Here is a 45,334-nt window from a genome sequence, read left to right as displayed (position 1 = left end):
CTGCGGGCTCGTGACTTGCGGGTTCGCGGCAGCCATTGATCGTCTTACTGACTACCAACGGTCTTGGAGATAGGCGCGCCGATTAGCTGGAAGACCTTTCTCTGGGTTTCGGTGGCGTTCGTGAGTAGCTGAAGGCTGCCGCCGCCGCTGATGCGGATCTCGTCGCGGGTCAGGGTGGCCAGGTGCGCGAGGAGGCCCTGGAAGCTGTAAAGAGGCGTTCCGTCGGGCTGTTCCTTGCGTGTGGATTTCCGGTTGGCGGCCTCGGAACGGAGAGCGGGCGCGACCGGGTCGGTGCGGCCTGGCGGCTCCTCGTCCGTGAAGGTGAGGGGGGCGAGCCGTTTCCTCAGGTGCCAGGTGATGTAGGCAGCGAGGGAGCAGATCAAGAGATGTGCGCGGACCCGGTTTTCCAGGTAGTGGTAGATCGGTCGCACCTGAAGGTCGGTCGTCTTGATCGTACGGAAGACTCGTTCGACCTGGGAGAGGTTCTTGTACGCGGTGACGATCTCGTCTCCGCGCATTCCGCTCGCGTGTTTCTCCTCGGCGCGGACGACGTAGATGCCGTCGAGCGCCGCCTCGGCGGCGATGCTCTCCTCCCGCCGGGCGATGGTGACATCGGCGTCCGTGATCGTGATCTCGAGGTGCTTCGCCATCTTCCGCCTGTGGACAATCTTCCCGATCTTCATGCCGATGTCCGCGGCGCCGACGATCCGGCCTTCCGTGACGGCGGCGACGACTGGGGCGAGCGCCTTTTCGGTGGCATCGAGCAGTTCGTCACGCTTGCGGGCACGCTCGGCTGCCAGGAAAGGGTTCCGGCAGGCGATCAGCCGCTCTCCGGGAAATTTCGGGTGGCGGATCTCGGCGAGGTTGGTCTCGTCGAACAGGGTCGGCTGCAGCGGGCCGTCCACGGCCGCGAGCTGGGCGATCTGGGGCGCGCGCAGGGCGGTGATCCATCCCAGGTCGTCGGACTCGCGGAGCGCCCTGATACGCGCCGACGTGATCATCCCTCGATCGCCGACCATGATCACACTCTTCAGGTGGAACGTTTTCTGGACGGCGTGCACGGCTTCGATGAACGCGGACGGGTCGCCGGTGTTACCGGGGAAGACGCGTATCGCGACAGGCCGGCCGTCGGCGTCCGTGAGGACTCCGTACTCGATCTGCTCGAGCCCGCGACGGCCGTCACGGGAATAGCCATGGGACGCCAGCGGGCAGCAGTGCCCTTCCATCCAGGACGACGACAGGTCGAAAAGAACCTGGCCGCCGTCGACGAGATGCCGGCCCACGAGTTGCCTTTCGATGTCGTCCTGCCGGTGTAGCAGCCAGTCCATGGCGGCATAGATCTCGTCGGTCGACGCCGTGTCTATCCCCAGGTCCGCGCCGAGCGTGTTGTCGGACCACCAGGATCTGGTGGCGAGCTTCGAACCGGGCTGGATAATCCGGGCGACAATCAGCGCTAGGGCGATATCCCGCTGTCGCCCAGCCGGCCCCAGCAGTGCCGGCAGGCCGAGCTGCCGGGCGACCGTCATGACCGCGGCGACATTGCCGTGCTGAAGAGACCGAGCGATCTCGACATCTTTCTCGACATCGACCAGCGTCCGGCCCGCGAGCGCTTTCCTGAGCACGTCGATGGCCGCCGGCGGAAGGTGCGAGACGTTCGCAATGGTCTCGTTCTTGACCTTTCCGTCTTCCCGGAAGGTACGCCGCACCAGATGCGACACGTACTCCCGCGGCTCGCCGGCCGCGTTCGTCTGCCGACTGACAATCCGGTCCACGTGCATAGCACCCGTTTGCCTCGCCACGAGTCGATGATCCCATCCAGCAAGATCCCGATCAAGCAACCTACTGACTACACTTCGGACAACACAGGCCAAAGTGCCAGGCTGTGCGCGTAGCGATCTTCGAGCACTCGCAAGTTCGGACTAGAAGAAACCGGTATCGACGTAAGGGAGGCCAGCTTCATTCGAGCTGTCTACAACAAGGAGATCAATAAGTTTCGTAAGGGTCTTTACGGCGATGCCGAACCGGCCGAGTATGCACGCCGCGAACGTGAGATGCTAGCTAGCCTAGTCGACGACAGTTTCGGGCATATGCGGCGGAGTCTAAGCCACCTGCGTACGCGGCGCGACAAGCATGAAAAGCAGATGAGTTTCGTGATTGTTCTCGATAACGTTGACCATCATGAAGCCGAGCTGCAGGAGCGGGTTTTCGTCGTAGGGCAGAGCTTGGCTGATACGTGGCCGGCGGCCGTATTTATTTCGCTTCGCCCAGATACGTTTTTTAGGTCGAGGAAGGCTGGTTCGGTTGCTGCATATCAGCCTCGGGTTTTTACGGTTTCGCCGCCCCGAGCCGAGTTGGTCATTTCTAAGCGACTGGTTTTTGCAAGAGATCAGCTCTTGGAAAAAGGGCGCCTAGAGTCTATGCCGGAGAACCTCACGATTGACTCGGATAAACTGCTTGCCTATTTGGATGTGCTGATAGAGGCTTTCAATTCTAACGAACAACTGAAAGAGTTCGTCGAGAACCTGAGTTCTGGTAGTATCCGACGGGCTCTAGATTTTGTGACGACATTTGTTGGTAGTGGATACGTGGCAACCTCGCGCATCCTCGAAGCATATGAAAGGGGCGACCTCTACACGGTACCGATGCACGAGTTTATTCGGTCCGTGATGTACGGCGACTATTCCTACTACGATCCGCAGGCTTCGGAGGTATCAAATGTGTACGACATATTCAGCGTCGATGGGCGTGAGCACTTTCTGACCCCGATCCTTCTAGCCGCTTGCCAAGCGCAGGCTGCGTCTATCTCGGACGGCTTCATTGACGAGGGCGCCATGTATCAGCACTTGCAAGCGCTCGGCTATTCCGCTGAGCAGATTGAGAGTCACATAGATAGAAGCATCGATAGGAAGTTGTTGCAGTCCGGCCGCGAGGGAGGGCCGCGAAAACTCCGTGTCACATCGGCGGGTGCATACATGTACAAGCGGATGATGGCCTATTTTACATACCTTGACGCTATGGTAGTCGATACCCCGATAACCGACCCTGTCGTGCGCGCAAAGATACGTGATATTTATACAATTAAAGACAGGACTGAGCGGGCGAGGCAATTCTGCGACTATCTTGACTCATGCTGGGATTTCGAGGGCCAAGAAACCTCATTCTCTTGGCCCATAGTGAGTGCCGCCCTCCGGGACGATATTGCCTCGGTAGATCTCCGGGCCGAGCGGACGCGGTTGCGACGAGAGTTGAACCGTTGATTTATTGGGGGGCGATCCATGGCTGACTGGTGACGTCCGCGGTGAACCCAGTTAGCCGGGCGCGAGCACGGCGCCAGCACGGCACGGCCGGTGGTATGTCGCCTCGTGATCTTCAGAACGAACCGCTCAGCAACTCACCGGCTTTGCACGTGAGTTTGGTCCGTGGGCCGGCCGTCCATCGGCGCAGATCACGGACGGCTACTCGATAGTATTTCTCAAAGCCCCAAGAATGTGGTCAACCGACGGTGGCGTTTCAATCTCCCTCAAGCGGGTATCCGATGGTGGTTCATCGTCGGCCATGTAGCTTTTCATAGCAGATATATCGGACGTGACATCGAAGTACCCAGGGAAGACTTCTTCGGGATTTTCATAATGGGACGCCTGCTCAATCACATCTCCCATGTCCCAAGACTCGATTCGACCAGCTCTCCACTCATCGAAAGTATACGATATCCTGTCGTGAATACTGTCGCCGATGCTAGAGGCGGCGCTCAGTGCCTCGCTGCGAACCTCTTCGAGCGCGACCTCCGACAAGGTCATCAAGACGGCCTCTGCATACGACTTCCCATCTAGATCATCGGCATCTTCTGTGATGTAGTCGATGGCACGTCCGACGAGAGAGATTGCTCGTTTCTGTGCTGACTTATACTCCGAGTCTGACAGGCGTCTAAGCAGTTCTGCTACCTCGTCGGAGCCAGCGGCATCTTCATTGAAGTCGACATATCGAAGGACTTTAGAGTCTATGAAGTCGAAAAGGTCGGGAGAGTCAAATCTTTCTCCAATCGCAAGAACTGCATTCGCCCTGCCGAGGCGCCAGTTCGCGTTCTTGCTCCGAAGATAAGGTGAGTCGAATGTCTTTTTGATGCATTTACTTAATATCTGCAACCCTCGGAGCTTCTCAATCACTGAATTTCCACGATCGCTCTCCGCCAGAATCCATAGACCCCATATTTGCTCAAAGAAGATTGCCTTCTCAACGAGTCTTCCGACTACCTCGGGATGATCGGAGAGGTAGCCAATCATGTAGTCACGGACAGAGGGGTCGTGGAAATCGAGCCACGGCCCGTCGGCTCGATTTATGACTTTTACGAGTGTTCCCTCCGAGAGTTGGATCGCGCGCCGAAAGGACCTAGAGTCTCCGACAGGTGAGGTATATGCGAGCCATGCGGCGCGGAGCCCGTCTACCGGAAATTCGCCAAGCGAGAAGACGATCTCCAGAAGGGCGACTGTAGCGTCGTCGAGCTGGTTCTTGACGACATGTTCCCAGACCCGACGAGGATCTTGGAGATCGTCATGTAGCCGCTGAGCGGTCGCTTCCGGTGCCTCTCCCGGTGCGTGCTTGTTGGCGCTGACCTGGATAATGCGGGGATTGAAATTGCTGTGGCGGATTATTCGACGATAATGGGCTGGGTCCGCGAAGATTATCTTATTCTCGTCGGGAAGGTTTGAGAAATAGATGTGATTGTAGAGTATCTGTGCGCGGATCTCAGGCGTGTAATCGGCCAGATCCATTACGTATTTTAGGGGAGTGAGATCGGTCTCCGCCAATTTTTCGTACTGCTGACGGGCCTGCGCCAGAATGTACTCTCTCGTCGTGAGAATCAAACGCTTGTCGGATGCAAATTTCACGCGACGGATGATGTTAAGGAGTCGGCTTTCCTCATTCTTTTGAAACTTATCAACGAGCGTTGCTTGGCCTAGAAAGTCGTCGTAATAGAAGATTTGGCGAGCGCCTGGTAGCCAGAGTCGGTTTATCTCGCTAGCATCAGCCGATATATCGACCACATCGAACCCGCGCGACGCATAGTCCGCAAGGAGCGCGTGAGCTAGCGTCGTCTTTCCAATTCCGGGAGCGCCAGAAATTAAGAGAGTGTGAGAGTCCTCCAGGATCTCACGGCCGCGTGGCAGGTTCTCGCTGGGAACATAGCACTTTAGACTGTGATCGATCTCATCGAATAAAGCACTAGATCTAGTCAAGATATCTTTTGCAAGTACCCCCTGTAGAATGGCTGTACTATTAAGCCAGAGCCGTGGATGGCTCTGGATGATCTGAGGACGCTTCCGTAGTTCGCTCTCAATCTCCTGGATTCCATAAATGTCCCCACTATTCTTAATGTAGGGGCTCAGGTCCGACAGAAGGGTGCGCTTCGCATTAGGAGTAAGCTCGACGGAGCATGCAAGGATGTAGCGCGATGGGCGAAGTCGCTGGACCTTCTTCAGCTCGATGTTCCGCATGTGAGCCAGGAGTTTTGCTCGACCGGCTCTGGCCCAATGCTTGCATTGGATGACTGTAGTCGAGCCAGACCCTTCCGCAACGTGCCTCAGATCTATGCCTTGGTCTGCCCCCGGTGAAAAGACTTCGAGGTGGACACCAAGAATGCCTTCGAATAGATCCTTGCAGATTAGCTCGAAGTCGACGTCGGTGAGTCGCCTAAGATCGAATGTGTCCATGGTCTGCCGAGAGTCATGGTTGCCGCAGAGCACCTAGGTCCTCTGAGCGGCACACGCCCCTAGTGCCCCCTTCTGCGCTGTTGCGCGAACGATAGCGCGCTGCTCCGATCGGGTAGGAGCGTCAGCGCTCGGTGCGCCTGGGACTCGAACGTACGTCCTGTACGAGGCTTCATCGGTCGAGTCGTACAAATAGTACTGGGTAGTCAAATATGTGCGATCGGCATTACCGTGACGATGGGGTTGCGGAGCGACGGAGCCCGCCGGGCAGGTAGGCGGAGGCGGACCGCCGCGGACCCCTGGATGACACGGGAGGGAATCGTTCGATGGATGAGGGTTCCGCAGGGAGTCCGGCACACGCCTCTCGATTGGTGATCCCGGCATCGGGTCGAGAGGAGGCGGGCGGTGGCGGACAGGTGGTGACAATCGAGTTGGACGGCAACGGGTTGGGACCTGTACCGGTGGACGGGCAACCGCGGCAGCTTCCCGCACGCGCGGGAGTTCTCGTGGACGCGTCACCCGTGCCGACCTTCGTCGCGGCCAAGCGGTTTTGGCCGGACAGTGTGGCGCGGTCGCTGGCGGCCCGGGGCGAAGGGCGCGCGTTGACGGTCTGCCCGACGCTGGTCTCTCCCGCTGGGAGCGCGCTGGCGTTGGAGGTCGCGCGGCTGCTCGTCGACGAGCGCGGACTGTGGGACGGCCCGGGTGCCGTGATCACGTGTGCGGTGCGACCCCCATGCGCGCGGGACGCCGGTGTGGTGATCGTTCCGCACCCGGTGATCGTCACCACGGATGGGGCGTCGCGGTCCTGGGTGGTCTGGGAGATCACCGACAGGTTCCGGGTTCCCGCGTTCCTCGCGGGACTGGGGCCGGCGCGGCCGGCTGTGGCGGTATGAGCGCCCACGGCCCGGTAGCCACCGTCACGGTGACTCCCGGCTCCACGGCCGCTGAGCTAGCTGCGCAGGTCGCCGAGCTTCCTGAGGGGGCGATGCTCGTCGGTATCTTCGGCGACACCACGATCATCCTTGCCTACGGACCGGCGGACGACGTCGCGTCGGACCGAGACGTACTCGCGGCCGTGGTCGCTGCTCTCGTACCCGACACCTGGAATGGCTGGAGCGGCACACCCGCGCCCCCTGATGCCGTCGCACCCCGTTGATCTAGCGACTCGACGTGGCTGGGTCGTACCAAAAGTGCGGGGTAGTCGTGGGAATGTGACCTGTGGAAGGATCGTTGGACTCGTGACGTCCGTCCACAGGAAGAGGATCTATGTTCGGCTTGGTAGTCCGGTTCAGTTTGCGGCCCGGTGCCGCCGAAGGGTTCGACGGGCTGGTGGCCCGGACGTTGCCGCTTATCGTGTCATCCGAGCCAGGAACATTGCTATACCTGACGCACACCGTAGACGGCGATCCTGACGCCCGGATCTTCTACGAGGTGTACCGCGACCGAGCGGCGTTCGACGAGCACGAGCGCCAGGACCACGTTCGGGCCTTCCTCTCGGCTCGTGAGGATTTCCTTTCCGGCCCACCGCGGGTTGAGTTCGTGACTGTTGCCGATGGCAAGGGCACGCCGGCCGGTGCGCCATGACAGATCCTCTCCCTTCGCTGGGCGAAAGGGTCGCTTTCTACCGCAAACGGCGCGGATTGTCCCAAGTCGAGCTGGGCCGGCTGATCGGTCGATCGGAGAGCTGGGTTTCGCAGGTTGAGCGGAACACCCGGAAAGTCGACCGACTGTCGGTTCTCGCTCAGGTCGCCGATGTACTCGGCGTTCCCGTGCCGGATCTCGCGCCAGACGCGCCGGTTGAGCCTGTCGAGCCTGACGCCGAGTCGTGGCGAACCTCGCTTCGCCTTGCGCTGACCGGTCATCCAGCGTTGCCGCTGCTGTTTTCGGAGACGACTACCGAGGTCCCCTCCGCGCAGGACGTCCAGGACCGAGCAGATGACGCCTGGTCGCTGGTCCATGCGTCCCGTTACGCGGACGCTGGCCCGGCGCTCGTGCCGCTCATCAGCGAACTGGAGTCCGCGGTTCGCTCCGCGGCGCCTGATCAGCGTCAGGCGGTCGCCAGGGCCTTGGCTGGCGTCTACCAGGCCGTCACGGAACTGTTCGTCAAGGTCGGTGACATCGAAGTCGCGTGGCTTGCCGCGGACCGCGCCTTGTTCGCGGCAGAACGCGCCGGGAACCTCGGCCTGGTGGCCGCCGGCCACCACCGCCTCGCGCACACGTTCCTCAGCGCCGGCCGCTACCAGCAAGCCCGTCACGCCGCTACGGTGGCCGCCGATGCGCTGCGCTCCGGCCCGCCGGGGCTGGGGGTCGAGGCGCAGTCGGCGCTAGGCGCGTTGTGCCTGGTTCAGTCGGTCATTTCTGCCCGCTCCGGTGACCGGCGCGCGGCCTGGCAGGCGATCGGGGAGGCTGAAACACTCGCCGAGGCCGTGGGCGCTGGTCGGAACGACTTCAATCTCGAGTTCGGTCCGGCGAACGTCGCGCTGCACGCGGTCGCGGTCGCCGTGGAGCTGGGTGACGCTGGCGATGCGCTCGACCGCGCTGGCCGTGTGGACACTGCTGGGCTGTCGGCCGAGCGGCGTTCGCGCTTCCTGGTGGACGTCGCCCGTGCGCACGCTCAGCGCCGTGACCGTGGGGACGCGATCGCGGCGCTTCTGGAGGCCGAGCGGATCGCGCCCGAGCAGATCCGAGACCACCCAAAAGTCGGCGTCCTGGTTCGAGACCTACTCCAGGACCCTGGATGGCGCTCTGACCAGGACCTACGCGGCTTGGCCGACCGATGCGGGGTAATCGCGTAGAAGACCCGTACAGAAAGTACTAGACAGCACTCAAGGTGCGACCCGCACTTTGAGTGCGGGTTGGCGGCGCCACCGGCGCCGCCTTCTCCGTTTCTGGGGCGACTCCACCGCCCCGGAACGAGCGGACCCCGACGCGGTGACTCCACCACCGGCCGGGGTCCTTGATCCGACCTGCTTGGAGGTCAGACCCGGTATGAAGCATGCCCTCAACCGGACTGGTACGGCCGTCGACCCCGTGATCGGGTCCGTGTCTGTCGACCAGAAGGACGGACATCGGCCCAGCGCCGGGCCGCGTCGAACGGCCAACAGGCGTGCCGACGTTCGTTCTCGGTTCACGGACGACGCGGAGCAGGCCGACACGTTCGACCGGGAGCCCACCGACCGCGACCTGGCCGCGATCGACGCGGAATGGCCGTTGATCGCGGCCGAAATCGCCGTTGTCGATGCCGAAGCCGCGGTCGCCCTTGACTACACCGACGGGCTGGCCGCCCGCCGACTCTCGGTTGGCCGCCGCCGGCTGTCCGCCGTGGCCACGGCTTTCGAGGCCGCCGACGCTGACCCGACCCGCCTGGTCCCTGCCCCGTCGATCCGTCGCCGTTCGGCCTGAAGGGAGCGGGCTCCGATGACTACGACGAGCGGACCGCGGCGGCGGTGGGCAGGCCGGTTTGAGCCTGCGGTGTCCACGTGCCTGCCGGTGGCGCTGGGCGCGGGAGTGTTCGCGGTCGCGTTCGCCCACGTGCATGACGTCGCGCACTGGGCGCACCAGCCGGACTGGGCGGACTGGCTGATCGCCTCGACCGGCGAGTTGATGGCGATCGCGTCAATCCTGGAGATCCGTCACCGTTCCCGCCACGTCCCGGCGACAGGTCGCCGATGGTGGCTGATGTTCCCGCCGGTCCTGACCCTGATCGCGGCCATCGGGATATCCGGCGCGGCGAACCTGGCCGCCGCAACCGGACTGGCCGCCAACCCCGGCCCGTGGGTGCAGATCATGGCCGTCTGGCCGGTGGTCGCATTCGCGCTGGTCGCGTTCACCAAGGCCACCCGACCGCACGCCCCCGCAGCCAACGAGCCCGCCGCCGAGTCCCTGGCAGATGGCACGGCGCCGGCCGCCGCGGCGCCATCGGGTGGCCGTGCGCCAGCGCTGGCCGCTACCGGCGCGGCGCCGGTGGCCCGTACCGGTAGGGGTACTGGTAAGGCGCCATCCCGCCGTACCGGTAAGGCCGCCAAGCCCGGGTCGAAGCGGCGTACCGACGCCGAACTGATCGCCGCTCTGGCCGACGTTCCGCGCGATGCGGACGGGACCGTCCCCATCGGCCGGATGGTTTCCGCGCTTTCGTGCGGCCCGGACCGTGCCCGCCGGCTACTGGCCGCTCAGGGCCTCTTGCGCACCCCGACCGCCCCGCCGGCCGCGGCTGATGCCGCTACGCCGGTGGCCGCCTGACCTGCACCCCATTGGTTCCGGGGCGCGGCGGTACAGCCCGCCAAGACTTGCCCGTCGCGCCCCGGCCTGCCCCTCCGGATGGAAGGACGTCCCCATCATGACGACCACGGACCCGTTCGACCCGGGCGCTTCGCCCGAGCCTGACGGGTGGACCCCTGACCTCGAACCGCTCGACGTCTTCCCGACCGAAACCACCGAGCCGAGCGCGGACGTCGTCGACCTGGGCGCGGCCCGCGCCCGTCGCCCCATCCCTGCCCAGCGTTCGGCCCCCGACGAGGCTGGAGACGAGGGCGACGACACCGACCGTGAGTCGGTTGCGGTCGAGCCGGCGGCACTGGGCGCGCCGGTTGACCCGCCGGACGAGACCGGCGCACCGGCCGGCGTGACGCGTCCGGTGCGCGCTCCGATGGTGCCTGGCTGGCTGCGGTCGCGTGCCACGATCCGTGCCGCCGTCCGCCAGACGAGCCGGCACGCCGGCTACGTCGCGGGATTCCACGCGCTGCGCGCCCCGAAGTACCTCGTGCTCGCCATGTTCTGGGCGACGGTGGGGCTCTTCCGGTTGGTCGGCCGGCTGCTGCGGTGGGCGACCGCGGAGGAGGGGAACTGGGCGCTGCGCCAGGATGCGGCGCGGCGGAACGACGCGCCCGCGTGGTTGCAGCTCGACCGCGCCCGTCAGCGGCAGTCGACCACCCGGTGGCCGATCCTGATCGTCGGCGCGGTGCTCGTGCTGGTGGCCTATGCGGTGCTGTGGTTTGGCCCGTGGCCGTCCCTGCTCCGCCTGGCGGTCATGGTGGCCACCGTGGTCGGGCTGGCGCGGTTCGGCCGTCCGGCGGACCGGCCGATCGTCGACCGCGTCAGCAAGGGCGCCGCCTACCGGAAGCTCACCGCCGAACTGGTCCGCCGTGCCCTGACCTCGATCGGTCTGGCTGGGATCAACAGCGCGGTTGCGAAGGACCCCGGTGCCATCTCGTTCCCGATGGAGATTCATCGCGACGGCCCCGGCCACCTGGCCGTCGTCGATCTGCCCTACGGCGTGGAGGCCGCCGAAGTCGTCGCCCGGCGCGGTCGCCTGGCGTCGGGGCTTCGGCTGCCGCTGGATCAGGTCTGGCCCGAGCCGGCGTCCGGTCACACGGGTCGGTTGGCGCTGTGGGTGGGGCATGAGCCCGCGTCGAAGATGCGTCAGCCTGCCTGGCCGTTGATCCGGTCCGGCAAGGTCGACGTGTTCGAGCCGTTCGCGTTCGCGACCACGCCGCGGATGACCACGGTCTGCGTGTCGCTGATGTTCCGCAACTGGCTGTTCGGCGGCCAGCCCGGAAGCGGGAAGACGTTCGCGTTGCGACTCCTGGTCCTGGCCGCCGCGCTCGACCCGCGCGTCGAGATCCGTGGCTACGAACTCAAGGGCGTTGGCGACTTCGCTGACCTTGAGCCGGTGCTGACGGAGTACGGCAACGGGTTCGACGACGACACGATCGAGCGCGCCGCCGGCATGGTCGATTGGGTCTACGCCGAGTGCCAGCGACGGTCCGAGCGCATCGACTACTACCGCGCCCGGGGCATGGCGCCGGAGGGCAAGGTCACGCCGAAGCTGGCGTCGCTGAAGGGCTCGGGTCTGCACCCGTTGGTGGTGTTCATCGACGAGGCACAGGAGCTGTTCACGTCCCGGTGGGGCAAGGCCGCCGGCGAGACGCTGGAACGAGCGATCAAGCTCGGTCGGGCGCTCGGCGTGGTGATCCTGCTGGGCACGCAGATCCCGGACAAGGACTCCCTGCCGACCGGGATCACCCGCAACGTCAACAGCCGGTTTTGCCTGTCGGTCGCGGATCAGACCGCTAACGACATGATCCTGGGCACGTCGGCCTACAAGAACGGCTATCGGGCCACCGTGTTCGAGCCTGTCACCGAAGCGGGCTGGGGCATCCTCGTGGGCTTCGGCAAGCCCGGCGCGGACCGGTCGTTCTACGTCGCCGGTCCCGATCTGGCGCGCGTGGTCGCCCGCGCGGTCGAGCTGCGCACCGGTGCCGGCACTCTGCCCACTCCCACTGAGCGCACTCGCGCCGCCGAGGTCCTCGACGTCCTGGCCGATGTCGCCGCGGTCTGGCCGCTCGGCGAGGACAAGGTCTGGAACGAGACCCTATGCGTCCGCCTGGCCGAGCACCGGCCGGACGCCTACGCGGGGTGGAAGCCGGCTCAGCTCACCGCCGCGCTGTCCCCACACCAGATCAGCGTCGGGCAGATCTGGGGCACCGACCCGACCACCGGCAAGGGTGGCAACCGTCGTGGCGTGGTCCACGCCGACATCCTCAACGCGATCACCGAGCGTGATCGGAAGCGGAACGGGTAGCCGGCAAGTCCGGCCCGCTAGGTCTAGCGGCCACCCCCGCTAGACCTAGCACCCCCGCTAGCACCCCTCACAACCCCTGGCCAGCGCCCTAGCGCCTAGCGGCCCGTGGTCGAGCGCGCCCAAAACCCGCTCAGGAGGCCCCTCGTGACCCACATCCCCGCCCTGCTCGGACCCCTGACCATCCCTCTAATCGCCATCACTATCGGTTACGGGCTCCTGTGCTGGGTCCGACCGTTCCGGCCGTGCCGGCACTGCGAAGGCACCGGCCGCACGACCAGCCGCGTGACGCGCCGCCCGCGGCCGTGCCGGCACTGCGACTACACGGGCCTCACCCTGCGCGCCGGCCGCCGACTCACCAACGCCCTGCGCCGCCTCCGCTGATCGCCCGCCCCTGGCCCACCCACAGGCGGGCCAGGGATCGCCCCCGAGTCCCGGCGAGAGGAGTCCCCCGTGTCCCCACTCCACCCGCACCGCCGGCACGTCGCCACCGGCAACCTGGCCGCCGCGCTGAACGCCGCGTTCCGCGGCTGGTACGTCCTGCCACTGCGCCCCGGCGAGAAACGCCCCCTGGCGCACGGCCCCGACCACTGCCCCCGCATAGGCATCTGCGCCGACGGACACCGCGGCTGGGAGGCACACGCAACCCGAGACCTGGCCGCCGTCGAAGCCCACTGGTCAGCCCATCCGAATCACGGCGTCGGGATCGCAACCGGCCCGTCGGGTCTGGTCGTGGTCGACCTCGACACCCCGAAGCCCGGCGACCGACCACCGGCCGGCGCATGGGCGACCACCGGCGCCCGGTGCGGCACCGACGTGCTGCGCATCCTTGCCGAACGCGCCGGGGAGGCCGTGCCCCCGACCTACCTCGTCCGCACCGGCCGCGGCGGCTGGCACCTCTACTACACCGCCCCACCCGACATCCGACTGACGAACACCGGCCGCACCCTCGGCCCCTGGATCGACACCCGCGCGTGGGGCGGCCAGGTCGTTGCCGCCGGCACCGCCGTTGCCGGACGGCCCTACACCCTCACGCGAGACCTTCCACCGACCCCACTCCCCGACTGGCTGTTTCAGCCTCTCCGGCCAACCACACCACCGCCTGCACCCGCCCGTGCTACCCGCGTTCCCGCCGACCGGCGCGGCACCTACCTGGCCACCGCCATCCGCAGCCAAGTCGGCTTCGTCACCGCCGCGTCCGACGGCGACCGCAACAACGCGCTTTACCGAGCCGCGGTCGCGCTCGGGCAACTGGTCGCCGGTGGCGCGCTTTCCGCCACCGACGTCACGGCAGAGCTGAAACAGGGCGCGGCGGGACACATCGCGGCCGGCGCGTTCTCCGACCGCCAAGCCCTGATCACCATCGCTTCCGGCCTACGCGCCGGAGCGAAACGCCCCCGAACGGTGCCCGCATGACCCGAGCCGCCCCAGCCCATTACCCCAGCCCGCTGGAAATCGGTGCTCTACGGCCGTCTCGGCGTCTCGCCTATGACCCCCAAAAGCGACGAGGAGCAACGCAATGACTGCCCGGACCGATCGCCCTGCCCCGTCCGGTAAGGCCGTCCTGGACGACCTGCGCGCCGCGCTCGCCCGCTACGTCATCCTCCCGTCCGAGGAAGCCGCCATCGCCGTCGTGCTGTGGATCGCGGCTACGCACGCTCAGCCCGCATGGGCGCACGCTCCCCGCCTCGTCATCCGAGCGCCGGAAAAGCGCTGCGGGAAATCCCGCCTGCTGGACGTCGTCGAAGCAACCTGTTTCCGGCCGCTGATCACCGTGAATGCCTCTACCGCGGCGATCTACCGCAGCATTGACGACGACCCGCCGACGTTGCTGGTCGACGAGGCCGACACCATCTTCGGTTCCACGAAATCCGCCGACGCCAACGAGGACCTACGCGGCCTGCTCAACGCCGGCCACCAGCGCAACCGGCCCGCCATCCGCTGGGACAACGTCAACCGCCAGTTGGAACGGTGCCCGACGTTCGCCATGGCTGCGCTGGCCGGAATCGGCGCCATGCCCGACACGATCGAGGACCGGGCCGTCGTCATCCACATGCGCCGCCGCGCTCCGGGCGAAACCGTCGCGCCCTACCGCCACCGGCGCGACCGGCCCACGCTGCGCGCCGTCGCCGAAGACCTGGCCGCCTGGCTGCGCCCCGCCCTCATCGCACTCGAACGGGCCGAGCCCGCCATGCCGGTCGAGGACCGCGCCGCAGACACCTGGGAACCCCTTGTCGCCGTCGCCGACCACGCGGGCGGCGCGTGGCCCGACCTCGCCCGCGGCGCCGTTGTCGCCCTCACTGCCAACCCCGACGACGCCGACACCGCATCGCTGCGCACCCGCCTACTTCTCGACTGCCGGACCGCGTTCACGGGCCAGGACGCCATCCCCACCGCGCACCTGTTGCAGCTACTCAACACCGACCCCGAAGCGCCCTGGTCCGAGCACGGCCCCGCCGGACTCACCGGCCGCCGCCTGGCCGTCATGCTGCGCGACTACGGCATCCACAGCGCCAACATCCGATTCCCGGACGGCACCCAAGCCAAGGGCTACACCCGCGCCGAATTCGCCGACGCATGGCGCCGCTACTGCCCACCCGAGCCCGCCCCGCCAGAGCAGACGCGCGACCCGTCCCACCCGTCCCAGCCCAGTTCAGCCCTGGGACGGATTCACCACTTGGGACGGATTGACCCGTCCCAGCTCACCCATCCGTCCCGCGCTGACCAGCGCCAACGGGCTTGGGACGGATGGGACGTCACCCCCGCCTCACCCGTCCCCGATCCTCGCCAGCCGGCCGCCACTGCATGACCACCGCGACGACGAGGAGCCCTGCCATGACCACCGCACCGGCCGCCCCGAAGCTCCTTCTCACCGTCGAGGAAGCCGCGGAACGTCTCGGGATCGGGCGCACCACGGCGTTCGCCCTCATCCGCACCGGCGCCCTGCGCTCCGTCCGCATCGGACGTCTGCGCCGCATCCGTACGACGGATCTCGACTCCTACACCGCCAGCCTGACCCCAGCCAGCGCCACCGCCGCCTGAAAGGACCACCAATGCCCCGGAAGCGACAGGCCGGCACCCGCGCACCGAACGGTGCCGCGTCGATTTACCACGGGAATGACGGCCGCTGGCACGGGCGCGTCACCATGGGCGCCCGCGACGACGGCCGCCCAGACCGCCGCCACGTCAGCGCGACGACCGAAGCGGAGGTCATGCGCAAGGTTCGCAAGCTCGAAGCGGAACGCGATGCCGGCCGGGCGAAGCGTCCGGGGCGCGCGATGACGCTGGACGCCTGGCTGTCGCATTGGCTGGAGAACATCGCCGCGCCGAGTGTCCGGCCAAAGACGTACGCCGGTTATCAAACAGCGGTCCGACGCCACCTGATTCCCGGGCTCGGCGCGCACCGGATCGACCGGCTGGAGGCCGACCACATCGAGAAGTTCTACGTAAAGGCCAGCCGGAAGAACCTGAAGCCCGCGACCGTCCACCAGATTCACCGGACCTTGCGCACCGCCCTGAACGAGGCCGAGCGGCGCGGGCGGATCGTGAAGAACCCGGCGACCATCGCCAAGCCGCCGCGGCTGGTCGAAGAGGAAATCGAGCCGTTCACGGTCGACGAGGCGAAGCGCATCCTTGCCGCCGCGGGCGGACGGCGGAACGGTGTCCGGTTCGCTCTGGCGCTGGCGCTGGGCATCCGCCAGGGGGAAGCGCTCGGCCTCCAGTGGCGTGACCTCGATCTGAATGCGGGAACCCTCACGATCCGGCGCGCGATCCAGCGCCAGACCTGGCGGCACGGATGCACGAAGCCGTGCGGCGGCAAACGCGGCGCCGACTGCCCGGACCGGCACAGCGGCGGCCTGGTCGTCGTTGAGACCAAGTCCCGCGCCGGCCGCCGCGCGATCGGGCTACCGGCACCCCTGCGCGCTTGGCTCAAGCTGCACAGGTTTGCCCAGGACCAGGAACGAACGGAAGCCGCGGACCTCTGGACCGACGGCGGATGGATCTTCGCTCAGCCGACCGGCCAGCCCATCGACCCCCGGGCGGACTACGAGGAGTGGCGCGGCCTACTTACCGAGGCCGGCGTACGCCCGGCGCGGCTGCACGACGCGCGGCACACCGCGGCGACGATGCTTCTGGTCCTGAAGGTCCCGACTCGCGCCGTCATGGACGTGATGGGCTGGTCTCAGGCGAGCATGGCCACCCGGTATCAGCACGTGCCCACGGAGGTCCTGACCGGCATCGCCGATCTCGTCGGCGGCCTGCTCTGGCAGACGCCGAGCCCGGACGACGAGGGGGACGACGGCGCGGCTGGCGCCCTGGCCCCGACGGGGTAGCCGGGGGCAACTGAGACCAGGATTGAGACCAAGGAAGCCACCGGCGCCGCCGGTGGCTTCTGTCTTGCCTGCATGTGACGGTGGGCAGGGGCGGGGTCGAACCGCCGACCTTCCGCTTTTCAGGCGGACGCTCGTACCGACTGAGCTACCTGCCCCCAGACGACACGTCCGGGGCACTCGAATACTCGACCACCACGGACGTTGTGCGCGGTCCCGACGGGATTCGAACCCGCGACCTCCGCCTTGACAGGGCGGCGTGAACTCCAGACTTCACCACGGGACCAAGCAACGATCTTCAATTTTCGATCTTACCGCCGCGACTCACGTTGCAAGCCCCGTCCAGCACTTCGAGCAGAAGCATACAGGATGGCGAGAGGGTCGATGAGGGGGTGCTCGCCCATCCGTTGAACCACGCCAGGCCGATGCCCGGCGGTGGCGGGGACGGGGCCACCGCGCAGGGAAGCGGATGAGGGCTGAGCAAGTGCCGGTGCCGCCGGGGCACCGGAGCCCAGAACCTCAGGCGACGCCGAAGAGGTGCTCGAGGGCCAACTGGTCGAGGTGTTCGATGTTGACGGCGCGGGCGCCGGCGGCGTCGGCGTCGTAGTCCTCGTAGGCGCCGCGGTCGGCGACGAAGTCCGTGAGGGTCTCGCCGGGGGCGAGGGTCGGGGTGGAGAGGGCGCCTACGCCGGCCGCCTCCAGGGCCTCGATCACTCGCGGGTCCTGGCGGAACGCGGCCGCCTTCTCCTTGAGGATCAGGTAGGTCCGCATGCAGGCGGCGGCCGAGACCCAGGCGCCGTCGACGTTCTCGGCGCGCGGTGGCTTGAAGTCGAAGTGCCGCGGGCCGTCGTAGCCGGCGCTCTCCAGCAGGTCGACGAGGAAGAACGCGCTCTTCACGTCGGCGGCGCCGAAGCGCAGGTCCTGGTCGTACTTGAGGCCGTGCTGGCCGTTGAGGTCGATGTGGAACAGCTTGCCGGCCCACAGCGCCTGTGCGTAGCCGTGCACCACATTGAGCCCGGCCATGGTCTCGTGGCCGACCTCCGGGTTCAGGCCGACCATGTCCGGATACTCGAGCTGGTTGATGAACGCCAACGCGTGGCCGATCGTCGGCAGCAGGATGTCGCCGCGTGGCTCGTTCGGCTTCGGCTCCAGCGCGAACCGGATGTCATAGCCGCGCTCCCGGACGTACTCGCACAGGACGTCGACGGCCTCCTTGAGGCGGTCGAGCGCCGCGCGCGGGTCCTTGGCCGCGTCGCTTTCCGCGCCTTCCCGGCCACCCCAGGCGACATAGATCTTCGCGCCGAACTCGGCGGCGAGGTCGATGTTGCGCATTGTCTTGCGCAGCGCGAACCGACGTACGCCGCGGTCGTTCGCGGTGAACGCGCCTTCCTTGAACGCCGGGTGGAAGAACAGGTTCGTGGTCATCATCGGGACGACCAGACCGGTCTCGTCCAGCGCGGCCCGGAACCGCTTGATGTACCGGTCCCGCTCGGCGTCGTCCGCCCCGAACGGGATCAGGTCGTCGTCGTGGAAGGTCACGCCGTAGGCACCCAGCTCGGCGAGGCGGTGGACGGTGTCCACCGGGTCCAGCGCCGGCCGGGTCACCTCGCCGAAGGGGTCGCGGCCCTGCCAGCCAACGGTCCACAGGCCGAAGCTGAACCGGTCGGCCCGGGTCGGAGTCAGATCGCTGGCCATGGCGTCACCTCAAGGTTAGTTTGGTGGTGGCTACAACAAATAGGCCAGGTGGAGCCGCCATGCAACCCCTTGTCTCTGCTTGTGAACATCCAGTAGAAATGGGAAACCGTGCAGAAACGGGTAGAATGTCGGCGTTCTGCGGGATGTCGCCCTCGCCGCCCGAGCCGGCCTGCTCACCATTCCCACCGGCCGCTCAACTAGAGCGACGCACGGCTTGGCGGGCGGGGATCGGCGGTCGCTCGTGACGCTGGTCGCCGGAGTCGACTCCTCGACCCAGTCGACGAAGATCGTGGTGTGTGACGCGGCCGACGGCACGGTCGTCCGGTCGGCGGCGGCTCCCCATCCCGAGGGCACCGAGGTCGATCCCGAGGCCTGGTGGTCCGCGCTGCGCGTGGCGGCTGGAGGCGGGCTGCTCGACGGGGTGGCCGCGCTCTCGGTCGCCGGCCAGCAGCACGGCATGGTCGCGCTCGACGACGTGGGCCGCACGGTGCGCCCGGCGTTGCTGTGGAATGACGTGCGCTCCGCCGACGACGCCGACGACCTGGTCGCCGAGCTCGGCGCCGAGAAGTGGGCGACGGCCACCGGAAGCGTGCCGACGGCGAGTTTCACCGTCACCAAGCTGCGCTGGCTCGCCCGTCGCGAGCCGGCGAACGCCGCCAGGACCAGCTCGGTCCTGCTCCCGCACGACTGGCTCACCTGGCGCCTCGCGGGCGGCGGCGGAGGCAACGGCCAGGAGGCCGGCGTGGTGAACGCGCCGAGGACCACCGACCGAGGTGACGCCTCCGGCACCGGCTACTGGTCGCCGTCGACCGGCGGCTACCTCCCCGAGTTCGTCGACCGCGCCCTCGGACACCCGCTGGAGCTCCCCAGGGCCGCCGCCCCCCACGAGGTCGTCGCCCAGGCCGTTCGGGTCGCCGCCCCCGGCACGCTGCTCGCCCCGGGCACCGGCGACAACATGGCCGCTGCTCTCGGCATCTGCCCGCTGCCCGGTGACGTGATCGTCTCGGTCGGTACCAGCGGCACGATCTTCGCGACGTCGGAGGTGCCCACGCGGGACCCGGAGGGGCTGGTCGCCGGCTTCGCCGACGCGACCGGGCGCTTCCTGCCGCTGGTCTGCACGCTCAACGCCGCCCGGGTCCTCACCACCGTCGCGGAACTGCTCGGCGTGAGCTTCGAGGGGTTCGACGCACTGGCGCTGGCCGCCGAGCCCGGGGCCGGCGGGCTCACGCTGCTGCCGTTCCTTGACGGCGAGCGCACGCCGAACCTGCCTCGCTCGCGCGGCCTGCTGGCCGGGCTGTCCCGCGGGAACCTCTCCCGGGAGAACCTCGCCAGGTCGGCGGTGGAGGGGGTGCTGTGCGGCCTGGCCGTCGGTGTCGACGCGCTGCGCCGGCACGGTGTGCGGGTGCGCCGGGCGGTGCTGGTCGGTGGCGGGGCCCGGTCGCGCGCCGTGCGCCAGATCGCGCCTGCGGTACTGGGGCTCCCCGTCGTGCTGCCCGACCCCGGTATTGAGTGGGTCGCCAGGGGCGCGGCCAGGCAGGCGGCCTGGGCGCTGTCGGGTGCGGCCGAGCCGCCCGACTGGGCGGTCGCGGCGGACCTGGTCGCCGCCGAGCCGGACCCGCTGACCAGGTCCGCCTTCGCCGGCGTCCTCGACGGGGTCCTGCCGCTGCTGCGCCGAGAACACCCCGTGAACTGACGTCCGCCAGGCGTCGGCCGGAGCCGGACGGACGGGTCCGCCGGCCGCCGGTCCGCCGGCCCGCCGGCGCGGACCAGCAGGTCAGCGTGCAAACAGGTCAGCGTGCAAGCAGGTCGGCGCGCCAGTAGGTCAGCGCGCCAGTAGGTCAGCGGGCCGGCGGAGCCGGCATCAGCCGCCCATGGCGGCCAGGCTCGTGGCCACGCCGAGAGGGTCGTCGAGGAGGCGGGCGAAGGCGAGCTCGGCCGCGCCGAACAACGCGGAGTCGCCACCGAGCGCGGACGGGACCAGCGCGACGTGCTCGCGGGACACGGTCAGGCCGCCGGCGCCCATCCGGCTGACGATGTCGTGCTCCATCAAGGCGAGCAGGTCGCGCAGCTCGCCGCCGAAGATCACCAGCTCGGGGTTGAACAGGTTGACGAGGTTGCCGACGCCGACGGCGAGCCAGCGGCTGACCTCGTCGAGCGCCCAGCGGGCGCGCGGGCTGCCGGCCTGCGCGCTGGCGACGATGTCCTGGACGGTGGTGCCGTCGCCCGGCTCGTGCCCAGCGGCGCGCAGGACGGCGTCCGTGCCGACCTCGGTCTCCCAGCAGCCACGCGCGCCGCAGCGGCAGCGTTGGCCGGCCGGGTTGACGACCATGTGCCCGGCCTCGCCGGCGTAGCCACCGTGGCCGCGCAGCGGCCGGCCACCACAGATGATCCCCGCGCCCACGCCGACGTTGCCGGACAGGTAGACGATGTCGTCGTGGCCACGGGCGACGCCCCTGGCCTGCTCGGCCAGAGCGCCGAGATCGGCGTCGTTGGCGACGAGGACACCCGCATCGTCGAGCATGCTGCCGGGCAGCACGTCGGCGAGCGCGACGCCGAGCGCCTCACCGAACGGCCGCTCCTCCCAGCCGAGGTTGGGCGCGAACCGGACGAATCCGTCCGAACCGCGCACCACCGCCGGGGTGGCGATCCCGACCCCCACGCAGCGGGCCTGTGGGCCGAGCGCGTCCACCAGCCGGCGCGCGGTGGTCGCGGTCAGCTTCACGACCTCGTCGAAGTCCCGGCAGTCCGGCAGCAGCGGGACGACGTCCCTGGAGAGCACCGTGCCGCCGAGGCCGACCCTGGCGCCGACGATCCGATCCACCCTCAGGTCGAACGCGAGCACCTGGTAGCGCTCGGTTTCCGGCACGACGACGAACGAGGGCCGGCCCGCGCCCGAGCGCACCTCGGGCGACTCCTCCCGGACGAGCCCGGCGGTGCTCGCGAGGTCCGCGGCCAGCGCGCCGATCGTGCTGCGGTTGAGCCCGGTCTGCGCGGTCAGGGTGGCGCGCTGTGTCGGCCCGGCCAGATGGACGTAGCGCAGCAGCAGGCTGAGGTTGTGGCGGCGTAGCTCCTCCTGCTTGATCCCTGAGATGTTTGGGTGTGGCCGCGGGAAGCGCATCACATGCCCAGTCTGGCGGAGCGGGCAGATGTCGATAAGTGGCTATGTATGTACACAGGGTCACCATTTCCGGTTGATGGCGACATTCGCTTGCGTGAGGCTGATCACACGAATATGTTCTGCCGCACAACTTAGCATCCGCATCCTGGGCTGTTTCGCCCAAGGAAGGGGCCTACGCAGATGCGCACGAAGCTCTTAAGAGTCGCGGCGGCAGGAGCCTGTCTCGCGCTCGGGATCGCTGCCTGTGGTGGTGGCGGCGACGACGACAACGGTGGCGGCGCGTCCGCCGGCGCCTCAGGCGGCGCGGTCAAGGGCAAGATCGGAGTGATCCTGCCCGACACGAAGTCGTCCGATCGCTGGGCGACGGCCGACGAGCCGCTGCTGAAGGCCGCGTTCCAGAAGGCCGGCATCGCGTACGACATCCAGAACGCTCAGGGTGACGCGACGCAGATGCAGACCATCGCCGACCAGATGATCACCAACGGTGTCACCGTGCTGATGATCACTAACCTCGACTCCGGCTCCGGCAAGGCGATCGAGGACAAGGCGAAGGGACAGGGCGTCGCGACGATCGACTACGACCGGCTGACGCTCGGCGGCTCCGCTCAGTACTACGTCAGCTTCGACAACGTCGCGGTCGGCAAGCTGCAGGGTGAGGGTCTGGTCAAGTGCCTGACCGACGCCAACGCGCAGAAGCCGATCATCGCCGAGCTGAACGGCTCGCCGACCGACAACAACGCCACGCTGTTCAAGCAGGGCTACGACTCGGTCCTCAAGCCGAAGTACGACGACGGCTCGTTCGTCAAGGGCCCGGACCAGTCCGTGCCCAAGTGGGACAACCAGCAGGCCGGCACGATCTTCGAGCAGATGCTGACCCAGCAGCCGAACATCGGTGGCGTGCTCGCCGCCAATGACGGCCTTGGCCAGGCGGCGCTCGCGATCCTCGCCAAGAACGGCCTCAACGGGAAGGTCCCGGTCACCGGCCAGGACGCCACCACCCCCGCGCTGCAGAACATCCTCGCCGGCGACCAGTGCATGTCCGTGTACAAGGCCGTCAAGAAGGAGGCGGACGCGGCCTCCGCGCTCGCCATCAGCCTGGCGAAGGGCGAGAAGGGCGACGCCCCGCAGACGATCCACGACCCCGAGGGGAACCGGGACGTCCCGTCCGTGCTGCTGCAGCCGGTGGCGATCTACAAGGACAACGTCAAGGACGTCCTCGCCGACGGTTACGTGACCAAGGCCCAGCTCTGCACCGGCAAGTTCGCGGCGCTCTGCACCACCGCCGGCATCTCCTAAGGGATCAGAGGAGTACCGGGCCAAAGGAGGCGCGAAAATGTTCTTCTTCGCGCCTCCGGCGGCCACCTCCCCGGAAGTACGGCCAAAGGAGGCGCGAAAATGTTCTTCTTCGCGCCTCCGGCGGCCACCTCCCTGGGAGTACAGGACCAAAGGAGGCGCGAAAATGTTCTTCTTCGCGCCTCCGGCGGCCCCTCCCCGAGGTGCCGGCGGCGACGGGCTGAGCTAGTTCTCACCGGTCCGCCCGCAGGGGCTGGCCCACCCGAACCCGGGGACCCGGCGCTGGGCGGGCCGTGGGTGGCCGGGTGGGTCGGCTGCGGGCTGCGGTAGGTCGGCGGGGGGTGGGTACTGTGTCGCCGCCCGCGGACGTCGTCCCTGCCTCAGCTGGTCACGGACGCTGTTTTAGCGGTGCAGAGCCGCCCATACTGCTATCGATCTGTAATCCAGGACACATCCACCCACCGCCACCATCCGCTTCGTCCGCGTGCCAATACGACCTGCCAGATCACGGACCTGCCAGATCGCTGACCTCCCAGATCGACTCCGTCGATCCGGCAGGAACCCTGTCACCGATCCGTCAGGAACCCGTCCCCGATCCGGCAGGGACCCGGGCCGCCGATCCGCGCATGGCGAGGAGTGAGCATGAGCGACCATCCACCGCCGGGGACGCCCGTCCTCGAACTGCGCGGCGTCCACAAGAGCTTCGGCCCGGTAGAGGTACTGAACGGCATCGACTTCGCGGCCAACGCGGGCGAGGTGACCGCGCTGGTCGGCGACAACGGCGCGGGCAAGTCGACGCTGGTCAAGTGCATCGGCGGGATCTACTCGATGGACTCCGGCGCCTACCTGTTCAAGGGCCAGCCGGTCTCGGTCCATCTGCCGAAGGACGCGGCCGCGCTCGGTATCGAGATCGTCTACCAGGACCTGGCGCTCGCGGACAACCTGGACATCGTCCAGAACATGTTCCTCGGACGGGAGAAGCGCGGCCGCTTCGCCGCCCTCGACGAGGCGTCGATGGAGAAGGAGGCCGCGAAGACGCTGGCCGGGCTCTCGGTCCGGACGGTGAAGTCGCTGCGGCAGCGGGTGGCGAGTCTGTCCGGTGGCCAGCGCCAGACGGTGGCCATCGCCAAGGCCGTGCTGTGGAACAGCACGGTCGTGATCCTGGACGAGCCGACCGCCGCCCTCGGCGTCGCGCAGACCGAGCAGGTGCTCCAGCTGGTCCGCACGCTCGCCGACCAGGGCCTCGCCGTCGTCCTGATCTCGCACAACATGCGGGACGTCATTCAGGTGTCGGACCGGATCTGCGCGCTCTACCTTGGCCGGGTCGCCGCCGACGTCCGTACGGCCGACGTCACCGTCTCGGATGTCATCCAAATGATCACGACCGGCGCGCCGCCGGACAAGAAGACAGTGGCGAACGGTGCCGAGGGCGACACCGTCGCGGCGTCCGGCGCGGTGGCGGCGACCAGCGGAGGTTCGGCATGAGCGCCACCGAAGTCGCCCCCAACCTCAGCAAGGAGCCCGCCGCGCCGGGCACGCCGGCGCCCGCCGGCACCGAGAGCACCGTGCAGGTGGAGAGCCCGAGTCTGGTCGACTACGGCCGCGAGTACATCAGCAAGGTGCGCGGCGGTGACATGGGGGCGCTGCCCGCCATCCTGGGCCTGCTCGTGCTGTGCGTCGCGTTCGCGATCCTGCGCTCGAGGTTCGTCTCGGCCATCAACTTCGCCAACCTGTTCACGCAGGGCGCGGCCGTCACCGTGATCGCGATGGGCCTGGTCTTCGTCCTGCTGCTGGGCGAGATCGACCTGTCGGCCGGCTTCGCCTCCGGCGTCTGCGCCGCCGTCATGGCCACGTTGACCGCCGAGCACGGCCAGCCGTGGTGGGTCTCGATCCTCGCGGGGCTGGGGACCGGCGTCGTGATCGGACTGGTGCTCGGGTTCCTGGTCGCGAGAGTCGGTATCCCGTCGTTCGTGGTCACACTGGCGGCATTCCTGGCCTTCCAGGGGACCGTCCTGCTGATCATCGGCAACGGCGGGAACATCTCGATCAGGGACGAGACCATCGTCGCGATCTCCAACAAGAACCTGCCGACCTATGGTGGCTGGATCCTGTTCGCGGTGGTGGTCCTCGGGTTCGGCGCGAGCCAGCTGATGCGCAGCGCCACCCGCCGCCGCGGGGGCCTGCAGGCCGACCCGTTCTCGGTCATCGCCGTCCGCACCGGCGCGTTGGCGGTGCTCGCGGGCCTGGCGGTCTACGCGCTCAACCTGCAGCGCTCGCGCACCGCGATCGTCTCGCTGAAGGGCGTGCCGATCGTCATCCCGATCATCCTGGTGCTGGTCGTCGTCGGGACATACGTCCTGAACCGCACGTCCTACGGGCGGCACATCTACGCCGTCGGCGGCAACGCCGAGGCCGCCCGGCGCGCCGGCATCAACGTCGTGAACATCCGGATCTCCTGCTTCGTCATCTGCTCGGCGATGGCGGCGGTCGGCGGCATCATCGCCGCGTCCCGGGCGACCTCGGTCGACCCGAACGCGGGTGGCAGCAACACGCTGCTCTACGCGGTCGGCGCCGCGGTCATCGGCGGTACCAGCCTCTTCGGTGGCAAGGGCCGGATCATCGACGCCGTGCTGGGTGGCGCCGTGGTCGCGGTCATCGACAACGGCATGGGCCTCATGGGCTACAGCGCCGGCACCAAGTTCATCGTCACCGGCTGCGTGCTCGCCGTCGCCGCCAGCGTCGACGCCCTGAGCCGCAAACGCGCCGCCTCCACCGGCCGCATCTAGCGCCATCGCCTGACCCATCGCCGCGGACCCCGGCCGCGCGAGGCTTCGTCCCTCGTGTGGCCGGGTCCGCGGCATTAGTCGGGCAGGCGCCGGCCGGTCTTCGCGGAGAAGACATGGAAGGCGTCGTCGCGAATGCGGAGCCGGACCTTCTCGCCTCGTCGTGGGACCCCCTTCGGGGCGAGTCGGGCGACGACGGTGACGGTGGACGTCGCGTCGATCCGCCCGCTCACGGCGGGGGCTACGGCGGTGCCGTAGAGGTAGGCATCGGCACCGAGCTCCTCGACCAGGTCGACGGTGACGGCGAAGCACTCGCCCTCGCCATCGCCGCGGAGTTCGAGTGCTTCGGGGCGGAATCCGACAGTGACAGCGGTGGCGCCCTCGTCGGCCGCGGCCCGCGCGGCGGCGCGGGAGAGCGGAATCACGGTTTCGCCGAACCGTGCGCCGCCGTCTTCGAGCGGAGCCTCGATGAGGTTCATCGCGGGCGAACCGATGAACCCGGCGACGAAGACGGTCTCGGGACGCTCGTAGAGCGCGAGCGGAGTATCGACCTGGCAGAGCTGGCCCTCGCGGAGTACGGCGACGCGGTCGCCCATGGTCATGGCCTCGACCTGGTCGTGGGTGACGTAGGCGGTGGTGACCCCGAGCCGGCGTTGCAGGGAGGCGATCTGGGTGCGGGTGGAGACCCGCAGCTTGGCGTCGAGGTTGGACAGCGGCTCGTCCATGAGGAAGACCTGGGGCTCCCGCACGATGGCTCGGCCCATCGCGACCCGCTGGCGCTGGCCGCCGGAGAGCATTCTGGGCTTGCGGTCGAGGTAGGGCTCGAGGTCGAGCAGCGCCGCGGTCGCGCGGATCCGCCGGGTGCGTTCCTCCTTCGCGACCCCGGCTGCCTTCAGCGCGAAGCCCAGGTTGCCGGCCACGCTCAGGTGCGGGTAGAGCGCGTAGTTCTGGAACACCATGGCGATGTCCCTGTTCTTGGGCGGCAGGTCGGTGACGTCGCGTTCCCCGATCCGGATCCTGCCCGCGTCGACGGGCTCCAGCCCGGCGATCATCCGCAGCGCCGTGGACTTGCCGCAGCCGGATGGGCCGACCAGGACGAGGAACTCCCCATCGGCGATCTGAAGCTCGAACGCGTCTACCGCCGGGCGGTCCGCGCCGGGATAGACCCTGGTGGCCTCGACGAATTCAACGGTTGCCATGGCGGTGCACCCTCCACCGGCTCCGAACGTGCCGGACAATCCGAACGAAATGCTCGGGACGCGTCGATGGGACGCGTCAGGCACCGAGCACGGGGATCCACACGCGCATCGTTGAAGGCCCACGCTCGGCCCACGCGTGGTATCGCACGAGCGGTACGTCGGAACGCCGGCCGGTGCGCTCGTCGACAATGCTGGCGATCACTACTCCCGCGTCCTCGCGCGGTGGCACGGCCGGGTCGATGCGCAGGTCGGCGAAGTCGGACTCCTCGATCGCCGTGCCGGCCAGGTCGACTGACTCGAGCGCGAGAACCTCGGGCCCGCGTTCGACGGCGAGACAGCCACGGACGGCGTCGACGCGGGAGTCGGCGCGGCTGAGACGCGGCGCGACGAGCAGGGTGAGCTCGACCTCGTCGCCGGCCGCGAAGCCGCGGGAAACGGTCGCCACCCCGGGGCCGACCACGGTCTCCTGGCGTGAGCCGTCGACACCTCGCACGGCAAGCCGGGAATTCGAAGCCCACGGCGGTACTCGGAGTGAGAGCGTCCACGGTTTCCCGGCATCGGTCAGCACGCGCACCCGCACGGTGCCGTCGGCCGGGTAGGCGGTCGCCACCTCGAGCGCGACCTCGCGCCCGTCGTCGAGCGTGGCCCTGATCGTAGCGGGCGCATATTGGTGCAGCTGGATGCCCGAGCCGTCCGTCGTGGCCAGGTACGCGGCGAGGCTGGCGAACGTGCGCGCGGTGTTCGGCAGGCAGCAGGAGACCTCGAACCACGGCGCGCGCAGCGAGGACTGGGCCCGCGGCGAGACGGCGTCGGCGTCGGCATCGGCGGCGGGTGAGCGTTGGTGCAGCGTGTTCGCGTAGTAGAACGCCGTGCCCTCGGCCGAGGGGGAGGTCTCGAGCACGTTGTAGAGGCTGCGCTCGATCTGGTCGGCATAGCGGGCGTCCCCGCGCGCGAGCAGCATCCGCCAGCTGAACATGACCGACGCCACGGCGGCGCACGTCTCGGAGTAGGCGCGGTCGGGAGGCAGCTCCCAGTCCTCGCCGAATGCCTCGTCCTGATGGTGTGAGCCCTGGCCGCCGGTGATGTACGTGCGGCGCTCGACCGTCCGCGTCCACTGGCGGTCCAGCGCCGCGAGCAGTTCGTCGTCACCGGTCTCGACCGCGACGTCGGTCGCCGCGGCGGCGAGGTAGTTCGCCCGGACGGAGTGACCGCGAAGCACCGCGGCGGCGCGTAGGGGACCGTCGTCCTGAAAGTACGACCGGCCCCATTCGATATCGCGCAGCGTGCCGTCCCCATGCCGGTCGACGAACAGGCGGGCCTGCTCGAGATAGCGCGGTACTCCCGTCGCCCGGCCGAGTTCGCCGAGGCCGACCTCGACCTCGGCGTGTCCGCAGATCCGCTCGATTCCGCCCTTGCCGAAAACCTCGCAGACCAGGTCGGCGGCGCGGCACGCGATCTCGAGGAGGCCGTCGCCCGCGTCGGGGCAGGTGCGGGCCCGCGCGACGGCTGCCTGGAAGAGATGCCCGAGACAGTAGAGCTCGTGTCCCCATTCCAGATCCGACCAGCGGGGCGGCTGGCCGGGGCGGCCGAACCGGGTGTTCAGGTATCCGTCGGGCTCCTGCGCGGCCGCGACCCGGGCGACCGCGCGGCGGAAGCGCCGATCGAGCTCGTCGCCGCCGCCGCGGCGGCCGATCTCCCAGGCGACGGCCTCGAGGTACTTGTAGACCTCGGAGTCGGAGAACTCACGGCCCCGGCGCCCTTCGGGTAGTCGTCCCGCCGCGGCGAGATCGAAGTTCGGGAGCCATCCCTCGCGTTCGAGCCACGCCTCGATGTGCGGAAGCGTGTTGCGGCCGTTCACGTCCTGCCTGCGGGCCCAGAAGCCCCCGACGATGGCGACCTCGGTGAGGCCGAGCGGACGCAGGGCGCCCCTGGTCGGCGCGACGGGCACGGAGCGGGCGCCAGCGGTAATGGAATGGGTCATCGTCATCCCTTGAAAGCGCCCGACATGAAGCCGCGGACGTAATGGCGTTGGAAGATGAGGAAAAGGACGACGCAGGGCAGCGCGAGCACGACGACACCCGCCTCCGTCGCCCCGTAGTCGACCACGCCCTGCACCTGGCCGCGCAAGTTCGACACCGCGAGCGGGAGCGTCATCCGGTTGGTGTCGTTGATGAGGATGAGTGGAGCCATGAAGTCGTTCCAGGCCGTGAGGAACGCGAACAGGCCGACCGTGATGAGGCCCGGCTTCACCGCGGGCAGGAGCACCTGCCAGAGCACCTTCCAGCTGGAACAGCCGTCCACCATCGCGGCTTCGTCGAGCTCTCGCGGTACCGCCTCGAACGAGATGCGCATCATGAAGGTCGCGAACGGCAGCTGGAACATCGTGAGCACGAGCGCGACACCGACGAGCGAGTTCGCCAGGCCGACGCGGGTGAGCAGCACGTAGAGCGGGATCAGCAGGGTGGCATACGGGACCATGAGGATCGCGAGCGTCGAGAGGAAAAGCACGTTCTTACCCGGGAAATCGAACCGCGCGAACGCATACCCGCCGAGGAAGGAGATGGCGATGGTGAGGGCCACGGTGAGCAGCGACACGAACGCCGAGTTACCCAGGTACACCCAGATGCCGGCCTGGTAGCGCCCGAGCGTGGAATAGTTGCCGAAGCCCCAGCCGTCGACCTGGCCCGTGCCCGCGCGCGGCGACACGGACGAGACGGCGGTCCAGACGAGTGGGTACAGGAAAATCAGCGCGAGCGCGGTGGTGAACACCCAGTACGGGGTGCGCAGGACGACGCCGCCGACGGTGGCTCCGCGCGAACGCGGCTTTCCGCCGCGGCGGCCGCCCCGGCCGCCCCGGACGCCCCGGCTGGGCGCGGCGGCCGCGGGCGTTCCAGCGGAGTCGGCGGCGCGGGTCGGTCGACCGTGGGTGGAGGTCGGGCTCATCAGTCGTCGGCCCTCCGGCTGAACGCGCGGATCTGCGCGATGTTGATGATGACGAGGGCGAGCAGCGTGATCACCGACAGCGCCGCGGCGACGCCGAGGTCGTTCTGGCCCTGGAACGCCACGTTGTAGATGAGCTGGACAATCGTGATCGTCGAGTTGTCCGGGCCGCCCTTGGTGAGGATGTAGAACTGGTCGAAGGCCAGGAGCGAGCCGGTCACGCACAGGACGGTCGTGAGGGTCAGCGTCGGGCGCAGCAGCGGAAGGGTTATCCCGACGAAGGTCTGCCACCGCGACGCGCCGTCGATGCGCGCGGCCTCGTAGACCTCGTCGGGAATGCTCTGCAGGCCGACGAGCATGAGCAGCATGTAGAAGCCGGCGTAACGCCAGACGATGAGGAAGATCGTCGACCAGAGCGCCCCTTCGGGTGTGCCGAGGAAGGTGAAGCCCCACGACCTCATGAGGTCGGCGAACGGCCCGGCGAGCGGCGAGTAGAGCACGTAGAAAAGCAACGAGGCGGAGGCGAGCCCGAGGGCGCTCGGCACGAGGAACGAGGTGCGCAGCAGCCCTTTCCAGCGCGTCGACTCCTGCACGAGCACCGCGAGCCCGAGGCTGAGAGCCAGCAGGATGACCGTGGTCAGGACCGTGTACTTCACGGTGAACACGACCGAGTCCCGGAAGAACCGGTGCGATACGGCCTCGTGGAAGTCGTCCGGGACGTTGATGCCCTGGTTGCCCGCGAGCAGCGGCCAGTCCGACCCGGACATCCGCAGCACGAGAAACAGCGGCAGCACGAAGAGAAGCAGCACGAACAACGCGGTGGGTGACGCGTAGAGCCAGCCGGTGGCGGCATGCCCCCGGCGCCGGGAACGCCGGCCAGATACCGGGAGGGATGCGCCGCGCGTGGGGGGAGTCGCGGTCATGGAGGATCCTTCGAGGACGGAACGAGCCGGCCGGTGCTCGGATGCGCTCCGGGCGCCGGCCGGTCCAGCGGACTAGTGCGACAGCACCGTCGTGATCTCGTCGTTGTCAGCGTCGAGCGAGTCGTCCTTGCCGAGCACCGCGCCCCGCACGAGCGTGAGCCAGGGGCTGTTCGGCGCGTTGAACGCCTGCTGGAAGTTGAGCGCGACCGGGGTGTCGCCGTTACCGGCCACCGTGTTGATGGTCACGAGCCGGTCGTCCTTCTCGGAGTACTCGTTGACCGCCAGGTCGGACCGGGCCACGACGTCGTGGTTCTTCGCGAGCACGCCGACCTGCGCGTCCTCCGACACCAGCCACTGGAGGAAGTTCCACGCCTGCGCGGCCTTCTTCGAGTCCTTCGAGACGCCGATGCCGTCGCCGCCGAGGAAGGTCGACGAGCCGCCGGCCGGTCCGGGGATCCCGGCGACGCCGACGTCGAACGGCGTCGATGACAGCAGCGTGGCCGGGTAGAGCATCAGGCCGACCTTGCCCTCGGTGAAGCCGGCGGTCCACGTCGGACCGGTCTCGTCCCGTGACGACGGGAGCACGGCCCCGGAGTCCACCAGGTCCTTCCAGGTCGCGTAGACCTTCTTGGCGGTGTCGTCCGCGAGCAGCGACTTCGTGCCATCCGCGGACAGCACCTCGTCGCCGTCGGCCCAGACGCTCGGGAACCAGGTGAAGACGAGGCATCCCCCACAGCTGAAGCCGGTCGCCGTCCCGTAGACACCGGGCTTGTTCAGACCCTGGATCGCCTTCGCGGCGGCCGCGTACTCCTGCAGGTTCGCCGGGGCCTTGTCGGGGTCCAGCCCGGCCTCTTTGAAGAGCTCCTTGTTCCAGAACATCATCGACAGGTCCATCACGAACGGCAGCACGTGCGCCTTGCCGTCGAGTGTGCCGGCCGCGATGTGTCCCTGGTTGAGCTTGTCCTTGAACGGCAGGCCGTTGATGTTGCCCGAGACGTCCTGGAACAGTCCCTGCTTGACCCAGTTGGGGACGTAGACGATGTCGGCCGCGAACAGGTCGGGGAGCCCGTGCGAGCCGGCTGCCGCCCCGACCTTCGCCACGTAGTCGTCGTTCGGGACGACCGTAAGCTCGACCTTGTTCTTGTGCGACGAGTTGTAGGCCTCGACGAGCAGCTTGGCCTGCTTCTCGAGGGGCGCGCGTGTCCAGAGCGTGAGGGTGGAGCCGTCGTCGATGCCCGTCGCTCCCGCGTCGGCGAGGCTGCTCCCCGAGTCCGAGCCGCCACCGCAGCCGGCCAGGCCGAGCGCGAGCACTCCGGTGGCGAGCGACGCGGCTAATCGGGTCGCGAGTCGTTTTCTACCTGTCATCTTGACCTCCTAGCTCATCCGTGAACGAGCCCGCGGGGGAGCCCAAATAGAGCTGTGAACTGGGTGGAGGGGAAGATCCGAAACTTCCGAAATGGTTTTCGGATCATGTGATAGCTTAGCAAGCTAGCGGCGGGTGTTGTTGGTGTCAAGAGCGTGGTGATGCGTCCATGTGCGGGACGTGTCAAGGCGAAGGGAGCTGGGATGGCGCGAGCGGAACCGCACCCCGGGAAGGCGGCCACGCTCGGCGACGTGGCGCGGCTCGCGGGCGTCTCGCTCGCCACCGCGTCGAAGGCCATCAACGGCCGGGACGAGGTCGCCCCGGCCACCCGCAGCCGGGTCATCCAGGCGGCAGAGCAGTTGTCGTTCACACCGAACCAGCTCGCCCGCAGCCTCCTCGCCGGCCGCAGCGGCACCGTCGGCCTGCTCACGGGCGATCTCGAGGGCCGCTTCGTGATCCCGATCCTCATGGGCGCCGAGGACGCCTTCGGCGCCGGCCAGGTCAACGTCTTCCTCTGCGACGCGCGCGGCGACGCGATCCGTGAGCAGCACCATCTCAAGGCGCTGCTCAACCGGCGGGTCGACGGCATCATCGTCGTCGGTGACCGGACCAATCCGCGGCCGTCCCTCGGCGACGGCATTCCGGTCCCGGTGGTCTATGCCTATGCGCCGTCGGACGACCCGGCCGACGTCTCCGTCGTGCCCGACAACATCAGTGGCGGGCGCATCGCCACCGAGCATCTGCTGTCGACGGGCCGGCGGCGCATCTGCCATGTCAGCGGCGACCCGACCTACGCGGCGGCCCAGGACCGAGCCGTCGGCCTGCGGGCCGCCCTGGCGACCGCGGGGCTCGAGCTCGTCGGCGACGTCATGTTCTCCGACTGGTCCGAGCACTGGGGCCGCTCCGCCGCGGCGTTGCTGCTCAGCCAGCATCCCGACATCGACGGGATCATCTGCGGCTCGGACCTGATCGCGCGTGGCGTCCTCGACATCCTCCGTGACCTCGACAAAAGGGTCCCGGAGGACGTCGCCGTCATCGGGTACGACAACTGGGAGGTGCTCGCGACCAACTCCAGGCCCGAGCTGACCAGCATCGACGCGAACCTGCAGGCGCTCGGCCGCACCGCCGCCATGCGAATCTTCGAGGCGCTGGACGGCGCCGCGCCCGCCAGCGGCGTGCAGACGATGCCGGTCCGGCTCGTGATCCGCGGGTCAACGATTCCCCGGCGCTGACCTTGGCGTCCGCACGCGGATCGAGGACTCCGAAAAGCTTTGCGGAAACTTGCGACCCAAACTCCAGGGATCGGTGAATAATGATCCATGTCGAAAGCTGCTGTAACGCGTCACCGAAATGCTGACGGCGTCGTCTTCTGCCATCGGTGGCATCCGTGGCGGTGGCGGGTTGTCGGCAACGGCATGGCTTCATGGGCCCACAGCGTCCGTCCGAGGCGCCGTTGACCGAGTCCCCGCCACGCTCATCGGCACCGGCCGTCTGATCGACGTCGTCCTCGGCGACTACGCCGTGGGTCGCGGGCATGCCACATCCACCGGGCCGTGTCTGCCCCCGCCGCGTCCCGCGGCGCCAGAGTCCCTGGCACCGCGGGACGCGGCTGTTCCGCGACACCCACACCCTCGACCCGGCTGCTGACAACCACGGGATGACGAGGTCCACGGACGAGGTCCACGCCAGTGTCGTCACGGCGGCGGCCCCGCTCCCAGCGAAGACCGACCTCGCTCGGGGTGGAGTGCGGTCGGGCGGGCCGGCCGACGGGAACCTGTTTGGCGGTTGACTAGCCAGTCCCCTATGCTAGCCAGGAGATCCTGACGGTCCGGGCCACTCGGAGCGGTCGCTCAGGGCCTTCCGCCCCCATCGTCTAGCGGCCCAGGACGTCGCCCTTTCAAGGCGGTAGCACGGGTTCGAATCCCGTTGGGGGCACACGCAGAGTTATTAAACATATACTTAGTGCTATGAAATTGACGTACTCGTGATCCTGAGTCACCAATAGGTGGCTTCCCGGTACCTAAAGTGCCCAATTGGGACGGGTGCTGATGTTGCCGGCTGCAAAGCCAGGCCTACACCTTGCACGGGTTCGTCGGATCCAGGTTGATTGACCCGCTCGTCCGCGTGATCGACCGCGATGGTGATGATGTACGTATGGGGGGTTCGTCCCGGGCGCGGGTGCGTCGTACTGGCGTCGTCGCGGTGGTGTTGTTGGTCGGGTCGGCTGTAACTGCGGTCGTTCTTGCCCGGCGGTATCACTTGGATGCAGCGGCGACACTGGTTGGGCTCGTCGGTGGGGTTACCGGGTTGACGGGACTGTGGTTGGCCTGGGCCGCCTACAGGGCTGATCGGGAAGAAGCGGCGGCCGGAGCGCAGGACCTCGCTGGGGTCGCCGATCAGTTGGCGCTCGCGGTCCGGCGCCAGTGGGAGGACGAGGCGGCGCTGCGCCGTCTCAACGATCCGTATCCGCTACCTGTTCGCTGGGTGGCAGCGGACAGCGAGCTGACCGAGCACTGGGAGTCGATCGTCCGGCTGGCGACCTCGGGGGCTGGATGGCCGCTGGCCCCACGCGCGGGGTCTTGGGTGACGGCGCCGTCCGAGCTCGCTGGCGGTGACAACGATCTTGTGGGTCTTCTGGAGCGGGTGCCGACCGGCCGGCTCGTCGTGCTCGGCGGGCCAGGCGCCGGCAAGACGATGCTTGCCGTTCGTCTGGTGCTCGATCTGCTCGCCGATGGCCGGCGTGCTGCAGGCGGTCCGGTGCCGGTGCTGGTCTCGTTGGCCTCCTGGAACCCGACCACGCAGACCCTGCATGACTGGCTCAGCCAGCGGCTCACCGCGGACTACCCCAGCCTGGCCGCGCCCGCGCCGGGCGACGTTGGCACCAGCCGGGCGCAAGCGCTGCTCGACGCTGGCCTCATCCTGGCCGTGCTCGATGGTCTCGATGAGATCGGTGAGGCTGGTCGCGCGAGGGCAATCATCCGGATCAATGATGCGCTACGCCCCGGCCAGCGGGTCGTGCTGACCTGCCGCAGGACCGCCTACCAGCAGGCGATCTCGGAGCGCCCTGGGCTCGGCGTGCATCTGGCCGACGCGGCCGGCATCCAGCTGTGCCCGCTGGACTCGGCGACAGTCGCTTACTACTTACGTATGTCCGCCGGCAGCACGGCCGGTGCCGCCCGCTGGGACATACTGCTCACTGCCTGGCCGCCGCCCGTCGCGCAGGCCTTGAGGACTCCTCTGACCGCGACCCTCGCCCGAACCATCTACAACCCTCGCCCTGACGAGCCGTCGCTCGCGGTCGGCGATTCCCCGGATGAGCTGCTCGATCCAATCCGCTTCCCGACGCGCACCGCCGTCGAGCAGCATCTGTTCGATGGGTTCATTCCGGCTGCGTACCGACCCCACCCCAATCCCGCCCGCCGCTGTCGCTGGCAGGCCGACGATGCAGAACGCTGGCTGGTCTTCCTCGCCCGCCACCTCGAACACGCTCTCGGCGGTAGCGTCGACCTCGCCTGGTGGCAGCTCCCGGAGGCTCTGTCTCCCCGGCAGCGCGCGCTTCAGGCGTGCCTGGTCGGCCTCGCGGGCGCATTCGCGGGCTGCCTCGCGGCCTGGCTCACAATCGGCCCCCTCGGACTGACGATTGGAGTCGGGGGCGGGCTTGCGCTCTGGATCTCCGTCGGTCACGAGCCCGACCACGCGCAGTCGCCGCGGTGGGCAGTGCGATGGAACCTGCCCGAGGCCGACCTCCTCGTGGTCGGGCTAGTGCTCGGCTTGAGCATCGGGATGGAGATCGGGCTCGGGGTCGGCCTCGTGAGCGGACCCATCGTCGGGCTGGTAGTCGGTCTGGTAGTAGCGGTCACAGTTGCGCTCGCGCCCGGGTTTTACACCATGCCTCTAGATCTCGCGGCAGCCGTAAGCCCGCCGTGGGTTCTCCGCAAAGATCGAGCCGCCTTCCGGTCTATCGGGCTCGTCGGCGGCCTCATATCCGGGCTTCTGGTCGGAACCATGGCAGACATCGCGGGCGGGCTCACAAACGGGATCATCGGCGGCGTCGTGTTCGGAACGCTGGGCTGGGTCGCACTCGGCTTCGGACTCGGACTGAACGAGCGCAATGCAGTCTGGGGGAGGTTCGCGCTGACCCGCGCATGGCTCAGTACTCGCGGCCGGCTGCCCCGCGACCTGATGGGCTTCCTGGCCGATGCCCACGAAGGACGAGGCGTCTTGCGTCAAGTCGGCGCGGTGTACCAGTTCCGGCACGCCGAACTACAACGCCGCCTCGCCAACCGGTAGGAGTGGGATCCCCAACGGAGGTGAACTGCGCGGTTTTGGAACTCATAATTAGGAACCTGCGACCGGCGGCGGGAAGCCTTCTCCCTGTCGACCGCCGCCTATTGTTTGGCTGGGCGGTGCTCACTTGGGGTGTGGCAGTCTGCGGCGGAGGCAGTCGAGCACCATAGGTGAGCTCCAGCACTACGGTCCGCACTCGCGCAGACGCGACGACGCAGGCGTGTCGATATTCGGCCCCGTCCGTGTGCTTGTCTGCGGTCAGGCTCCTGGGCGGAGCGACCCACCATGCCACTTCCGTGACCGTGCTCGCCGGCCCCGATCTGGCCGACCTGTCGAGGTCGACGAGGGCGCGGAAGGCGTAGCAGCCACTTCACACGGAGGAGGATTACTGGCCGCCAGCCGAGGTGCTAATACGATCAATGCGGCGCCTTGGGAGGTGTCGAACTTGGGAACTGTGATCGGCACGTCCCTCCCTGGCCGTGCCGGAACGCCGATGTCGCAGCGGCCAACACGCGGTCGCAGGCAGCGAGCGTACGTCGAACGTGCCGCATCCCGGGGAACCGTAGGGTCCGCTACGCGCTGCCTCCAGAGCGCCTCGCCGGCCAGGGAGCGGGGCGCGGCTGGAGCAGACGTGTACCCCACCCTCGCCCTTGTCCGAGTCCTTGTCGTCGCGCTGTGCGCAGCGGTCACCGTCATCGTGGCGCTGGTGGCCGGCATCCTCAGTCGCGTCGACGGGGCCAGCCTGCCGTCTGCGGTCCAGCGCGGCGCGGCCGCGTTCGCCGGCGCGCTGGGCCTGGCACTCGTCGTGCTTGCGGCGGTGGGGGTGTTGTGTAGGTTCGCCGACCCTGGCCGCGCGCATCCCAGGGCTTAGAGCGCTCGCGTTCGTGAGTCGCATCCCTGCCCCACGTGCCCCATATGAGGTTGACGTTGTATTAACCAGGGCTCATACTCAGAGGAGTGATCGTCGACTGGACCGGCGAGTTCGACCGCTGGCTGACCCGAGCGGAAGATCAGGGAGGCCGCCTCCTTGCTGTCGTGGTGGCGCTCCTGCAGGCACTCGCCGAGCTCCCGGCCAGACCCACCGAGGAGTCCGCGACCTTCAAACGGGTGCGGCAGGCCCGCCGCCACGAGCTGTGGCGCGTTGCCCACCCGTTCGAACCGGATGTAGCTGTCCGGATCATCTGCTGGTTTCCAGAGGACGACCGCGTCGTGCTCGCATTGATCGGGTTCGACAAGAAGCCGATCGGCGACGTGTTCTACGCCAGCGCTTCGGCACGCGGTGAAGCGCTCGTTGATGCTTGGCTTCGCCGCCAGGAAGGAGGCGCCCAATGACCGAAGACGACATCACATTCATCCGGGGCAATGACCGCATCCGCCAGCTTGCCCAGCGCCCCGACATCGCCGACGAGGTCCTCCAGGTTCGCGCCGACATGGCCGAAGCGGACCGCACCTATGCGATGGGCCTGGCTGCGCTCCGCCGGGCTGCCGAGCTCACGCAGGTGGAACTCGCTCGCCGCCTGGGCGTCACCCAGGCGGCTATCAGCAGGATGGAGCAGCCCCACGACCTGCTCCTGTCGACTCTTAACGCCTACCTGGCCGCCATCGGCGGTACCGCTCGCATGATCGTGAGTTTCGCCGACGGGCACGAAACGATCCTTGACCTAGCCAAAATTGCATAGCCGACCGGCTATGTCAGTCAGTCAGGCAGTCAGACGGACGATCTCTGAAGTCGGGACCATAGGAAGGCGGTCGCGCGGTCGCGGCGGTGCCGTGCTCGGTGGGGGTAGCGGTGAGCACGGGACCGCCGGTGCGCTTTTCGATCAACCTTGCAGTCAACGTGTCCGGGTGATCGTTGCCGAGCACCTTGTACCGTGCCAGAACTAGCTTTCAGGCCGTTGACCTGGAGTTCCATCTCCGTCGGTGAGGCGAATGGTGGCTCGTCGGTGGACTCGTACTGGGTGATCTGGGCGTCAAGGGTGGAGGCGAGATCGGGGCGGGTCTTGCGTAGGCGGCGGAGGCGGCCTGCGGCGGCGGCGCGCTGGGTGTTCGAGGCTTGTCAGGGCAGTCGCTGCTGTCGGGACTGAGCGTGCCACTCCGAGGCCCGGCCCTCGACGGGCACAGCCTGCGGCAGCGCGCTGATGCCGTTCCCCGTTCAACGCGGCGCGTCGGCTGTGACGGGACACTCCCACCGCGGCTGGATGATCGGGGTATGGATCGCCATACTTTCTTGCATGGCCGGCGATCTGGTGGGACTTGAACGGGCCTTTCACGGGGACATGGTGGGGATCTACCGGAAGGCCAAGAGCGAGGCAGGGTATCCCGCGACCTACTTCCTGAGGATGGTCTCGGACCAGGGCGGAGTGCGCGCCGCGCGTGAGCTGCTGGCCAAGTCGAAGCCGTCAGAAGGTTTCACGGCGTTGTGGGAGCGTGGCCGGCTCGACCTGACCGTCGAGACTTTGCTGCTCCGACCCGAGTACGAGCCGCTGTTCACCGAGGATGAGCGTGCGACGGCCCGAGACCGTCTTGAGGAGTACCGCCTAGGGCCCGCGCGTAGCCACCTCCGTACGTCGGTCATGGGAGCAGATTTGCGCCGGAGGGGCTGTTGTAGCCGGCCGTCGCACTGATCGGTGCCACGAGCCGGCGTGATCGTGTCGTGGCTCGAGATGTCGCGGGCTCTGTGCGTTCGTCGGGACCGTCGGATGATCATTGAAGTGTCGCCCACACGCACGACGTCGACCCGAGGTTCCGTATCGCGCCGTCCTCCGGGGCAGTAGATCATTGAAGCGGGCAGCTGGACTTCCTGCCCTTCGCGTCACCCCTCCGGGGTCGCACCGTCCGTCAGAACAGGCGATCGCTGAAGCTGGGCAGCTTTCTGTGCTCGCGGCGATCCCGCGCTCGCTGGGGTAGCGGTGAGCACGGGATCCGGGCTCGCTGATCCGTCGCTGCGGCTGGGATGATGTCCTAGGCCGTCGGCGCTGCTCGGTGGTCAGCTGCTGGCACGGGGGGCGTCAGTGATCGCACTGTCGGACAGAGAGATTGACGCGCTCGCGCATGCCTGCCCCGACCCGGCGGCGGTGAAGGAACTTCTTGCCGGCGCTGGCTTCCCTTTGGACCGGCTGCCGTCGTGGAACGTCTCGACCGCCACGCAGCTGTGGCGTGCCGTCTCCGAACAGCTCGCCGCCGGCGTCCTTGCCGACGGCCGGGCGCGGGTTCTCGCTGCCGCCGCGGCGCGCTGGCCCTACAACGCCGTGTTCGGCTCGGCACCGGCACGGCTCGCGCGGCTCGTCCCGTCCTGGGTTGACCTGCGTTCGGCCCGCCCGCTGCCCGAGCAGTACGTGCCCCGCGAGGCCGATCTGGCCGCGGTGCGCGCGCTGCTGGACGTGGACGGCGCGGGCGCGGTTGGCCTGGTCGGGATGGGCGGCGCGGGCAAGTCGACGATCGCCCGCGCGCTCATCCACGACGAGGAAATCTGCCGCCGGTTCACGGGCGGCGCTGTCTGGGTCGAGGTCAACCCCGGCGCCGACGTGACCGCCGTCCAAGGGCGTGTCCTGCGGGCCTTCGGTGACGCCCGCGCCGTCGTCGATGCGACTGATGGCCGGGAACGGCTACGTGACCTACTCTCCGGGGCCCACTGCCTGGTCGTACTCGACGACGTGTGGGAATCGGCCGTCGTCGAGGCGTTTCCCCGGCTCACCGGCGCCCGGATCCTGGTCACCTCGCGGCGTCCCGGTGTCCTACACACTGCCACCCTGTGGCACCCGGTTGGACATGTGGACCCGGCCACTGCGCGCGATTTGCTGGCCTCCTACGCCCGCTGGCCGGCCGCCGATCTGCCCCCCGCGGCCGACACTGTGCTTGCCCATTGCGGTGGCCTTCCGCTCGCTGTGGCAATCGCCGGTGGTCTGGTCTCGGGCCTGTGGTGGGACTGGGATGAACTCGCAGACCTGTTCGGGGGTGCTGACCTTCCCGCCCTCGCCGTCCGGTTTCCTGACTATCCCGAGGCCAGCCTGCTCGTCGCCATGGACACCACTGCGCGACTGCTCAGCACACCCACTGCGGCGCGGTTTCGGGAACTGGCGGTCTTCAAGGGCCATGGCCCCGTCCCGGTCTCGGTCATCGCAGCCCTGTGGGCTGCCAGCGCCGGTGTCGAGACGACTCAGGCCCGCCAGACCCTGCGCGAGTTGGCGAACGTCTCCTTCATCCAGATCAACCCGCGCAGCCGCGCCGTCTCCGTCCACGACCTGGTCTACGACTATGCCCGCAGCAGCCTCACTCACCAAGCCCTCGCCGATCTGCACGCAGTCGTTGGCCACGTTTTTCTCGACCGGTGGGGCGGGCTGGACCACAGCCTGCCCCATCTACGCGACACCACCGCCTTCACGGACCTTGACTACTACGGCATCGCCGAACTCGTGAGCCATCTGCTCGCCGCCGACCGTCCCGACCTCGTCGACGACCTCCTAGCCGCCGAGTGGCTCAACCTGGCCGGGACCGTCCACAACACCTGGTGCACCACCCACGAGGACCTCGACCGTGTCAGCGACTACCTCGCCACCCTGCGGGCCGCGTGGCATGACGCGAAGACCCGCTACCAGGTCAATGACCCGAATGGCCTCGTCCGCCAGATTGCCTATGCCCTCCTAACTGGCTCCCTCGCCAGCCAAGCCGGAAACATCCCACCATCCCTGCTCGCCCGGCTCGTCGAAGCTGACATCTGGACCCCAAACCGTGCACTCACCTACGCCCAGACCAAACCCGACCCCGAAGGGAGGGCAAACGCGCTGGCTAACCTGGCACCGCACCTACCCGACGATCTTCTCGCTCAGGCGCTGGCCACCGCCACCGCCATCGACCATGGGCGCGCTCGGGTAGAGGCGCTGGCAGGGCTGGCGCCTCACCTGCCCGATGAACAACGTTCACCGGTGCTTACCCAGGCTCTGGCCGCCGCTACGACCATCGGCAACGTGCTGGCCCAGGCGCTCGCGCTCGCGCTGCTGGCGCCCCAGCTGACCGAGAAGCAACGCGCCGAAGCGCTCGCGCCGGCGCTGACGGCGGCCTTCCGTGAGCAGGACTCTGCCAGGACGGATCTGGCCTTGGAGGCGCTGGCGCCGCATCTGCCCAGCGTTCTACTCGCGGAGGCTCTGACGATCGTCCGAGCCATCGACGACCCGACCCGACGGATCGAGAACCTCGCGCGGTTGGCGCCCTACATGGCTGATGAACGCGGCTCGTCCATCACCCAAGCGTTGGCAGAGGGCATGACCATCGACCACCCGGGCGGCCGGGCCCGAGTTTTCCTGGCATTGGCCCCGCACGTCACCGACGGCAAGCAACGTGGCGTGGTTCTCGGGCAAGCGCTGACCGCTATCGCTGACGTCGGCTCCTCGCACTTGCGGGCCATGCTGCTGGCCGATTTGGCACCCTATTTGCCCGATAGTCTCCTCGCGCAAGCGAATGCAGTGGCGGACGCTCTCGACGGCCGGTTGGATCTAATGTTGGCCCACGCGGCACTGGCAGCCCGCCGGCCGGACCGCCAGCGTGGCCCGGCGATGGCCGATGCGTTGACCGCCGCAGCGGCCCTCGAACGCTGGTTCGATAGGGATGAGGTGCTCCGGGTATTGATACCCCATCTTCCTGACGATCTCCTTGACCAGGCACTCGTGGTTGCGACCACCGTAGACAGTCCAAGGAGCAGGGTGCTGGCACTGGTGAAGCTAGCTCAGCATCTGGACGACAACCTCCTGGCTCAAATGCTGACCACCGCCACGGCGATCGACGACCCAGGTGATAAGGCAACGGCGTTGGCGGAGCTCGCACCTTGCATTGCCGATGACGAGCGTGCTCTGGTCCTTGACCAGGCGCTCGCTGCGGCTCTCGCCGTTCACCACCCGCGCGATCGGGCAGCGGCGCTGGCGGCGCTTGCTCCGCACCTGCCCGAACGGAGACTCGCGCCGCACCTCACGGAGGCATTGACCGCCGTTGCCACGCTTGACAATTCTGATGGCCAGGCATGGGCGTTCTCGGTGCTCATACCTCATCTTGTCGAAGAGCAGCGCGGTCCTGTTATCACCGCGGCGCTGAGCGCCGTTGCTACCAGCGACCATTTCTGGCTCCAGGCGGACGTGCTGAGGAGGCTCGCCCTCTACCTGCCTGACAGCCTCCTCGGCCAAGCGCTCTCCGTCGCCGTGGGCATCGATGACCCCGGCTGCGCCGCTGTGGCGCTGGCCGGACTCGTCGTCCGCCTGCCCGTCGACCAACGCGAAACCGCCATGGCCCAGGCCATGGCCGTCGACGCCAATCGTGACTACCTGAACCGTCGGACGAAAGTACTAACGACGCTGGCACCCCACTTGACGGACAGGCTCCTCGACCAAGCCCTTGCCGTCGCAGCAACCATCGATGACCCCGGCGACCGAGCTGTGGCGCTGGCTGGACTCGCCCCCTGCCTGCCCGACGACCAACGCGGTACCGTCATCACTCAAGCTCTGGAAGCGGCGGCATCCCATCGCCGTTCGGACGTCGTGGACATCCTACCGTCCATTCTTTCCAGTGTTTCGGACCGTGCTCTTGGCGCAGCCACCGCAACATGGCTGTTTCGGGTGCAGAACTGGTGGCCGTAGACCCGCATCGCCCAGCTCGCACCGGGCGCGTCCGGCGAGCAGCATGTAGATTTTCCGGCCCGGGTACGAATCGCCGGTTTACGCTGACGCGGGACTCTAATGTGGACTCGGCGACGACCCTGGGCTCCACGCGGCGATCGACCGCGCTCTCGGGCGGACGATCATCGAAGAGAGATGGCTGGGCTCAGCGTCCGGGCCGGCGCGTTGTTTCGTATATAGATTGTCGTGGATCTTCACGGCGATCCTGTGCTCGCTGGGGTAGTGGTGAGTATGGGATCGCCGGCCCTTTCCGGTCAGCTTTGCCGGGGCTGGTCGTCGACCTGCATGGCGCTGCCTCCGATCTGGGTGTGGGTGTCGGTGCGTAGCTGTGCGACGAGTCTGCGCGAGGTTGGGGCGCCGACGCGGAGTCGTTTACGGAGGGTTTCTGCGGAGATCGGGCGCTGGTGGTGTTGCCAGTGGAGGACGTCTTCGGCTCGTGCTCGGTGGAGTAGATCTTGCTCGTGGGCCTTGCTTGGCGCCTGCGGCGGCTCTGCCCTCGCCGTCTCTACGGCGGTGGCTGGGGATCGGTTCACTGGTGTGTCGTGTTCGGGGGCTGGCGGGCTTGAATGCTCGGCGGACATGGGTGGGGAGGCTGTGGGGCCGAGGGCTTTCATCGCCTGGAGGAGGCCGGGTCCGACCTCGGACCAGCCGATGAGGAGGAGTGGTCCGACGGCGTCGAAGGCTGCTTTGCCGTAGTTCTGTTCGATGAGGGGGTCGGCGACGTTGAGTGCGAGGGTGACCAGTGCGAACACGAGTAGTCGCCAGGCCGGCCGCATCTGCTGTGTGGTGGCGCCGGCGAGTGCGAGGTGGCGGATGCCGAGGAGGAGGGTTCCGATGACGGATAGGTCCACTGCGGGTGCGACTAGTGCAGCTCCGCGTAAATCTTGCTGGCCTGGCTGGTGATCAGCCGATCCAGGCGGTGGGGTCGCCGGCGTAAAGCCCGCAGGCGCAGTTGAGGGCCTGTTCGGGCGTGCCGACGGACTCGCCACTCGGCAGGTAGGAGTCCTCGTAGGCGCCGCGGCTGTCGAGGTAGATCGCGAAGCCCCACTGGTCGGGCTGGCCGGTGTAGCGCAGCCGGCACAGCGGGTAGGGGGCCGCGTCGTCCGCCTCGTCGGCGAAGACGGCGTCGAGGTAGGCGAAGTCGCCGCGGTAGCGGATGGTCAGGTCGCGCAGCTGGGGCCAGCGGGCGGTGTGCTGGGTGCGCAGCCGGTGTTCCAGCACTACCCGGGCCATCTCGGGGATCTTCGCCACGTCCCTATCCTGCCCGCCTTGGCGTGTCGGACCCGCGCGCGGGTCTGCCCGGTTCTTCCCTGTCGTCCTGGAACTGTCCCTTCCAGGATGCGGTGGGTGCTCAGGTGGGCAGCTGGTCCGGCGGTCCGAGGGTGGTCCTCGGCGCCGCGCAGCGTCAACGGTTCAAGAAGCTCGCCGGGACGGTGAGTGCCCCGTTCGACCAGGTCAGACGGGCCCGGATCCTGCTGGACGCGGCCGACGGCCGGTGGGGGCCGGTCGCGCTCGGCCGCCGCCACGGCGTGCACGCGGACACGGTCCGCCGGCTGTGCGCCCGGTTCGCCACCGACGGCGAGGCCGCGCTCGTCGACCGGCCCCGCCCCGGCCGGCCGCGCCGCTACGGCCCGGACGCCCGGCTCGCGGTGCTGGCCGCCGTCACCGAGACCGCCCCACAGGCGGCGTCGCAGTGGTCGCACCGGCTGCTCGCCGAGCATCTCGCCCCCACGGTCGGGATGTCACCGGCGCAGATCGGCCGGGTCCTGGCCGATCTCGACCTCAAGCCGCACCGGGTCCGGGGCTGGCTCAACCGGCCCGCCGTCCCGGACTTCGCCGACCGCGCCGCCGCGGTCTGCGACCTCTACCTGCACCCGCCCGCGGACGGGGTCGTGATCAGCGTCGACGAGAAGACCGCGATCCACGCCCGCTCGCGGCGCCACCCGACCCGCCCGATCCGCCCCGGCTCCCCCGCCAGGCGCGAGTTCGAGTACGTCCGGCACGGCACCGTGTCGCTGGTCGCGGCGATGGACGTCGCCACCGGCGAGGTCCTCGGTGAGATCATCCCCGGGAAGAACAACTCGGCGAACTTCACCTGGTTCCTGACCAGGCTCGACGAGGCGATCGACCCGACACTGAAGATCTACCTGGTGATGGACAACGGGTCGAGCCACACCGCGCACGCGACCCGGCGGTGGCTCGCGGCCCACCCCCGGTTCGTCGTGACCTACACCCCGAAACACGCCAGCTGGCTGAACATGGTCGAGATCTTCTTCTCGACCCTCACCCGCCAGCTCCTGCGGCGCGGCGACTTCACCTCCCGCGACAACCTCGCCAACAAGATCCTCCACTTCATCGAGGTCCACGACCGCACCGCCAAGCCCTACCGCTGGACCTACACCGGCGAACCCCTCAAAGCCGCCTGACAACCCCAGCAAGACTTACGCGGGGCAGCACTAGT

General features: G+C 68.1%; 34 protein-coding genes, 3 tRNA genes and 2 pseudogenes. 26 read left to right on the top strand and 13 right to left on the bottom strand.

Annotated elements, in window-relative coordinates:
- Positions 1–44: 44 nt before the first annotated feature.
- Complete coding sequence (locus tag QOZ89_RS41365) at positions 45–1,772, bottom strand: IS1634 family transposase (protein ID WP_312623741.1); 1,728 nt, start codon at positions 1,770–1,772, stop codon at positions 45–47.
- A 369-nt stretch (positions 1,773–2,141) separates the two neighbouring features.
- Here QOZ89_RS41365 and QOZ89_RS41360 point away from each other — a divergent pair, with 369 nt between their 5' ends.
- On the top strand, positions 2,142–3,257 hold the full coding sequence (locus QOZ89_RS41360; protein WP_312629634.1) for a hypothetical protein: 1,116 nt from the start codon (positions 2,142–2,144) through the stop codon (positions 3,255–3,257).
- A gap of 198 nt (positions 3,258–3,455) precedes the next feature.
- On the opposite strand, the gene QOZ89_RS41355 is transcribed toward QOZ89_RS41360, so the two are convergent.
- Positions 3,456–5,708 carry an nSTAND3 domain-containing NTPase gene (locus QOZ89_RS41355; protein ID WP_312629632.1) on the bottom strand — a complete coding sequence of 751 codons (2,253 nt, stop codon included), beginning with the start codon at positions 5,706–5,708 and terminating at the stop codon, positions 3,456–3,458.
- 503 nt (positions 5,709–6,211) lie between these two features.
- Here QOZ89_RS41355 and QOZ89_RS41350 point away from each other — a divergent pair.
- The 13 genes and pseudogenes from QOZ89_RS41350 to QOZ89_RS41295 all read left to right on the top strand — a co-directional run bounded on the left by QOZ89_RS41350 (position 6,212) and on the right by QOZ89_RS41295 (position 16,616).
- Positions 6,212–6,598, top strand: a complete 387-nt coding sequence (locus QOZ89_RS41350; protein WP_312629630.1) for a hypothetical protein — start codon at positions 6,212–6,214, stop codon at positions 6,596–6,598.
- Complete coding sequence (locus QOZ89_RS41345; protein WP_312629628.1) at positions 6,595–6,861, top strand: hypothetical protein; 267 nt, start codon at positions 6,595–6,597, stop codon at positions 6,859–6,861. Before QOZ89_RS41350 ends, QOZ89_RS41345 begins: the two co-directional genes overlap by 4 nt.
- A gap of 110 nt (positions 6,862–6,971) precedes the next feature.
- Positions 6,972–7,289, top strand: a complete 318-nt coding sequence (locus tag QOZ89_RS41340; RefSeq protein ID WP_312629626.1) for a putative quinol monooxygenase — start codon at positions 6,972–6,974, stop codon at positions 7,287–7,289.
- Positions 7,286–7,474: pseudogene (locus tag QOZ89_RS48485) on the top strand (helix-turn-helix domain-containing protein); the annotation flags it as partial. The gene QOZ89_RS41340 and the pseudogene QOZ89_RS48485, both read left to right, overlap by 4 nt.
- Before the next feature lie 99 nt (positions 7,475–7,573).
- Complete coding sequence (locus QOZ89_RS41335; protein WP_312629624.1) at positions 7,574–8,500, top strand: hypothetical protein; 927 nt, start codon at positions 7,574–7,576, stop codon at positions 8,498–8,500.
- Positions 8,501–8,747: 247 nt separating this feature from the next.
- Positions 8,748–9,107 (top strand): DUF6284 family protein, encoded by a 360-nt coding sequence (locus QOZ89_RS41330; protein ID WP_312629622.1) that lies wholly within the window; start codon positions 8,748–8,750, stop codon positions 9,105–9,107.
- Positions 9,108–9,176: 69 nt separating this feature from the next.
- Entirely contained in the window at positions 9,177–9,944 is a 768-nt protein-coding gene (locus QOZ89_RS41325; protein WP_312629620.1) for a hypothetical protein, read from the top strand.
- Positions 9,945–10,041: 97 nt separating this feature from the next.
- Positions 10,042–12,285 carry an FtsK/SpoIIIE domain-containing protein gene (locus QOZ89_RS41320; protein WP_312629618.1) on the top strand — a complete coding sequence of 748 codons (2,244 nt, stop codon included), beginning with the start codon at positions 10,042–10,044 and terminating at the stop codon, positions 12,283–12,285.
- Positions 12,286–12,429: 144 nt separating this feature from the next.
- A complete protein-coding gene (locus QOZ89_RS41315) occupies positions 12,430–12,666 on the top strand; it encodes a hypothetical protein (RefSeq protein ID WP_312629616.1) in 237 nt (78 codons plus the stop codon).
- Between the two features lie 69 nt (positions 12,667–12,735).
- On the top strand, positions 12,736–13,698 hold the full coding sequence (locus QOZ89_RS41310; RefSeq protein ID WP_312629614.1) for a bifunctional DNA primase/polymerase: 963 nt from the start codon (positions 12,736–12,738) through the stop codon (positions 13,696–13,698).
- Positions 13,699–13,801: 103 nt separating this feature from the next.
- Positions 13,802–15,091, top strand: coding sequence for a DUF3631 domain-containing protein (locus QOZ89_RS41305; protein WP_312629612.1), 1,290 nt, complete (start codon positions 13,802–13,804; stop codon positions 15,089–15,091).
- A gap of 26 nt (positions 15,092–15,117) precedes the next feature.
- Complete coding sequence (locus QOZ89_RS41300; protein WP_312629610.1) at positions 15,118–15,324, top strand: helix-turn-helix domain-containing protein; 207 nt, start codon at positions 15,118–15,120, stop codon at positions 15,322–15,324.
- An 11-nt stretch (positions 15,325–15,335) separates the two neighbouring features.
- Positions 15,336–16,616 (top strand): tyrosine-type recombinase/integrase, encoded by a 1,281-nt coding sequence (locus QOZ89_RS41295; RefSeq protein WP_312629608.1) that lies wholly within the window; start codon positions 15,336–15,338, stop codon positions 16,614–16,616.
- An 81-nt stretch (positions 16,617–16,697) separates the two neighbouring features.
- Here the strand turns inward: QOZ89_RS41295 and QOZ89_RS41290 are convergent.
- From QOZ89_RS41290 to xylA, 3 genes are all read right to left on the bottom strand, one after another.
- A tRNA-Phe gene (locus QOZ89_RS41290) sits at positions 16,698–16,771 on the bottom strand.
- A gap of 53 nt (positions 16,772–16,824) precedes the next feature.
- Positions 16,825–16,899: transfer RNA gene (locus QOZ89_RS41285), tRNA-Asp, on the bottom strand.
- Between the two features lie 233 nt (positions 16,900–17,132).
- The gene (xylA, locus tag QOZ89_RS41280; protein ID WP_312629606.1) at positions 17,133–18,308 is read right to left on the bottom strand and encodes a xylose isomerase; all 1,176 of its coding nucleotides are present in this window, start codon (positions 18,306–18,308) and stop codon (positions 17,133–17,135) included.
- Positions 18,309–18,549: 241 nt separating this feature from the next.
- Here xylA and xylB point away from each other — a divergent pair, with 241 nt between their 5' ends.
- Positions 18,550–20,001 carry a xylulokinase gene (xylB, locus tag QOZ89_RS41275; RefSeq protein ID WP_071046998.1) on the top strand — a complete coding sequence of 484 codons (1,452 nt, stop codon included), beginning with the start codon at positions 18,550–18,552 and terminating at the stop codon, positions 19,999–20,001.
- Positions 20,002–20,169: 168 nt separating this feature from the next.
- Here xylB and QOZ89_RS41270 read toward each other — a convergent pair whose 3' ends face one another.
- Positions 20,170–21,426, bottom strand: a complete 1,257-nt coding sequence (locus QOZ89_RS41270; RefSeq protein WP_071046971.1) for an ROK family protein — start codon at positions 21,424–21,426, stop codon at positions 20,170–20,172.
- Between the two features lie 180 nt (positions 21,427–21,606).
- Here QOZ89_RS41270 and QOZ89_RS41265 point away from each other — a divergent pair, with 180 nt between their 5' ends.
- From QOZ89_RS41265 to QOZ89_RS41255, 3 genes are all read left to right on the top strand, one after another.
- Entirely contained in the window at positions 21,607–22,722 is a 1,116-nt protein-coding gene (locus tag QOZ89_RS41265; protein ID WP_071046972.1) for a sugar ABC transporter substrate-binding protein, read from the top strand.
- 639 nt (positions 22,723–23,361) lie between these two features.
- On the top strand, positions 23,362–24,204 hold the full coding sequence (locus QOZ89_RS41260) for an ATP-binding cassette domain-containing protein (RefSeq protein ID WP_071046973.1): 843 nt from the start codon (positions 23,362–23,364) through the stop codon (positions 24,202–24,204).
- On the top strand, positions 24,201–25,505 hold the full coding sequence (locus QOZ89_RS41255; RefSeq protein WP_312629600.1) for a sugar ABC transporter permease: 1,305 nt from the start codon (positions 24,201–24,203) through the stop codon (positions 25,503–25,505). The genes QOZ89_RS41260 and QOZ89_RS41255 overlap by 4 nt, the downstream gene beginning before the upstream one ends.
- A gap of 74 nt (positions 25,506–25,579) precedes the next feature.
- Here QOZ89_RS41255 and QOZ89_RS41250 read toward each other — a convergent pair whose 3' ends face one another.
- The 5 genes from QOZ89_RS41250 to QOZ89_RS41230 all read right to left on the bottom strand — a co-directional run bounded on the left by QOZ89_RS41250 (position 25,580) and on the right by QOZ89_RS41230 (position 31,929).
- A complete protein-coding gene (locus QOZ89_RS41250) occupies positions 25,580–26,701 on the bottom strand; it encodes an ABC transporter ATP-binding protein (RefSeq protein ID WP_312629598.1) in 1,122 nt (373 codons plus the stop codon).
- 76 nt (positions 26,702–26,777) lie between these two features.
- Positions 26,778–28,682, bottom strand: coding sequence for a glycoside hydrolase family 127 protein (locus QOZ89_RS41245; protein WP_312629596.1), 1,905 nt, complete (start codon positions 28,680–28,682; stop codon positions 26,778–26,780).
- Positions 28,683–28,684: 2 nt separating this feature from the next.
- Complete coding sequence (locus tag QOZ89_RS41240) at positions 28,685–29,644, bottom strand: carbohydrate ABC transporter permease (RefSeq protein WP_312629594.1); 960 nt, start codon at positions 29,642–29,644, stop codon at positions 28,685–28,687.
- A complete protein-coding gene (locus tag QOZ89_RS41235; protein ID WP_312629592.1) occupies positions 29,644–30,564 on the bottom strand; it encodes a carbohydrate ABC transporter permease in 921 nt (306 codons plus the stop codon). The genes QOZ89_RS41240 and QOZ89_RS41235 overlap by 1 nt, the downstream gene beginning before the upstream one ends.
- 72 nt (positions 30,565–30,636) lie before the next feature.
- Complete coding sequence (locus tag QOZ89_RS41230; protein ID WP_071046977.1) at positions 30,637–31,929, bottom strand: ABC transporter substrate-binding protein; 1,293 nt, start codon at positions 31,927–31,929, stop codon at positions 30,637–30,639.
- Positions 31,930–32,130: 201 nt separating this feature from the next.
- Here QOZ89_RS41230 and QOZ89_RS41225 point away from each other — a divergent pair, with 201 nt between their 5' ends.
- The 7 genes from QOZ89_RS41225 to QOZ89_RS41195 all read left to right on the top strand — a co-directional run bounded on the left by QOZ89_RS41225 (position 32,131) and on the right by QOZ89_RS41195 (position 42,834).
- Positions 32,131–33,159: a LacI family DNA-binding transcriptional regulator gene (locus QOZ89_RS41225; RefSeq protein WP_312629590.1), complete on the top strand. Its 1,029-nt coding sequence runs from the start codon at positions 32,131–32,133 to the stop codon at positions 33,157–33,159.
- A 630-nt stretch (positions 33,160–33,789) separates the two neighbouring features.
- Positions 33,790–33,862 (top strand) — tRNA-Glu (locus tag QOZ89_RS41220).
- 168 nt (positions 33,863–34,030) lie between these two features.
- Positions 34,031–36,217 carry an NACHT domain-containing protein gene (locus QOZ89_RS41215; RefSeq protein ID WP_312629588.1) on the top strand — a complete coding sequence of 729 codons (2,187 nt, stop codon included), beginning with the start codon at positions 34,031–34,033 and terminating at the stop codon, positions 36,215–36,217.
- A gap of 628 nt (positions 36,218–36,845) precedes the next feature.
- On the top strand, positions 36,846–37,085 hold the full coding sequence (locus tag QOZ89_RS41210; protein ID WP_071046979.1) for a hypothetical protein: 240 nt from the start codon (positions 36,846–36,848) through the stop codon (positions 37,083–37,085).
- Positions 37,086–37,171: 86 nt separating this feature from the next.
- On the top strand, positions 37,172–37,546 hold the full coding sequence (locus tag QOZ89_RS41205; RefSeq protein ID WP_071046980.1) for a hypothetical protein: 375 nt from the start codon (positions 37,172–37,174) through the stop codon (positions 37,544–37,546).
- Positions 37,543–37,893 (top strand): helix-turn-helix domain-containing protein, encoded by a 351-nt coding sequence (locus tag QOZ89_RS41200; RefSeq protein ID WP_071046981.1) that lies wholly within the window; start codon positions 37,543–37,545, stop codon positions 37,891–37,893. Before QOZ89_RS41205 ends, QOZ89_RS41200 begins: the two co-directional genes overlap by 4 nt.
- A 1,332-nt stretch (positions 37,894–39,225) precedes the next feature.
- Positions 39,226–42,834, top strand: a complete 3,609-nt coding sequence (locus QOZ89_RS41195; protein ID WP_312629585.1) for an NB-ARC domain-containing protein — start codon at positions 39,226–39,228, stop codon at positions 42,832–42,834.
- 293 nt (positions 42,835–43,127) lie between these two features.
- On the opposite strand, the pseudogene QOZ89_RS41190 reads toward QOZ89_RS41195, so the two are convergent.
- Positions 43,128–43,745, bottom strand: a pseudogene (locus QOZ89_RS41190) (hypothetical protein); the annotation flags it as partial.
- Positions 43,746–43,776: 31 nt separating this feature from the next.
- Positions 43,777–44,124 carry a hypothetical protein gene (locus QOZ89_RS41185; protein ID WP_071049086.1) on the bottom strand — a complete coding sequence of 116 codons (348 nt, stop codon included), beginning with the start codon at positions 44,122–44,124 and terminating at the stop codon, positions 43,777–43,779.
- 104 nt (positions 44,125–44,228) lie between these two features.
- Here QOZ89_RS41185 and QOZ89_RS41180 point away from each other — a divergent pair, with 104 nt between their 5' ends.
- The gene (locus QOZ89_RS41180; protein ID WP_241841751.1) at positions 44,229–45,299 is read left to right on the top strand and encodes an IS630 family transposase; all 1,071 of its coding nucleotides are present in this window, start codon (positions 44,229–44,231) and stop codon (positions 45,297–45,299) included.
- Positions 45,300–45,334 lie beyond the last annotated feature (35 nt).

Source organism: Pseudofrankia coriaricola (genome assembly GCF_032027725.1).
Classification (GTDB): domain Bacteria; phylum Actinomycetota; class Actinomycetes; order Frankiales; family Frankiaceae; genus Pseudofrankia.
Note: the sequence above shows the minus strand (reverse complement) of the source record. Positions and strands in the feature narration are given on the sequence as shown.

Coding starts and splice junctions, on each gene's coding strand:
- QOZ89_RS41360 (WP_312629634.1), top strand. CDS start 2,142: ATGAGTTTCGTGATTGTTCTCGATAACGTTGACCATCATGAAGCCGAG.
- QOZ89_RS41355 (WP_312629632.1), bottom strand. CDS start 5,708: ATGGACACATTCGATCTTAGGCGACTCACCGACGTCGACTTCGAGCTA.
- QOZ89_RS41345 (WP_312629628.1), top strand. CDS start 6,595: ATGAGCGCCCACGGCCCGGTAGCCACCGTCACGGTGACTCCCGGCTCC.
- QOZ89_RS41340 (WP_312629626.1), top strand. CDS start 6,972: ATGTTCGGCTTGGTAGTCCGGTTCAGTTTGCGGCCCGGTGCCGCCGAA.
- QOZ89_RS41320 (WP_312629618.1), top strand. CDS start 10,042: ATGACGACCACGGACCCGTTCGACCCGGGCGCTTCGCCCGAGCCTGAC.
- QOZ89_RS41305 (WP_312629612.1), top strand. CDS start 13,802: ATGACTGCCCGGACCGATCGCCCTGCCCCGTCCGGTAAGGCCGTCCTG.
- QOZ89_RS41300 (WP_312629610.1), top strand. CDS start 15,118: ATGACCACCGCACCGGCCGCCCCGAAGCTCCTTCTCACCGTCGAGGAA.
- QOZ89_RS41295 (WP_312629608.1), top strand. CDS start 15,336: ATGCCCCGGAAGCGACAGGCCGGCACCCGCGCACCGAACGGTGCCGCG.
- xylA (WP_312629606.1), bottom strand. CDS start 18,308: ATGGCCAGCGATCTGACTCCGACCCGGGCCGACCGGTTCAGCTTCGGC.
- QOZ89_RS41270 (WP_071046971.1), bottom strand. CDS start 21,426: ATGCGCTTCCCGCGGCCACACCCAAACATCTCAGGGATCAAGCAGGAG.
- QOZ89_RS41265 (WP_071046972.1), top strand. CDS start 21,607: ATGCGCACGAAGCTCTTAAGAGTCGCGGCGGCAGGAGCCTGTCTCGCG.
- QOZ89_RS41260 (WP_071046973.1), top strand. CDS start 23,362: ATGAGCGACCATCCACCGCCGGGGACGCCCGTCCTCGAACTGCGCGGC.
- QOZ89_RS41255 (WP_312629600.1), top strand. CDS start 24,201: ATGAGCGCCACCGAAGTCGCCCCCAACCTCAGCAAGGAGCCCGCCGCG.
- QOZ89_RS41250 (WP_312629598.1), bottom strand. CDS start 26,701: ATGGCAACCGTTGAATTCGTCGAGGCCACCAGGGTCTATCCCGGCGCG.
- QOZ89_RS41245 (WP_312629596.1), bottom strand. CDS start 28,682: ATGACCCATTCCATTACCGCTGGCGCCCGCTCCGTGCCCGTCGCGCCG.
- QOZ89_RS41240 (WP_312629594.1), bottom strand. CDS start 29,644: ATGAGCCCGACCTCCACCCACGGTCGACCGACCCGCGCCGCCGACTCC.
- QOZ89_RS41235 (WP_312629592.1), bottom strand. CDS start 30,564: ATGACCGCGACTCCCCCCACGCGCGGCGCATCCCTCCCGGTATCTGGC.
- QOZ89_RS41230 (WP_071046977.1), bottom strand. CDS start 31,929: ATGACAGGTAGAAAACGACTCGCGACCCGATTAGCCGCGTCGCTCGCC.
- QOZ89_RS41225 (WP_312629590.1), top strand. CDS start 32,131: ATGGCGCGAGCGGAACCGCACCCCGGGAAGGCGGCCACGCTCGGCGAC.
- QOZ89_RS41200 (WP_071046981.1), top strand. CDS start 37,543: ATGACCGAAGACGACATCACATTCATCCGGGGCAATGACCGCATCCGC.